Origin of the sequence: Snodgrassella sp. (assembly GCF_024103505.1) — a bacterium.
In the GTDB taxonomy this organism is placed as follows: Bacteria; Pseudomonadota; Gammaproteobacteria; order Burkholderiales; family Neisseriaceae; genus Snodgrassella; species Snodgrassella communis.
Window position 1 is genome coordinate 68,851 of record NZ_JAGGIJ010000005.1, and the last position, 57,671, is coordinate 126,521.

Below are 57,671 nucleotides of genomic sequence, written 5' to 3' on the forward strand. Positions count from 1 at the left end.
AGATAATATGGTAATGTTTGCCAGCTACCTGCTCAAGAGCAGGACCGATATCCTGATCCCCATAACCACCTTGAAATGGTTTGATATCCAGTGAAACGTCGGCCAGACTAACATTTTCTGCACTAAAAGATGCCAATAAGGCAATTTCATTACCAATCGATCCAGAATTTCTGGCTGTGAGTTTGATTGTATAACCATCAGCCTCAGCTACTGCCAGCGTATTTGCGCTATTGATAATATCAACCATTCTATCGATAATATTTAAAGTATCATCATTACTGCTTACTGTAATTTGGCAGTCAATTCCACCAATAGTTATGGTCAGAATACCAGAATTATTAAGCGAATTTGCAAAGACTACAGATACACTTGCGGTGGCAGCAGTACTTTGTCCTACATCATTAACACCAATTATGGTTAAATCCAGATAGGGATTATTCACAAATGCCTGCTTGACACAATGATAAGCCCAAGAACCCTGCCCAAACAAAGTAGCGGCATCAGCATCACTGAATAATTGTACTGGTGTCAGTGCTGGCTGCTTACCCTCAGGCAACATAGGTGCAATCAGCAACATTTTTTGGGGATTAGCTGGCAAGCCTCTTACGGCAGTACGCGTATTGAATTCAATATACCGGCCTGGTACACGAATATCATTGCGCACAGTATCAAACTGAATATTATCAATCATTCCTTTACTCCTGTTTCATTATTTAAATTTTCTGTGACCATGGTTAAGTCACCATCAGTTACCGAACAGTGGTAATAAAGACTGTCTGGAACCTTAACCGTGTTATTAGTTATATAAGAATTAGCGCGATTTTCCTTTGGCACGCGTAAACCATCTGCTACTTGAACTAGCATTTTCTCTTTCATATTCGATGGTTACGAATCAGTCTTGTATATTTTTATTTTTTATATTCAATACTCAAAGAATCAAATTGTGCTGGCACTTCAGATTGCTTGCCTTTAAACAGACTGAATAAATAATCAGGATTATCTACATCAGTGGTGTATTCTGGATAATGATCACTTTCAAGCCCATAAATATCACACACGGCTTCAAATTCAACCACGACTATATCTAAATTATCTGGTGGAGAGATAAACAGAGGACGTACTGTCTTAGGCTGCAAACCAAAACTGTTTAATTCTTCATGTAACCTCTGACCAGCAAGCAGACGTAAAACCGCATAAACCAGATTATTTATATCCGCATTTGGATTAGACGGCACATCTGTAAGACGATTACATATACAAACCACATAGAGTCCGGCACTCAGTTCGAATCGTAGCCGTTCAGAACCTTTGGCTTTTACCTGTGCCTGATTAAAGGTTAATAAAATAGCCGGTTTTTTTCTTATTTTGGTTAAAACCTCTTTATTTTCCAGCCCGCCGAAATACAAACTAACCTCATTAACCATCGAGCCCAGCCCTTGTTTCAGGCGTGTGATGATTTCACTTTGGATTTTGTTTAGCACAGCTAATTTATTTACTCCTTTCTTTAAATTCAATTTATCTAAAAATCATAAAATATATAAGTATGGCTTACCTGTTTCTTACTCTGATTCATACTGTTTAAAACAGATTAATCAGGATAATGGTTTATAATAATTACACATTTATACAAATTTACTTTTATAAAAATTATTTTCCCTGTTACCCCTTATCCTGATGCTCAGATATACCAAGGCAGGCAACAGATACTTGCCCGAAAATGATGATATATGTCTATTTTTTGTCAGATTTTAAATTGTTCTGGCTTCTTCCCACATTTTAAATATATTGTCCTGCTGAACTTGTAAAATGTTGGTCAGAAAATTCCACCATAACTCGTTTGCCAATGTAAAGCTTTGCGTTTCAAGAATATAATTGCGAATCTTGATTAATTTTATACCTGACATTGCATTTTCAGCAGCTTCAACCAGAGCCTGCTTATTTTTACCTAAGCTAATTTCCAACTGAGAAAGCATTTGCATGCGAGACAAAGTACCGGCAGTACTGCGTTTATTCTGTAAGCGTAACTGTGCAGCATCAGCTTTTTCTACCCAGCTATTGGCTTTCTCTGACCATTGATGATAAATATCAGGGCACGGCATGGTGGTAACAGTAGCAGGTAATATGCCCGGTTCATTGATTGCTACTACTTCGCCGGTTTCCTTACTGTATACCGTTTCGCCTCGATGGTCTTCGATATATTGCCAGTTATCGCCTGTCCATTGTGCAATAAAGCCTTTTTTAAAAGTCGGTTCCTCAGCCTGAATACACAATCTGGGAATCAGATAATGGCCGTTACTTTCCAGAGGATCCAAGTCTGCTGTAGTCATACCAACAAAGTAGTTTTTTTCGTCTAGTTGACATACAGGGATAGAGGGAGCGTAGTTTTTCATTTTTAATCCTTAAATTTTGATACAGGCTAAAAGGGCGATATTGTGAGGACGCGTTTCATTGGCAGTTCGTGCAACATTATTAATTCCAGGGCCTAACACACCAAAGCCCACAGCCCATCCAGCTGGATGATCTAAAGGATATCCTAAGCCAATCTCACTTATTTCCTTAAATTTGAATCCCCCTTCTATTGGTTCATATTTATACCTTATTGTTGCACGTTGATATGTAAATCCCGCTGTCCAGTCCTGTACTGCATCTGACTGAAGGCTTGAGAAAATTCGTTTTGAATCTAATCCACGCCCATCATCCCAACCGCGTAAAAATTCTCCACGCAAATCCGGCAAATTAAATGTGGTTTTACCGTCTCCTGCACCAAATCTAGTGCCAATGGCTGCAAACAGATTGGCGTATAGTGTACGGGATACGACTGCACCATTGGCTTTTAACCAGCCTACGGGTGCTGCATCCATGGCAAAATACATAACTGCGCCCGCAGGCGTTGCATTAATATCTTGTGTACCATCAAATGGCACACCATTAATTTTCCGAGGGTTATATAATCTAAAAGCTGATCCTGCATTACCAAAAGTATGCTGATTACCTTTGACATTCACCCCCGGTAAATCAATATCTTTAGTCCCATCGAACACCACGCCACCAATTTTGCATGGTTTGAATAATTTAGACGCAGTGGCCGCATTGCCTGATGTATTCTGATTACCAGGCTTGTTCACTCCGGGTAGATCAATATCTGTCGAACCATCAAATGCTACACCACCTACTTTTCTAGCAGCGCTTAGTCTGTCAGCAGTGTTCGCTCTTTTAGCCAGCTCCGCATTTGCTGCTGTAGCTGATTTATCCAGTTTATTGTCTTTTAACCATTTAGTTCGGTTGGCCAGCTGGCGAGTGGGTACATTATCGATACCATTTTCACCCCCCAATACCGGATCGGATGTTTCCCATTGATAAATGCCCTCTTCCCAGAATGAAGTTTCTTTTAAATTTGCCATTAAATCATTCCTTTGTTAAACAAAGTTTCTTTTAAATCTGCCATTAAGCAGTTCCTTTAGTAAATGAGTCATCACATTCCACCACTTCATTGTGCTGCAATAGCACCTAGCTGGATTTGATGATATGCTTTCACTATCAACAACAAAGAAAGATAGTAAAATATGAAACAAGTTCTATTTATTTTATGTTGCTGTATGTCTTTATCTGCTTGTGGAACCAGTACAAGTGGTCTTCCACAAAACTGTCAGGATGTATTTAAGCGCTGGGATGAATTAATTGTTAAGCTTGAAGCTAACAGTAATATTCCCTCTTCCTATGTGCAGGATGAAAAACATGATCGCTCGCTTATACTGAATGCGGCTCGAAAAGCTGAGTCTCAAAAACAAGCAGGAATATGCGAGTTTGCAAAGTACGCTGTTGATGAAAAATTGCAGGCATTAGCGTCAGGACCTGATGGCCTTAATGAGCACATCAAACAAGTTGAAATACGAAATAACCGTAAATATGAATAAATTTAAAAGCACTCAATCTAATCTTTATTGAGTGCTTAAATTTGTTACATAAATCCTGCTGCTTCATAAAGCGCAATTTGTACAGGAGACTTATAACCTAAGGCTGCACTGTTAACCACAACACGGTACTGTCGATTGCCACGCAGAACAGCAATCCAGTCGGAGGCATGTGCATCAACCGTATCTAATGCAACTTTTATAAGTTTAGCCCATGAACTATAAGTTTGATTATAAAAAATCTTAAAAACAGCAAGAACGCCGATCATAGCTGTAGAACCATCTCGGATTTTGGTGAGCACCTCATCCATCAGGCGAATTACATCATCGCTTATATTCTCGATACTGTTACACTGCATCGAACCACTCCACAGCGTATTAATTATCTTGACATATTCGGATTTCAATTGATTATTAATCATAATTTAACTCCTTTTCATTGGCTTGTAGAATTGAGCGAAAAAACATTGTTTTCAAAAAAGAATTTAACGTACAGAATATGTGTGTACTATTGGTTTTTAAGCTGCCTACCGAAGTAGAAGTCATTGCAAAACACTGTACTGCTTTCCCATTGATAAACGCCTTTGCCACAGAACGAAGTTTCTTTTAAACTTGCCATTAAGCAGTTCCTTTGTTAAACGAGCCATCGCGCTGTGCCAGTCCATTGTGTTGCAGCGGTACGGCGGTATAGTCCAGACTAGCCAGCACGCAACGCGCCGGCGCAAAAGCAGCCAGTGTCTGCCGCAATAAAGCAGCCTGTTGATTAGTAATCGGCTTATTCAACAAAATACGGTAGTGCGCCCAGTAATTATTATGTCCATGCACATATAAACCGGAGCGAAGAATATTGCCATTGTGCTGTTGATGATTGAGTCCTTCAATAATGGTGATTTCACCAAAGCCGAGACGGCGAACAATTTCTCTGAGTGACCAAGGCGTACCCTTGCTGCGATGCAGTTCGTATGCCCCTTTTATCAGTTTGCGTTTGGCCTGATCGCTTTCTGCCAGCCAATAACCATTTACACCAAGAATACAGTGGCTTTCAGCCAGCAGCTCAAGGTGATCAGCTAGCACTAAATTTACCAGCCGTGGCATCAGCTGTGGCGTACTGATCAGTTCCAGACGCAAGCCCAGAGCAGCCAATGCCTGCATGCGCTGGTCTCGCTCAATTACTGCGGCATAAGTCAGCTTAGCCATCCACAGCCTCCTCTGCTATGGTGAGGTCTAAGTTAGTGCAGTGCGCCCATGTACCGGCTGCAACCGTAGTCAGTTCAAGTCCTGGCGTCGACACGTTATAGACACCATCAACCTTCAATAAAGACTGAATTACCAGTGGTACTACATCTACTCCTAACCGCTGCTCCCGACTGCTTTGATATTGCTGCCATGCAGCTTTAGCCGCAGCCAGTACCGCCTGAGCATCAGCACCAACAAACAAAGTTAATGTTGCCGCAACCTGATAATTGAAAATTTTTGGTGCACGTACAACTACCTGATCACATAACGGGCGTACACGCTCATTCGATAGGGCTGTCTGTACCTGATGAATCAGCTCCATTGAAGGCAGCCCGGTTTTAGTAAGTATGGTTACTGCCACTACACCACCTAAGGGCTTGCCCTCTTTATCCGTATCGTTAGTCACATAAACATCAATAATGTCCTGACTGACCTGACGGGTAAAATACTCATAAGCACCAACCGGACCGGCCACTGAAAACGATTCTGGTGCCAGTAGAATGCGTATCCGATAGGCATCATCACTTTCAACATCCACACCACCACTTGAAGTGGTGATATTGCTAACTTTGACCTCAGCAATATCAGACAGATGGTCTGCTAAAGTATTAATCTGCCCAGCTGACCAGCCATTTCCCACCACCCCAGTTGACTGACAGACAGCAACCAGCTCAATGCTGCTATTGGTAGCAGTAAGCAAACCTGCTTCAACAGTGGCAAATATCAGTGAATCTACAGTGACTCTGGTTCCTTTTGGAATCACCACCTGTTCTTTGCCGGCCAGTTTGGCCTGAAAACGCAACGTTGTTTGTGCCGGCTGTGCCTGCAAACGCGGAGTATGAACATCATCTCCGCATAAATCCAGCATCAGCCCAGTAGCGAAGCGCACATGCTGCTGCCGGTAAGCTTCATTGACCTGCTGCCGAGTGAGTGCCTCACGATAGGCATAGGTATTAATCAGCAAACGCTCAATATGCGCCGGCTGTAATACCTTGCCAGTACGATTTTGATAATCTGTTATCGTATCGGCCAGAATGGTTGCCAGATCATCTTCAACTATTTTTACATCCGCCCGCGCGAGCTTAGTTAAATCTGTCATTTACGTACCAATCCAATATCTGTTTGATAAATTTCACCAGCTACCTCCTCAGCTATACGCCAGTAGACTGTTATCGTTAAATTAGGTGCATGACCCGCAAAGCCAACTCTTTCCACTACCACACGCTTTTCCCATGTTTGAATGGCCAGAATCACCTCTCGCGTCACCCCGGGAATAAATACATCTTCGGGCATATCCAGATAATCCAGATGGCTGGAACCAAAAGTCGGGCGGGTTACATCGCTTCCCTTACGTGTCATCAGAATATTCAAAATACATTGATTTATATCATCAATGCCAGTCACAATATCGCAGCCACATTCCAGTGGTGCTAACTGCCAGTGGCGAGTGCGCGGTTTAATTGTCATAACGCTTTTCCAGTAATAAAAAATCCCTGCCATCAATGTCAGGGATAAAAATAGGTTTGAATAAGCTGTTAGCAGAACATCAGTCTGGTGTACCAGTATGACCACCCGAAGTCAGATCAGGATGAGTATGACTCTTAAGACTTTTACCATCTGCCACCACATCGCCATCTTTAACCTTAATCGTGCCAGCAATCGATGCGGCAGCACTGCCTCCGCCCGAACCAGCCATACCACCTTGATAGGTTAACTTTCCCTGTACCAGTAAACTGCCTGTAGCTGTAGTAGATGGAGAATCGAGCGTAATATCACTGGCTTTAACCAATACCGTATCTGCTTCAACCACCACGGTACCGCTGGTCTGAACACAAACCTCGCCACTTTTACGATCATGACTGATTACCGTACCATTACTAAACTGTTTCACCCACATATCATTGCTCTGTGCCGGTGCGGTATCACTCTGATTATACAAAGCACCCAATACCACTCCACTCTCACCGCGTGCATCCAGAATACACGCTACCAGTTCACCCACATCTGGCAAAGAATAAAAACAGTTCCCGCCAGCGGCAGCAGTGAGCATCGGCAGCCAGTCTGTATGCATATTCTCCAGTGCCGGAATATTCACTTTAAGCATATGTCTGCCGGCATCAATGGCTTCCACAAGGCCAAACTGTAAGGTTGCCCCAAATTCATACAGTTTCTGCATGTTTTTCCCCCGCATCTGCATCATCAGCAATATATTCAATCATGTTAATTTCCAGAGACGTGGTATAACCAGAACTACGGCTTAAATTGTGGCTTGCCTGCTTAATCTGATAATTTCCCGACATTTTGCCATAACCGCTCAAGCGGATAATCTGGCCAGCCACCAGCTTCACATTGCCAAACAACTCCAGACTACCCGTTACCTGACACTGGCGCGCATCAGTAAGTGCAGCATCTGCACGTGCAGTGAGCTGCTGTTGTGATTCCCCTTTATTGGCCACAATTTTCAACATATCACCACTTGCGCTCAGCTTACTTTGTGCCCGCAATGGCTGCCCCTTTCGCTTGACCGTACGTACCTGTTTGGCTTTAGTATCATAACCACAAGCCATTACCTCGTCTGGAACACCTTTAAGCTGATCACGAAAACTTGCAGACTCCACATCTTCCGGCAGCAATACCAGTACAGGTTCCTGTGCTGTTAATTCCGTATTGGCAATAAAGGCTAAAGTCTGGTCAACAATTTTAAAAGTATAGCCAAACTGCTTTGCCAACCGTGCCAGAAATTCCACATCACTTTCCTGATACTGAGTAATACGTTCAATCTCCAGATTGGCAATCGAATTTTTCAGCACCAGCTGCAATCTTGCCGCCACCTGCTGCACAACTTTTTCCAGAGTTGTTTTCTCATATGCTCTTGGCTGTAAAGTGCGGCTGGCACGGGTAATTCCCGTGGAAAGGGCTTTCAAAGTGATCACATTAGGTTTGAACGCATAATCAATATCAGCAATCTCAAAATTGCCCAGATTTACCATACCGGTAAACTGATCTCCCAGCGTAAACGACAGCATATCGCCCTGATCCGGATACCAGCTACGTAGCCATCTGCCATCGGTATCCTCAATTGATATCGACAGTTCATCCGACTGCTCGCCCAGATAATCCGTATAATTAATACTGAGCAAATAAGGCTTGATGGCCAGAGTAATATCTTTCTTTTCATAACCTATAGTGAAATCCGGCATCGTAACTGGATGAGTTCGCCCCAAACTGGACACCCCTGTCAGTAGGCTCAACGCATCCATGGTGGCATATCCTCCTGCGCTGTATGAGTATCCGATTGTATGACGGGGATCAGTACCGTCAGATTGGCAGCAAACTGTTCAGCCAGTGGTAAATGCGGATTAGCAGCAATCAGCCGGTCAAACATCGTGGCGTCACCATAATATTTCTGTGCAATCAAATCCCAGCGATCCCCTTCACAGGTCTGGTATTGCAAAACTGAATCAACCATAATCAGGCCTCATCCTTTCTGGCAGCCAGCCATGCCGTTAACGACTGAGCACCGGTAGTTGCATTGCTAATACTGTCCTCTACCATGGATAACAGTTTTTCACTATTATCCAGCCAGTCTCCCCACTCACCACTGTCATAGCCACTTTGTATCAAATTCACACATTCTGTCAGCTGATGCGCAGCCTGACCGTTATATGACAGAAAATCTGCCGCACCGGACAGATCACCAAACCATGCACCAACCTCAGGCAAAGTATTCAGCTTACTTAGCGTTTGTCCGCCAACAGACAGCGCATCGGCAATCATACCCAACCAGCCAGAAGTATCATGTTGCACAGTACGCGCACGCGTGATCAGGTTCTGAATCTCAGTAACATTTTCTTCTACGGCATGATAAATACGTACCCCTGTCTGTACCGCCGCCGCAACCTTGTTAACAGCCCCTTTAATCGAATCCGGCATAAAAGAAAGCAGCGGATTCTGACCCTTCATGATGCCCGGCGTTGGTAACGGATTATTCGGATCACCTACAAACTCAAGCAGCTCAACACTGATTTCACGCGCGGCAGTACGTCCCTGTGCATCCTGAATCAAAGTAGTACTACTCAACTGCTGAATCACAAACCAGCCAACAAAACGACCCGAGCCAAACACCAGCGCCAGAGCCTGCTGTGCTTCCTTGGCCTGAATCAATGCAGTATAGGCACTATCCGGATTACTCAGCTTCCAGTGCAGCAACATACCAAAACGGATGGTGGTCAAATCATTGCCGGTAGCCTGTAGGCGCGGACGGCCGGCCAATACATCATGTTTAGCAAAAACAGCACCATGCGTTTCTTCATAACTGTTGAAACTATCCAACACTTCAAAGCGAATATCTCCTAGCATTGCATACATCAGTAACTCCTTAACTCTTTTGCCTGCATCATGCGCCGGTACATCTGTTCAAATTCGCGCTGACTCAATGCCAAAGCCTGCTGAATCACCGAACGGTCTGCGTTGCCGTTAACCTGAATAGTCGGATTAAAATTAATGGTTACTGCACTGGAATCATGTCCTGCCGGATAGCGATGCTGGGCAAATTCTGCTGCATTTAGCTGCATTTTTTCATTAAGCTGAGCAGTCAACGTACCAGAACGACTTTTGAATTTCTGCTGTAAGCGCTCAGCAACCAGACCGATTGCTGTAACCGGTTTATCTGCCCCGAGATCAAGCCCCAGATGCATACCTTCCATCAGCGAACCACCTATGCTTTTAAATACACGGCTAGGTGAATTAATCCCTAATACAGATTTAGCCTTATTAATAATCTTACTGGCGAACTCACCGACAGCATTAACAGCCCTACTGATACCTTCAGTAAAACTTTTAACCAGACCATCAATAATATTGCGTCCAAACTCACTGAATTTTGCCGGTAAATCCTTAAAGAATTTCATTCCTGCTTCAAATTTGGCTTTAACGCTATCCCATAAACCAATAAAAAAGCTTTTAATTGGTTTCCAGTACTTATAAATCAGAAAAGCAGCTGCACCAATTGCCAGTGCAACCAGCCCTATAGGCGTCATCAGAAAAGCCCGTCCTACAGCTATAATTCCCTGACGTAGCAGATTCAGCACAATACGGCCTTTACCCAATGCACTGAAACCCCTGCCCAGACTGGAAAAAACCCTAAACAAAGGTTTTACTACCTTGGTAATCAGGCCAAATGACTGCACAATTTTCTTAATTGGCGCAATGGCAGTACGCCCTATAGTGGAAAATGCCTTTTGCAATAAACCCAGTGCAGAGCGCCCCTTATTGAACACCTTAAAATTCTTGCCCACACCAGCCAGCCTGCTGCCAAAAGACAACAGCTTCTGGCGCAATGAACCGGCAGATTTTCCCACAGAGGTAATGGCAGAACGTAAACGCTGAAATACCGAACCACCCTGCTTCAGGTCATGCGCAAGCTGAAAACGGGCAAAAATAGTACGCAATAGCGCCAGCGGACCAGTAACCATGGTAATAGCATAACGAACCAACAGCAGCGTCATCCGTAGCCCAGTCAAACCTACACCGAAAGCCACCACAGATTTAATCAGCGTGGGATGCTTCTGAATAAAAGGCAATACCGTATTGAGCAGCACATCTTTGGCTACCTGAGCAAAAGTATTAATATCAGGTGCCAGCGTGGCACCAAAAGCATTGCCTACCTCAATCACTGCATCGTGTAAATTATCCATACTGACAGCAAGTGTATTAACCTGAAGCTGAGCTCGCTGATCCAGCGAAGGCTGATTACCCATTCGGGTTTGCATAGTGACAAAACCGGCACCTCCTCCCTGAGCTGCGGCAGTGGCAATCTGTCCACCTTGCTTACCGAATACCGCATCCATCATATTCAATGCAGCACGGTCACCATATTTAGCCTTAACTTTATTAAAATTCGCTTCCAGCTCACCTACAACCACATGCATATCTTTAAGTGAGCCGTCTTTATCAAATAAATTAAACACCACACCAGATTTTTGCATCATCTGGCGCATTTCAATACTCATTGCAGCAGTAGCCTGCTGCATGGCTTTTGGCCCCTGTGCCAGCCTGTCCAGAAATTCCCCCATACCGTCAGCCGCCGCAGACTTACCGACACCGCCGTGTATTGCCATCCCCTCCAGAGCATATATTTTCTGCTGATTCTGTAAACCGGTCAGATGCAACCTTTGTAAAGGTGAAGCCATAGCAGCCTGAGATTTTTCAATATCTTCCAGACTCAAACCCACAGAATGCGCAACCTTCTGCACAGCATCCAGACCAGCGGACAATTCCGTATCTTTCAGCTTATAAGTCTGCATCAACCCCTTGGCTACCGAAATATCCTCAATTTTCTTGCCAAATAACACATTAAAACTGGCAATTGTCCTCATCCCCCCTTGCAATACCGCATCATCAGACATATTGGCCAGCTTCATATTAGTAGCAAGGCGAGTATAATCATTTGTATTACCCTGCTGCTCAAGACCCAGTTGCATAGCGTGGGCATTAATCTGATTAAACCTGCCCATGCTGCCATCTTTCTGCATCATAGCCTGTTTCAGCCCAGTTTCCGCCGTTTCCCGTTCCATATGAATTTTCACCGATTTCTCAACCGGCTTCATCCAAGTTTTAAGGGTACTTTTGGTTTTCGCTAATTCCTCACCAATTTTCTTGCGCTGCCCCAGAATTTTGTTATGCCTGTCTACTGCCTCAGATAACCTATTCTGAGCACTAATCGCTTTCGCAGTTGCTGCAGACAAATTATCCAGAGATTGAATTTTCACCCGTAAACCCTGTACAGACCGCCCCATCTCCTCAATTTTTCTGGTTGCCACATCAATAGCAGAACCAAAGGCCTTAACAGAACGTTGTACCTCACCAAAATCAGAAACAAATCCACTATCCATAACGGCACCAATGTATTTCATCCAATAACTCAAGAGATACTGGAATTCATCCACTTATTATTTATTATTCATATAAACCATAACCGTTAACCCATCACCAGTTCACAGCGTCTGCTGCAAACCAATACTGAATTAACGGTACTGTCACAACGGGCAGCAACCGCTTACAACTTACTGTATTTAGCCTTAATCTGTCGGTTAGCCTGTTGCTGCCATTGTAAAATTTCATCCAGAGACATCTCATCAATATCTGCCGGAGAAAAACCAAACCACCACGCTAAATCCGCAGCAGCTTGATAAAAACCATCCCAATCAGTGAGCACCCAGACAAAACTGACGCACCAGCGTGTAGTCCTCCCACGACAGCTCATCAAAATCTTCACTTTGCAGGCCTGAAGCCATAGCCAAACAATGAGCTTCCTGCAATACCGCATTATCCGGATACTGCTCAGCAGCACGTTTAAAATCCTTAACCCGTACCCGGCGCAGCGTTAGTTCCGTTACCACACCATTCGGCGTTTGCAGCGGTTCAGCCAGCTTAATAACCTTACCCGTACCTAATTGTTCTTGCAGCTGTTGCGCTTCAGTTTGTGCCATATCTATTCCTTGAATCATCAATAAATGCCGAAATCATTCAGCGTAAAAAAGCATTTCAACCATAAAAAACGCCCACCCTGATCAACAGAGTGAGCATTTAACAACATCATTACCAATTGAAAATAACTACATACCGATATTTGCGCGCATCTGCGCCAGCATGTCCACACCATTTACCCGATACTGATTAGTAAACGCGTTGTAATACAAAACTTCACGGCCGGAAACCGTCTGATGAATTTCCGTAGCCTGAAAAGTACTGGCAAACTCAGCTTTTTCTTTTGGTTTATAAGTCCCTAAGGGATTCTTGCTGAACGTAGCCATCACCATCACCACCATCGGTACTTCCGCGGCCAGACCAGAGGCATTAAATGCCTGTACATTGGCACGTACCATCAACTGGCACGCCTTAAACGGGTTATAAACCTTAGTGAACACATCCGGATAAAAACTGTTCCAAGTAATTTCCCCTTCCAGCGCCTCAATACCACTGGGCAGCTTTACCGAACCTACTAGCCCCAAACCCTTAGTTTCTGTCTGTCCAACAGAAATATCCGGTAATTTAAACTGACTGGCACGGCCTAACTGACTATTACCATTAACATAAACATTGGCATTATAAATTGCATTAAATTCTGTCATAACTGATTCCTAAGCGGCAGACTGATTACTAATCAAATTAGCCAGATAAGTACGGGTCATCACACTAGTATTAGTGATACGTTCTGCTGGCAGTTTAGGTGTATAGTCATACTTGATTGGTACCTGCCCTTTACTGAAAGCATCAGCCAGATCATAGTCATAATCCAGACTCACACTAAAACCAACAATACTCTTGAGTGTACCCAGATAAGTACGTACCGTACCCAGCAGGCTGTCAATCAGCGCATCATCAATAGGCAAATCAATGTACTGTAACTGCGCACGACGAATCGACTCATCAATCAAATCACCAGTACGCTGAGCCGTTTCAAAATTCTTGATATGCGTTACTGTCGGGAAACAGGCAAGACGGTTACCCCATAAGCGGAAACCAGTACCATAGCTGTTAAATACCGTAGTAATCCCCTTTTCATTCAGGCGATTGGTTTCCGCCTGCGGGTCATCAATCCGTGCTGTCAGCGACACTTCCATACCGGTTACGCCCAAAAGCTCACGGTTGGAAATACTGAACCAGTAGCCCTGATTCACATCAGTTTTCATACGCAAACCGGCAGCATGCGTGGCCAGACTTTCCAGCTCGCCGCTGGAACCAGTAACATATGGATAAAATAACTGCGCGCGATCTGAAGAAGTCTGGAAATTAATATTTCCAAGCGAACCGCGTCCCTGAATTGCCTGCGTCAGTGTAGTGCCTTTCGGAGCCGCAATGTAGGCAATTGCTTCCAGCTTATCAGCCAGCGTTACCATCGCTGCGGCAACAGCCGCATCTGCATCATATTGCGGCACAATCACAATCTTCGCATCCGCACCCAGACGGGTAAAACCTTCAGTAAGCAGTTCCATGCCTTTGCGCTTACCGGTTGCCGCTTCATAGCCACCGATAATATCCGCTACCGTTACCTTGCTTGGATCAAGATAAGTATAGGAAATCGACACTTCCGCACGCGGCTGCGCAAAAGACAACTCACCTGTTTCCTGATTCAGCGTGTAATCAGTGCCTTCAGACAAAGTCTGATTACCTGCCTGTACCGTAAAACCAGCCTGTATCGCCGGATGCGCTGTTTTTGCCATCAACGTATCACTGTCGATAACCAGAGCTTCAGAATCAACAACCGTTTTATGTTTGGCCGGATCCAGCACATTGACCACATAGGCCACACCAGACTGATAACGCGTCCAGATATTAGCCGCATCAGGCAAAGTAAAACCAGCTCCCGTTACCGAACCAAACTGACTAAAATCCTTAACTGTCTGACACACCGTCAATTCATTTACTGCACCAGACATACCCGTACCGACAATCGCCGTAATCGCCCCGTCCACGGTATAGACCGGACTACTGCCGCCATCAATACGGATTGTTTCAACACCATGCAAATAAGCTGCTGCCATGATGATTTTTACTCCTTCGAAGTTACAGATTGTGAAATAGCTTTGGCCTTAATCTCACCACGAGTTGGTATCGATTTGACCAGATTTTGCTGATTAACCACCGGACGCCGTTCCACCTGAAGCGTCTCAGTGCGAGCGCATAACCGATAGCGCCAAACTCCATCGGCCTCCCCCAGAAAGCGCTCACTCAACAACCGGATTTGCTTACAATGGTGAGGCTGAAAGCCCACCAGAGCCAAGCGTAAAGAATCAAGTAAATCCAGCGCACCCTGTTCGCCACCCAGAGCACGTGTAAAAACAGTAAACCGTAACTGCAAACGCCGCTCCTGCGTAATTAGGTCAGTAGTGCATGGCTTGCTGAATTTACTGCGCTGATAACCAATCAGCACTTCACCCAACGGATGAACAAACTGATAATTCTTAAAATTATTTGGCATCAGCTGCACCGAATAATCCGGCAGAGCCTGCTGAATATGTATCAGAATATGGTTCAGAAGAGTCCTTGTTACAGCCATGGACATACCTTTCTTTAATAATCATGCTTCAAAATTTAAGCAATCTTCCCTATTCATCCGTTCATTTCATTTAAATTGATATAAAATATTGAATAATTATGTCAAATGAATAATTATTAAAAGTTAGTTTTATATATATTAAATAAAATTAATCAAAAATATTAAAATTAAAAAAGCCACCATAAATTCAAGGCAGCTTGTATATCAACAATAAACTATTGTATTTAAAACATCTAACCAAATTTCATTCAGCTTTAGATAATAAACAAATATTACGTTCAAACTTATCTTTATTGTTAATATAAAATTCTTGTGTTAAAGGATATCCTCCACCTAAACCACTAATTTTTTCGTTTGCTTTTGCACAAATTGAATAAATAATATTATTATTTTTATCAATAATATCTGTTCGCTTAAGTAACGATCCAATTTTAGGAAATGCAAAATTTCCACCTATTGGTGCCCACCAAAAGCCATTCTGTATCCATGTGGCTCCATCATTGTAAGATATACTGTAATATCCATATTTATAACCTATGGAATTATTTTCGAAATCCGGTTTTGGAAAATCATTTTGTTCTTCACTATTTATAATGGTAGTCATGTCCAGATTATTCTCCATAATTCAATCCTTTTATAAAAATTAAAACGGATGTTTTAGTTAAAATTACGTAGCAAGATTTTTTCTTAGTTATCTGCTATGTAATTTAAATTTCAACCTCCACAAATATGAGTATAAAATCACGCGAAAACCGCAATTTAGCAAATAAGTATTATTAATATTGATCCTAATTTATCAATATTAAATAAATATATAATTGCAATTTTTATACCCATAAAAAAATCCGCTTAATTCAAAGCGGATTTAATCTGAAAATCTGGCGGAGAGGAAGGGATTCGAACCCTCGATACGCTATTCACGTATACACGCTTTCCAGGCGTGCGACTTCAACCACTCATCCACCTCTCCGTGAGAATGGAATTGCGCGCATTATAACGAGAGCGTAACTTTCTGGCAAGAGCTTCAGCAACAGAGCACTTATAAAATCAGCGATAGCAATCCTGCCGCAATCAGTGGCCCCACCGGCACACCGCGTAAAAAAGCCACCCCGATAATGGTACCAATCATCAAACCAGTTACAATTGTCGGATTGACCTGCATCAATTGCACCCCACGTCCACCAAGCCAGGCAACAACTGTACCCACTACCACAGCAGCAATAGTTTTCCAGCTAGTTACCAGCGCAGCAATCTGTGCCGGCTGCACCTTGCCCGTAATCAACGGTGCCAGCACACCTATCATCAGCAGCATAATACCCAGTTGCAGCCCATACTTTTCCAGTACCGGCGCATATTTAAGTAACGGCGTTTGCTGTACCAGCAAAATAATCAACGCCGAAATGGTTACTGAAGGATTATTTCCCACAATACCCAAAGCCACAAACAGCAACAGCAACAAAGCATTCGCATTACTTGCCCAGAAAGACATATCTATCCCCTGCTTAAAGATTATTGAAAATAGTTCCCACATGCGTATCCAGTCAACATCACAGCTGACCAACACAAAGGTGTCAAACAATAAACCATAATCAAAGCATGAGCAAACTCAAACCTCTTTGCTTGAAGCCTGTCCCACTTCATGAGGATTTAAACGCGCCTCATCTTCCTGCCCCAACCCCACCAGACTGCGCAAACGCGTCATATAAGTATTCACATCCAGTCCCTGTCCATAGCGTTGCGCCTGCCAGATCGTTTCTGCCAGAGCCTCAATCATATCGTGTTCTGCTTTCACCCAGTCACCCGCATATCGCTCACACAAGCGCTGATGAATAGCTGCAATCCCAAACGGCTGATCAATCGCAACCTGTTCCTGTACCGATAAATGCAGCGACAAATGCAAAAAAGGATTTGTTTCTCCCTCTTCCGGCCGCCATGTTCGAGTGAGAAACTGTTCAACATTTTCCAGATAGGGCGCATATTCAGTATGCGCAGCAATAATCCGCAAAGCCTTCTGCTGCAACGCATCCAGCAACTGTGGCTGTTGACGCTTGCGCCACACATCTGCAAAAAAAAGGCGCACATCATCCGTATTGACATCATACATAACAGCATTCATTCCAAACAAAATAATGCAAATTATAAATCAATGCTGCCAACACCGATAACATCCCATCAGCTAATCAGATAGTATAAAAACAGCATGAATCTGCTTTATCCGTAATGACAAATCCATATATCAACAAATTGCCAGAGTAAGATTTAATCATTTTTATATAACTATGCATATACACCAAAAATAAAGTATAATTGACAAATCATCTGGGGGCGACCTTGGTTTCGACGGGGGTTGCAAAGCAGATGCGTGCATACCGGGGTCTCAGATTCCCGTAAAACACTGAATTTATATAGTCGCAAACGACGAATCTTACGCTTTAGCCGCTTAAGGCTAAACGTTGCAACGGTTGGCCAATGGGCCGTGTGAGGTAACTCACCGCAACGACATTTACATTGGCTGGTTCAATGCCGTGTTGTCTGGCATTGAACAAGATTTATGGCAACTGGTTTACAAACAGCCTGTCTGTCGGCGGTTTGTGAATAAGATTCGAAGTTGGCAAGACTAAGTATGTAGATCGCTCTGTAGAGGACTTTCGGACGGGGGTTCGATTCCCCCCGCCTCCACCATATATCCAGTCTATTGTTTTAGACACGATATCTAAATTCATTAACCGCTTTACTGCTCTAGCGATTTGGTCTGCGTATACGGCAAAGTAAAAGACACGATAGACAACTTATCTTTTCCAGAACGCAAAAAAGCTCCCAATTAGGGAACTTTTTAATCAGCTGTTTAAGGTGAAGCATACCTATTAATTAAGTTAATCATAATTTATTTCTTAGCTTAAGTCAATAAATAAATTATAATATTTTGAAATTAAAATAAATTCTTTACATTAGTATCAATTAATACTATATTAAATATATTATCATACTCAAAATCTTATTATCAGCTCACTTAACAGATACACATCATAGCAAATCAGTCTTTACAAACCAAAATACAACATATTCGCATGAAAAATAAATAGGGAAAGCTAATTACAGAATCATCTGGTAAATCAACTATCATATTGGCAAATTATCTGCTTAAATGAATCACGTATCAGACAGAATATTTTCCATACTGGGCCTCTCACTCTATCAAAATCAACCTGTGTAAAAATTTAGTTTTACTGATGGATCAAGCAAATCATTCTGATATATCTAAATTCAGATCCATAACAAATTTATGCAACGGAAAATTTAACAGACTTACATATCAACCGATACAAACAGTATCCAGCTATCCCCCAAACCGGCCTGTTATATCTCAAAATGCGGGTAATCCTTACTTTTTTTCCAGTCACCACCCCACTTAATTTTCACACCCAATTCAGTAGCAGCTTGTTTCATGGCTGCGGCAATCATGTGGAATTTTTTTAAATCATTCCAATCAACCGGATAAGGAATCAAATCTATCGCCTTACCAGTAACATGTTTACTTGCAAATGGATTATTTAACCATGTTACCTTACTCAAGCTTGGCTGTGCATATTTGACAGGCACCCCTTTCACACTACATTGCTGTGCTGTGCGCCCTTTGCCATAATTAATACAACACTGCTCACGCGTGCGCACACCCTCAGTGACCATAAAATCCTGATCAGTCAGCTCAATTGCCCGTTTCACTACTCTAACCAGACCAGCATCTACCCCATATAAACGTTGCAATGATCGATTACTCAATTTATACATTTTTATTATCCAAAAAAAAGCAGCCCTCAGGCTGCCAGACACTTACTCATAATTATTCCTTTGTTGAATCATTACTATCAACAAACCGCTCTGCTTTTTTACTTACAATATTAATTATGCGCTGTGCCAGTGTTGGTGCAGCAGCCTTGAACGCGTCCAGAAATGACGTTGTTGACATACCTGCAAATACGCCGACACCAGCAAAAAGCCATGGACGGTTTTGCGGGAAAAAATAATCAGTTACTGCAGCAGCCAATATCATTCCCAATAAGACAAACAAAATCGTCATAAACCAGCCATAGCGTTTGTAATCGGTAACCAGTAAAGAACCAGCCAGCCCACCCATTAGCGCAAATAAAATACAGACCGAAAAAGCATCTTTTACTAACTCCATACTTTATCGTCCTTTATGTTTCAAATCTTCAACCCGTTTTGTATAGTTGATCAGATTACGTCCCGCCAGTGCACACACCACGGTTAACACAGGATAAGTAGTCATGCCTGTTGTCAAAGGTGGATATGATGCCCAGAACGTAGCGGATATTACAGCCCATATCAGCGCAGATAAAATCAGTAAATAGCCAGAAAGTACGCTACAACGATTTGATTTAAATATCGCTATAATTAACTGTAACAATGCTACCCCAATCAATAATACCGCCAAAGTATACGGATGTAATAACAGAAAACCTTTATATAGTTTCAGATTAAAAACCTCACCGCCACCCAATAAAAATACGCCGGCAAAACCTATCATAATCAGTGCACTTGTAACGGTAATCACACGTGTACCTGTATAAAATAACCATTTTTGCAATTTATCCGGCAAAAATCTTAAATCCAGAAGTGAATGAAGTAACTTTAATACCAATTCCACATTTTTCATAAATCAACCATTTAACCCTCAAAAACAAAAAAAACTGGCTAAAAACCAGTTTTAATACTTATCAATATTAGAATATTCATTTTTAGTACACTTTTTCAAACTTGTTATCTGAATTTTCCTTCCATTTCTTGTCTGGATAATAATTATTTTTTTTTACTAAATAATCATTATCAATTAACATAATCTTTTATATTTAATATATAAATAATTCTAGTATATTCATAGTTAAATTGCAGAAACATAATAGCCATACCCTCAAGCATCCTGATTTTAGATGCGTTCACAGTATGGCTAGAACTCAAAAAACCATTTTCCGAGTTAATCAGATCTTTACATCAACTTAGCCAGATAAGTACGTGCCGAATCCTTGGCTTCAGATTCAGGCATTTTTTCAAACAATGGTAAAAAGGCCTTATGACATTTATTAAATATCTGATCCATTTCATATGCAAATTCATGAATTTGTGCTTCATATTTGCTACCGAGAATACGAAAAGCTGGAAATAAATGCTCATACATCAGGCGCATCTTCTGGGAACAAGCGAATGATTCATACAGATTAACCAGCGCGGTAGACGGAACATTAAGCTCATCATTGCACGTTTTATCTGATTCCGAGCTGCTTATGCTGGCTTTTTTAACTGCAACGCGGCTTAACAAACAAATAACATCTACAAATTTAGATGAAGGTACTTTCTCATAACTTACACCAAAGCGTGTTTGCACAGCCTGCCATAAGGTCATCGCCAGCTCAGCCTGTTTTTCTTTAGCAACAGCTAAAACAAGCTGTCTATGTAAAGCCTTGATAATAGAAATCTGGTTAGGTAGTAAACTCGGACAATCTTTTTTATCAGCAATTTCTGCACCACAATGTGGTTTTTTGATAGTTCGTGGCTTGTGCCAGTGAGCCTGAATAGTCTCAGCACATTCATTCTGATAAGCTAGTACCAGCTCTTTCAGGCTATCTTTGACTTTTTTTGGATTGATACTCTGTAGCCAATTAGTCAGTTTCTTTAAAGGAATCACCAAAATTTTTTTAGTGCCGTTTTTAACTGGAATAGACAAAAATCCACATCCATATTTTTGATAGCACCCCCTTAATTTGCGGTGCTGAGTTGACCAGTCCAGACCAATACCGTTAACAACTGATTTCATGCATACGTAAATTGTATTTTTAACTTTAACTGTAGCGAGGCTACTCCCTAAAAAAGAAACAAATGTGATACTATTATTCATTCAAAACTCCTAATTTTAACCTTGGGATTTTTGTTTACCTAATACCTCAAAGGTGGCAGCCTTTGAGGTATTACCATTTCAGATACTAAAATTGTTAAATATATTTACAAATTTTATTTTGACCTTATATCAATTAATCGTTAATTTAAGTTGAGTTTATTTACAAATACTTTCAGTTAAATAAGTGATAGTTTTGACCCTATATCATTTCAAGTAATATACTCCTAAGTGGTTATCCACTATAGCCATATTTGGCTATATTAAAATTTATAAAAGATAATTACAAGTATTTTATGGCTATTTATGACCTTTTTCTTTACATTTAGGTATTAAATTTTATTTCTTAACATCATATTTTTTTATCATGAAATTCGCATATCAACTCAAAGCAGCCAGACTGGCAGCCGGACTTTCTCAAAAAGAACTAGCCCAGAAAACCAGTATCACCCCATCCCTAATATCCAGATATGAGCTGGGCAAAGTAACCCCCAGATTAGAGACAGTTAATAAGATTATGAAAATACTTAATTTTAAACAAACTGATTCCATATCCAATATCTATGGCAATGGTGATGCTTTTATTAATATTCCTCCTCTGTTTAATCAGAATACCTCGCTAGTAACTACACAATTATCAATTTCTAAAACAGATTTAAAGCTACATAATTTACAGATAGATAATCTAATTTGTGCCACCATGAGTGGCAATTCCATGCAAAATCTATTAAACGATGGTGATAAATTCATCATTGATATTTCCCAGAAAAGTCTGATTGATGGCAAAATCTACGCATTCAACCAAGGAGAACTGTTTAGAATCAAAATTCTGCAAAATTTACCAAATCAGCAAATACGATTAAAAAGCTATAACAATTACGAATATCCAGATGAAATAGTAGCCATAAGTGATATTGAGCTTATAGGTCGAATCGTTTACAAAACGGGATTTTTATAAGTACATTAATGCCAATCAATAATTTTAGCAGTCTTTACTTTATTGCCCATGATTAGCTGGATACAGAATCAGGTATCCAGTTTATTCCTACTTTGAATTCAATCATAAACAATCATTAATCACGCTACATTTCATAATACCTTTATGATAATTTATGCCTAAATCAGGTAAGCAACTAAATTTAAACCAACCTCCGACGATATTTACTACTGAAGTTTGTTTGTGAATTTCACTATTCAATGTATGAATAAACATATATGCTTTAAAAAACCTTAATCTCAAATTTTCAATTAAAAATAGATTACATGTCTCATGCTATTGCCAGTAGAAAGTTCTCCTACCTCATTATTAACCCGTAATCAGGTCAGAACCAAATCACCTGCTTACAAAACACATCATATCATTAAATTTGTGTAAAATAAAGTTAATTTAACAACCCACTGATTGGGTGTTTTTTTAATGTTGAGTGGAAATCTAATAAAAAACCGGTTTCTTTAATAGAAACCGGTTAAAAAAATAGTTAATTACTTCGGACGTATAAATGATTGGTAGTATTAACATGCTCAAAATACCCAAGACGCAAAAAAGCTCCCTTTCGGGAACTTTATCTATCAGCTGTTTAAGGTTAAGCATACCTATAATGTTTTACACATTATAAAGTGTGTAGATAATGTGTCAAGAGGTATAACGAAAATATTTTTCAAACTGAGGCTGAAGTTTCATTTCTTGCCAGAAAAGCCACAGACTTTGTTCAATAGCCTGATTCCAGTCTTTACTGGAATAGCGCCTGCGCTGGTTGCGTTTAACGGTATTCTGATTCTGACGTTTATATAATGGACTGATTTTGCAATATTTGCTTGATAATGTAGAAAATGCTTCACGATTTTTGTGAAACAGGTTTCCCAGTGTGATTTTTACCATATCATATACCTCTGGCTGATAGCTCGGATAAAGTGGCTGTTGAGTATTACTGGCTGGCTTTGTAGCCTGATATTTCCATTCAATACTGCGACAATGCCCTTTTTTAATGGTATCTCTCATACAGTATTCATATGCACGCAATACAGTTTCTGCCAGATCAACTTCTATTTTATAATTTGTCATAAATACACCTTAACTAAGTGATGTACTAAAAATAATTAAGTTATACTTAACACATAATGCAGTATTTGACCTAATGTGGATTTATCTCCGGTTCATTACTGCCTTAGACACATAATGAAATCAGATTTCCATTTAACAAAAATTTAATAAGTTCATAAATTTCTCTATTCTTTGATTTCTATGATTTATTCTGAATAAATCTTTTAACAGTTATCATATTACAGCTTTATATCTATTACAATTTGCCTTATAAAATAGGTATTAATTAACTAAAAATTATGTTCATTAATCGAAATAAGCGTAATAATAAGCTAATAACTAATATAATGCAATTCATTGCCTAATTAGATATACACTAAATATGATTAGGCAAAAACTAAGGAAGATTATGTATACGGGCAAAAAATTAGGTGAAGCAATCAAATCTGCAATTGAGCTCAAAGGCGTACGCAAAGCTGATGTTGCTCGTGCTTTCTCAATTAAACCACCGTCTGTAACCAGTTGGATTCAGACTGGTCGTGTAGATAAAGCACATATTGACAAGCTGGTCTCATATTTCGCTGACGTGGTAACGCCAGAACATTTTGGTATTGGTTCATTTGAAACTAGTGAAATTTTGTTCAATGGCTACAAGGTGCCTTTGTTATCGTGGATAGATGCAGTAAAACCGTCAGACAATGATACTTTAGCTGCAATCAGTAATATCTGGGTACCGACTCTACGGAAGCCAGGAGTACAGACATTTGCACTGGAAGTTAAAGGCGATAGTATGGAACCTGAATTTACGGCAGGTGACAGAATTATTGTTGAACCGCAACAACCTGTAGTGCATGGCTGTTTTGTTGTAGTACGTGAAAATAACGCCGAGGCCATGTTCAAGCAGTACATTAATGATGGCAGCTACCACTATTTAAAACCGTTGAATAACCGCTATCCGATTATAAAAATGTCCGAACACTTTCAGATATGCGGTGTGGTGGTAGAAAAATTTAAAATATATATTTAATCTGCAATATCCGGTTTTGTTTGAGTGATAAACCGATATAAAAAAATTACAACGCCGATTAGATTTAGTAACCATCTGGCAGGTATTAGCATCATTATGCTATGAAATTAGCCTAATTATGCTTGATAAGGTTGTATAAAATCAATAGTGATTAAATAATATTTGTTTAGTTACTTGATTGCTTTATAAAGATTATGAATATTTTAAAAGGCAGTACTGAATACCAGTACTGCCTTTGCGGTCATTTGCAGTGTATATTAATAACGTCTGCTTCTAACCAATTGTGCTTTGCGTTTCAGATATACTAAGGCGCCGAAACCACTCCAAATATGCACCAGACGGGTAAATGGAAAGATTACAAATACACTCATCCCCATAAACAGGTGTAATTTGAATATCGGGTCAACATGAGCAATGATATTTGCTGCACCACCTCTAAAAGTAACAATGTGCTGCGCCCACTGCATCAGGCTAATCATCTCTTCACCATCCAGATGATGAGCGGATACATGAATTGTGCCTAAACCCAGACAAAGTGTTATCAGCAGCCAGATTAAAACCAGCTTATCACGCCAGGTGCTATTAGCCAGCAAGCGCGTACAGCTGAAACGGCGATAGATAAGCATTAACAGGCCAATCAAAGCCAAAGTACCCATAATACCGCCGGCAATCATGGCTGTAAGCTGTTTGGTTTCATGGCTGATTCCAAGAGTATCCCAGACGATAACCGGGGTCAGCAATCCGACCAGATGACCGAAAAACAGGCCTAGTACCCCTAGGTGAAACAAAATGTTACCAATGCGCAATAAGCGCGGATACAGCAGCTGGCTGGATTCGGATTTCCATGAATACTGGTTGGTATCAAAACGAATCAGGCTGCCCAGAAAAAAAATACTGGCGGCAATATACGGATAAATGCCGAAAATAAATTGATTGAGATAATACATGCTGTCTCCCGGCTTAACTGAGTTTTTTATTGCGGAAAAATTGCACTTCCTGCACGGATGGCTGGTTTAATAGAGGTTCCAGTCCTTCTGTGGTAGGGCCAAATTTTTCCAGTGCTTCATCCATATTACGCACCGGCGCTGCCTGTAACGGCTTTGGAGCCACAGGTGACAAAGCCACCACGGCATCCATTACCGGTGCATAAACAGACTGGCTTTTATGCAGATTTTCTGCAATATAGCCGATTACATGCACAGCATCAGCTAGCAGATTCTCAGCCTCCTGCGTATCAATACTGGACAAAAACTCCAGAAACAAGGGCAGATAATCCGGCAGTTCGTTATTTTCCGGCTCTAATCCGCGTGACTGATATTCAGTTAGCAGATCCACCATTGCCTGTCCGCGAGCTCGATCTTCGCCATGCAGATGTTCAAACAGGTGAAGAGCATGGCTGCGACTGCGATCGAAGGTATCGACATACACTTCTTGCAGACTGATTTCATCGTGGGCACGCAAATGAGCAAAGAATGGTTTTAAAGCAGCAGTCTGCTCAGCTGTCGCGAGCCTATTAACAGCATCAGACAACTCTTCAGTATGCTTCAGCCATTCCTGCCGCGGATAGCTAAGTAAAATGGATAAAATCTTATACATTTCTATCCTCTTAAATTGACTGGCGGTCATTTTTCTTGCGCAGACCATGAAAAACAATCGGCGCAGCTTTGCGGGTACCAAACAGACTTTCTTTACTATGGCCATTGTGGCAGCCATCGCCAAAGGAGAAGCCGCAGCTGGCTTTTTCTTCGAAGGTATTGCTCACCAGTTCTTTATGCGCACTTGGAATGACAAAACGATCTTCATAATTGGCAATGGCCATAATTTGATACATTTCTTCAATCTGTGTGGCACTGAGTCGATGGCCAGATAATTCCTGTAAAGCCTGCTCATCTGAGTAAATAGATTTACTGCGCATGTATTTACGCATATCAATCATGGTTTGTAGCGCATTCACAATCGGTTCAGTCTTACCGGCAGTCAACAGATTAGCCAGATATTCAAGCGGAATACGCATATCCTTGATTTCCGGAATCAAACCATTTTGTCCGATTACACCGGATTCAACTGCTGATTGAATGGGTGATAAGGGCGGGATATACCATACCATCGGCAAGGTACGGTATTCAGGATGTAGCGGAAACGCTACTTTCCATTCAACCGCCATCTTGTAAACCGGTGAATTTTGCGCAGCCTGTATCCAGTCGGCCGGAATACCCTGTGCCAGTGCTTCTTTAGCAATTTCTGGGTCATTCGGGTCAAGGAAAATATCCAGTTGCTGCTCATATAAATCCTGCGGATTTTCTACTGCTGCGCTCTCACTGATACGATCAGCATCATAGAGCAGTACACCAAGATAGCGGATTCGACCAACACAGGTTTCTGAGCAGATGGTTGGCTGCCCGCCTTCAATGCGCGGATAACAGAAAATACATTTTTCTGCTTTGCCAGATACCCAGTTGTAATATATCTTCTTATACGGACAACCGGATACACACATACGCCAGCCACGACATTTGTCCTGATCTATCAGCACAATGCCATCTTCTTCACGCTTATAAATCGAACCGGAAGGACAGCTTGCCACGCAGGCCGGATTCAAACAATGCTCACACAAACGTGGCAGATACATCATAAAGGTGTTTTCAAAAGCGGCATAAATGTCCTTTTGAATCCCATCGAAAAGCTTATCTTTCGAACGTTTCGCAAACTCACCACCCAGATCATCTTCCCAGTTTGGTCCCCATTCGATTTTGTCCATTTTCTGCCCAGTTAATACCGAAACCGGTCGCGCCGTGGGCGGCGTCTGCATCAATGGCGCTTTTTGCAGATGTTCATAATCATAGGTGAATGGTTCGTAATATTGATCAATAGCTGGCATATTCGGATTAGCAAAGATATTAGCCAGTATTTTTAATCTATTACCCTGTTTCAGTTTTAGCTTGCCAGAACGTTCGCGTACCCAGCCACCCTTATACTGTTCTTGATCTTCCCAGTTTTTCGGATAGCCTATACCCGGCTTGGTTTCCACATTATTAAACCAGGCATATTCCACCCCATCGCGGCTGGTCCAGACATTTTTACAGGTAACAGAACAGGTATGGCAGCCAATACACTTGTCCAGATTCAACACCATTCCAATTTGTGCACGTATTCTCATGTTTGTGTTCCTTACTTATTCTGCCACCGGCGTTTTAGCTGGTTGATCCAGCCAGTCCACCTTGTTCATTTTGCGTACCACTACCAGCTCGTCTCGGTTAGTACCTACCGTACCGTAATAGTTAAAACCCCATGAAAGTTGCGCATAGCCACCAATCATATGAGTTGGCTTCATCACTACTTTAGTAACGGAATTATGAATACCACCACGTTTACCGGACAGTTCCGAACCGGGCACATTAACGATTTTTTCCTGAGCGTGATACATCAGAATCATGGTTTCCGGTACGCGCTGGCTCACTACCACACGAGCGGTTAAAGTACCATTCACATTGAATACTTCTACCCAGTCGTTGTCCTGCAAACCTGCACGCTTGGCATCAATTTCAGATACCCAAACATGCGGACCACCGCGAGACAAAGTTAGCATCCGCAGATTGTCAGAATAGGTACTGTGAATACCCCATTTCTGGTGCGGAGTAATGAAATTGAGCACAATTTCTGGATTGCCATTACTGTGATGTCCTTTCACATTCAGCGTTGTTTTCAGATCAACTGCAGGACGATAGGAAACCAATCCTTCACCAAACAGGCGCATCCATTGATGATCCTGATAAAACTGCTGACGGCCGGTAAGCGTACGCCACGGAATCAATTCATGCACGTTAGTATACCCAGCGTTGTAGCTTACTTTTTCACTTTCCAGACCAGACCATGTTGGCGAAGAAATAATCTTACGTGGCTGCGCCTGCACATCGCGGAAGCGGATAGCATCATCCTCGCGCGCAATCGCCAGATGAGTATGGTCGATACCCGTATTTTTGGATAAAGCCTCCCATGCTTTAACTGCTACATGGCCATTAGTTTCCGGTGCCAGCGTCAGAATCATTTCTGCTGCATCAATGGCACTGTGCAATTTTGGCTGCCCTTTAGCTACGCCCTCATGCTGAGTGTTGTTAAGCTTGCGCAACAAATCCACTTCCGCAGCTGTCTGCCAACTAATGCCTTTACCCCCATTGCCGATTTTTTCCAATAATGGACCAACAGAAGTAAATTTATCGTAAATTGCGCCATAGTCACGTTCCACTACCGTCATTTTGGGCATAGTTTTACCCGGTACAGGTTCACACTCACCCAGTTTCCAGTCTTTCGGGTCAAACGGTTGTGCCAGTTCTTCCGGACTATCGTGCATTAATGGCGTTAAAACCAAATCCTTGCGTACACCCAGATACTCTTTAGCGGTTTCCGAAAAAGCTTTGGCCAGACCACGGTAGATATCCCAGTCAGTTCTGCTTTCCCATAATGGCTTCACAGCTTCGCTCAAAGGATGAATAAACGGATGCATATCCGAAGTATTCAAATCATCTTTTTCATACCACGTAGCTGTTGGCAACACAATATCAGCATACAAACAGGTCGTGGACATACGGAAATCCAACACAGTAAGCAAATCCAGCTTACCTTCTGCAGCCGGACGTACTTTTACGTCAATTGGCTTAATGGCGTTGGTTTCATCACTCATCAACGCATTTTGGGTACCCAGCAGATATTTAAGGAAATACTCATGCCCCTTGCCGGAAGAACCAAGAATATTTGAACGCCATACAAACAGATTGCGCGGGAAATTCTGCGGATTGTCCGGATCATTACACGCCATATCCAGTACGCCAGACTTCATCTGCTCTACAGCAAAAGCAATCGGATCTTTACCTTGCGCCTCTGCTTCACGTGTTACATCCAACGGATTGCGTGCCAGCTGTGGTGCTGACGGTAACCAGCCCATACGTTCAGCTTTAACATTAAAGTCCAACTGGCTCATATTAGCCATCTGGCCAGCATGAGTCGGCGCAATCACTTCTGCCATACTCAGTTTTTCATGTCGCCACTGACTGGTGTGCGCATAGAAAAATGATGTACCATTCATCTGCCGTGATGGCCGGTTCCAGTCGGCTGCAAATGCCAGTGGTGCCCAGCCGGTTTGCGGACGCAGTTTTTCCTGTCCCACATAGTGACACCAGCCACCACCACTCTGACCGATACAGCCACACATCATCAGCATATTGATAATGCCGCGGTAAGCCATATCCATGTGATACCAGTGATTTAGACCGGCACCCACAATTACCATACTGCGACCGTGAGTTTCATGCGCATTCTGTGCAAACTCGCGTGCAACCTGAATCACCAGTTCCGGTTTCACACCCGTATGTTTCTGCTGCCACAACGGGGTATACGGCACATCGGCCATATAATCATCAGTAACGCCATCACCACCAAAACCGCGGTCGATACCATAATTGGCGCACATCAAATCAAATACTGTTGTCACCAGCATCTGTTCACCAGCAGCATTGGTTATCTGCTTAACTGGAATGTTTTTCACCACCACTTCAGCCGCATCTTCACCACCAAAGTAGTCAAAAGACACACCCATAATCGCATCGTGATTCTTTTCGAGTGAGATCAGTGCTTTGATTTCTGTACTATCAGATTTTTCCGCACGCAGATTCCATTTGCCCTGTTCTCCCCAGCGGAAACCAATCGAGCCTTTCGGTGCCACGATATCGCCAGTATTTTCATCAATAACCAGCGTTTTCCATTCCGGATGATTGCTCTCATCCAGCTCACCGGCAATCTGACTGGCTCGCAGGAAATAACCGGGCAACAAACGGCCATTATCCTGATTCAGTACCACCAGATTAGGCATATCCGTTAAACGGCGACAATAATCAACAAAATAAGCCGATGGATTTTGCAGATGGAATTCTTTCAGAATCACATGCCCCATCGCCATTGCCAGCGCCGCATCCGTACCTTGCTTCGGAGCCATCCAGATATCACTGAATTTCACCATTTCGCCATAATCGGAAGACACCGCTACGGTTTTTGTCCCCTTATAGCGTACTTCAGTATAAAAGTGCGCATCGGGCGTACGCGTCATCGGTACGTTCGAACCCCATACCATCAGATAATTGGCGTTATACCAATCAGCAGATTCTGCCACATCGGTCTGTTCACCCCAAGTTTGTGGACTAGACGGCGGCAAATCACAATACCAATCATAAAACGACAGCGGTACACCACCAATCAAACTCAGATAGCGCGAACCAGCAGCATAACTCACCATCGACATTGCCGGAATCGGTGAGAAGCCCATCACCCGATCAGGGCCAAACTCTTTAATCGTAAAGGCATTGGCAGCAGCAATGATTTCATAAGCCTCGTTCCAGTCCAGACGGACAAAACCACCCAGACCACGCTGAGACTTATATTTCTTGGCGGATTCCGGATTCTGAGTGATACTTTGCCATGCCTCAATTGCCCCCATACTCTGGCGCTTTTCACGCCACATACGCAGCAAAGAAGCTCGAATCATCGGATATTTCACCCGCTGAGCCGAATAAACATACCAGCTATAAGAGGCTCCGCGTGGACAACCGCGTGGCTCATGATTGGGTAAATCAGCCCGAGTACGCGGATAATCAGTTTGCTGCATTTCCCACGTAATCAGCCCGTTTTTCACAAAAACACGCCAGCTGCACGAACCGGTACAATTTACACCGTGAGTAGAACGTACTATCTTGTCATGCTGCCATCGCTGCCGGTAAGCATCTTCCCATTCACGCCCTTCTGCCACCACCGCACCATGACCGGCAGAAAAGGTTTCTTTGGTTTTACGTAAAAAATTCAGTCTGTCTAAAAAATGGCTCATGAATTTGTGCTCCATAGAGGCCGCAGCCTCAAACAGTTTCTTATTAATTTATATTTCTTTAGCGCCATCATCAGTGACAATGGCGTAGTCACAGCAAGCTAGCAACAAGTTACTGATTGTTTACGTACATAGAACCAGTAATTAATCAGCAAACAGCTCACATAGAAAATAATAAAACCATACAACGCTATTGATGCACTGCCGGTAGCCTCAATTGAAGAACCAAAACTTTTTGGAATCAGAAAACCACCATAAGCACCAATTGCACCCATAAACCCAAGCACCGTAGCGGATTCTTTGGTTGCATGCATTTCAGCAGACTTAGCATCACCCTGATGCAGTTCACGGTGATAGAGCGAGAAAATTCTCGGAGCCTGCGCATAAGTCGAACCATTACCAATACCACTGAACGCAAACAGCAATATAAAACTACAGAAGAAACCTACAAAATTGCCAGCATTACCGCCCAGTGGTTGGAATACCAATACACCGATCACCCCAACAATCATCATTAGATAGCTAATTTCCGTTAACTTCGCAGCCGACATACGATCAGACAGCCAGCCACCTACCACACGCAGCACCGCACCTACAAATGGCCCCAGAAATGCCAGCTTGATTGCATCAATATGCGGGAAAGAACGCGTAATCAGCAAAGGAAAAGCAGCAGAAAAACCAATAAATGAACCAAACGTACCCACATACAACCAGCACAAAATCCAGTTATGCATACGTTTAAAAATAACTGACTGCTCTTTCAGTGAAGAATGCAGGCTGCCAATATCATCCATACCAAACCACGCAGCCAGCGTGCTCAGCACAATAAACGGCACCCAGATAAAGCCAGCATTTTGCAGCCATACCTGCGTACTGCCTTGTGGTGTAATAATTGTCTGTGCTTCACCGCCAAGCGCACCAAATAAACAGGTAGTAATTGCCAGTGGCACCGCAATCTGCACTGCTGAAACGCCCAGATTACCCAAACCAGCATTAACTCCCATCGCCTGCCCTTTTTCGGCTTTCGGGAAAAACAGACTGATATTCGACATAGACGAACTGAAATTCGCGCCACCAAAGCCGCACAACAGTGCCAGCACAAACATCGTACTATAAGCAGTATTTGGATTCTGTACCGCAAAACCCAACCCTAGCGCAGGAATCAGCAAACTGGCCGTAGAAATTGTCGTCCACTTGCGGCCACCAAAAATTGGAATCACAAATGAATAGAAAATTCGCAAAGTTGCTCCAGACAGTGCTGGTAATGCCGCTAGCCAAAACAGCTCATTACTACTGTATTTAAAGCCAACTAACGGCAACTTCACTACCGTCACACTCCACACCTGCCAGATAGCAAATGCCAGCAGCAGAGCAGGAACCGAAATCCACAAATTCCTGCGTGCCACCGCATGACCGCCAGCCTGCCAGAACTGCTTATCCTCCGGCCGCCAGTCTTTCAAAACTTTACCCATACAAACCTCACATTATTGATGCTTCTGACTTTTTAATGAAAAATGCATCCATATTAAACTGATACATACCGTACCAAACATCAGCATAAACGAGCTGGAACGTATTCCTGTCCAGTCCACCAATACCCCAAACATAATCGGCAACAGAAAACCACCCAGACCGCCGGCTAGACCAACCACACCTGATACCGTGCCCATGTCCTCCGGAAACTCATCGGAAATAAACTTAAATACTGAAGCCTTACCAATTGCCAGTGCCACCCCTACTACAAACAGCAGCACTGTAAATACAATCGCATTTAAACCAATATGCATATCCAGATGGCCACTTACCGTGCGAATAGACATCTGCGTCTGCGGATAGGACAATAGAAAAAATGCTACCCAACATACCCACATCACCGCCCAAGTCACTTTATAAGCACCGTATTTATCAGACAGCCAGCCACCAAAAGCACGCAGTACACCTCCAGGCAACGAAAAACATGCCGCCAGTAAGGCTGCCTGCTTCAATGCAAACTGATATTCATTAACGTAATAGCTCACCATCCATAGCGAAATACCTACATAGCCACCAAACACCACCGAATACAATTGGCTGTATTTCAACACCTGCGGATTTTTCATCAGCAGCAGCTGCGCTTTCAAGCTTGGCTGTTTAACATTAGCTGCCTTAGGCTCCGGATAGCTGAAAAACCAGAACAGCACCGCAATCACCAGCAGAACTACTGCATACACCCGCGGTACAGCCTGCCAGCTATAAGCTGCCATCAGCGCCGGTGCCAAAAACTTGTTCAGTGCCGCACCTGCATTACCGGCACCAAAAATCCCCATCGCCATCCCCTGCCGCTCCTTGCGGAACCATTTGGCGACATACGGCGTACCCACTGAAAACGAACCGCCTACCAAGCCCAGCCACAATGCAATCCACAAAAACTGGCTGTAAGTATGCGCATATTCCAGCAGCCATACAGCTGGCACACACACCAACATCAGCAGGAAAAACACTATACGACCGCCAAACCGGTCAGCCCAGATCCCAAGCGGTACCCGAATTAGAGAACCCGATAATACTGGCATTGCCGTCAGCAAACCAAACTCCGTTTCATTCAGATGCAGCTGCTCCTTAATAGGTATTCCCAGCACCGCAAACACCATCCAGATCATGAAACAAGTCACAAATGCAATCGTACTTGACGTAAGCACCGTTACAGACTTCCTGACACCAGAATCCATCCTGCCCCTCCCAAAATAATTTAGTGTAGTGTACGGAATCGCCCGCCTATATCCCATTAGTCATCAGATGCAGAAACAGTAGTTCTAAAGAACTAGACAACATAATCAAAATGGTCTATTGACAAAATCAATAGACCATTTTCAATTTCAAAAATTCAATTACTCTCAAACAGTACTTATTCCAAAGCTACTTATCCATACCATGTTCAACAGCATAAACAGCAGCCTGCACCCGACTAATCACATTCAACTTGCGCAAAATATTCTGCACATGAACTTTCACCGTACTCTCTGTCACTTCCAAATTACGAGCTATCAGCTTATTACTATTGCCACGCGCTAGCCACCGCAGAATTTCCCGTTCCCGTGGTGTTAAAGGTTCTTTTATTTCATCAGCCACATGTTCCTGCTGACGCAACTGCGTAACCAGCTTACTAGTCATCTCCGGCGACAACACACTATCCCCATTAATCGCTTTCTCAATACTGTCCAGCAAAAACTCAGTATCAATATTTTTCAGCAGATAGCCACGCGCACCCAGTCGCATACATTCCACCAGATCACCACCATCCTCCGATACAGTCAGCATCAGCACCACCTGCTGCGGATTATGATTCATCATCTGCGGTAAAGCTTCCAGCCCGCGCATCACCGGCATATCCAGATCCAGTAATACCGCGTCTGGCTGCAACTGCTGCTGCATCTTTACCCCCTCCAGTCCGTCTGTGGCTTCACCCACCACCTCAAACCGCTCGCAGCTGTCAATCAGCGCACGCAAGCCACGACGAAACAGCGTATGATCATCTACTATTAGAATCCGGTACTTCTTCTCATCTATCATCATAAACTCCCAATATAATTATTCCTGCGTATGAATATACTGGCGTGGCACCATCAGCTCCACACATGCCCCACCTTCTGTTCGTACGAAAATCCTCAATTGCCCGTTGATCTTGCCGGCACGCTCTTTCATAATATGAATACCCACATGACCCTGTTGCTCCTTCTGCGCCAACGTATCTTCAGCGAAACCCACACCATTATCCTCAATCCACAGATTCAAACGATCAGCCATGTATGCCAGCCGCACCCGTACCGTATCAGCCTGCGCATGTTTACGCACATTCGACAAAGCCTCCTGCACAATAAACACCACTTGCAACTGCACATCTGATTCCACCTCATACACATCTCCTTCTACCGACCAGTCTGTCACAATATCAGTCTGCTGCTCAAAGCGCTTCATCACCCCTTGCAGCGAACTGATTAATCCTTCCGACACCAGCCGTACCCTGAAATTAGACAGCAACTCACGCACATCATCATAGCATTGCTGAATACCCTCATGGATAAAATCCAGCGTCTTAGCTGCCTGCTGGTTTTTCTCCTCCGAGAGTGCCTTTTCCAGAACCTGCACCTGCATATTCAAAAATGACAACGACTGAGCAATACTGTCATGCAAACCCTGCGCCATCAAATTGCGCTCCTCCAGAATAGCCATTTGCTTATCCAGCTCATTCAGACGCATACTCTCAATCGCAATCCCAAACTGGCTGCATACCGTCGAAATCAGGCGCTGATTTTCCTCACTCAGCGTAAAAGGCATTTGTGCAAACAAATGTAGCATACCGATTTCATCTTCTACCGACTTCACCGCAAACGTTAAGCAAAACGGCAAAGTCTGCCGCATCTGGCAACATCCATTATTCGCAGCATGAATCAGCAGTTGCTGATTCGTAACCACCTGACCGGATTGCAGCAACTGCGCGCAGTGCCCACCATCACAGCGGTAATCACGAAACCTATCTACCTGCTCTTCCGTCAGCCCATCCGAACCAGCTACCTCCAGCATCTGCGAATGACGATTTTTCAACTGCACCACACACGCATCTGCACCACTAAAGGCTTTCATCTTATGCATGAACACCTGCACCAGTACCGCCAGATCATGCTGCTCCTGAAACAGAGACGTCATCGCATACAGCACCGCCAGCTCACGATTGCGTTTCACTACAGCCTGAGTCTGCTCAGCCACCCGATTTTCCAGCGTGTCATATACCTCATATAACTTTGCCGCCATCAGATTAAATCCCCGTGCCACCTGCCCGAACTCATTGGCCGTACCAAGTTGCAAACGCGTGTCAAAATAGCCTTTTCCAATCTGACTGATCCCTTGATTCAGACGCAGCAACGGCACAATCACCAAATGATGTAACAGTATCAGTGACACTATTGCCGAAACCACCGCCATCACAAGTAACAACGCCTGCAACCAGCGCAATAACTGAATATTATGCGTATTATCCTGCTCAATCAGCAGCACCAGCTGGTCAATCACCGCTGTAAACTTCTGCGCCTGTGCCAGAAACGCCGCATCGTCCAACCTGCCCTGCAAATATGCCTCACGATCACTGAAAAAATCTTGCAACTGAGCCTCAACCTTTCCCACCTGCGTCAGTAACTGCCGATGACGCCAGCCATTAATAAAACCTGTTTCATGCAACTGCCGCAAATGATCAAGAATTGCTTTAAATTGATGCTGTTCATGCACAAACTGTTGCTCCACACCCGGAGTTTTCGTCACCAGCACCATATAAAACACCCGTTTGCGCAGACTGCCGGCTTCATTAATCGCCATCCCCTGCTCCTCCAGACGCCACGATGTATTCAGCGACAACCCTACCAGACTGGTAGCCAGAAACAGCCAGATCGTAATCATGACCACCAACACTTTAGAAAGCTTTTGCCCACGTAAAAATGACCGGTCAAATTTTTGCCACAAATTCTTCATAACAGCTACTCTCATTTATTGACAGCAATATAACTGAAAAGTTAGAATGCAGTATTGATAAATTTTTTAAATTTTTAGCTAAATTTTGTTTTAAATGCATTAAGAAAACTGATATATTAATGTTGGATTCAAAGTAACAAAAATATATTTAATTCAGTGTCAAGAATCATTAAGTAGCCCAGCTTCAAAAGCTCAAAAGTAAGATTTCAAACTTTAAGTAAGGGAGTAATTTTATAACTTTGGCATATAGCCAAAGAACGGGTATATTAAAACATAATGGAAAGTTTATAGCTGAAGGATATGCAGGTAAAGGTATTGGAAAAAATACTCCTAAGATGGAAAATATACCAAATATCGGTTTAATCCCCAAAGGTAAATTATAGAATGATTGAATTAATTCAATCACATCCTACTACAGGTAAATATTCAATAAGATTGCAACCTACTCCTAATAATAAATGTTTAGTAGAGCTGTTTTTTTAATTCATGGTGATAGTAGAAAAACCCCTGGTACAGCTTCTAGTGGATGTATTATTCTAAAACTTATATATAGACAACAAATGTGGGAAAGCAATGATAGAGAAATTGAGGTAATAGAATGAAAAAAATATTAACACTAATATTTTTAGGGCTGCTCCCTACTCTTTCTCATGCAAAAGCAACTGGTTGTCATTCTTAGCCTATGAATATGACCGAAGCTTGGATGCAAAATGCTGAAATTGTTGATATCCCGAGTTTAGATGAATCAAAAACTAAAATAACATTATTAGCCTTAGGAAAAAAGAAAAAGGGATTATATACACAAATTTATCATTTTGTTTTTTATGATAGAAAAGGAAACTCATACGAAGTAATTACAAAGAATGAAGCTTCAGATGACGAGTGCTCAATGAGTGATGTAGATAGCTATTTAATATCTAAAAGCCATATCCATTAATAAATTTGACATGATTTTTTCAGGAAAGATGTCTATTGGACGGCAACATAAACTTGTTGCTTTCGATTTCTTTGATTAAAGAGGTGAGCATAGTGAAATGAAAAATCTTCCTTTAATAATAATATTAGCCATATTCCCTACTCTATCTTTTGCAAAAGCACCAGACTGCCACAATTGGCCTATGAATATAACCAAAGGTTGGTTAAAAAATGCCAAGATTACTGATATCTATAATTTAGATGAATCTAGAACAAAAATAACTTTATTAGCTTCAGAAAAAAAGAAAAAAGATTTATATACCCAAATTTATCATTTTGTGTTTTTTAATAAACAAGGAAATACTTATGAGGTAATTACTCAAAATGAAGCTTCACATGAAGAATGTTCGATGAGTAGTGTCAATAGCTATTTAATATCCAATAGTCGTATCCTGTACTAAAAATATAGATACCGATATTGATAGAGTTGAATAAGTTTTTAAAAGTATTTTAGGAAGCTTCATAGCAAGAATATTCCAATAAATAATCTTAATAGCTATTTAAATGAAATTTTTACGATTTCCTTATTAAAAGCATGGCGATATAAAATGAAAAAATTTCTCCTAACAATATTACTGGAATTCTTTTCTATTCTATCATACGCAAAGGCACCAGACTGCCACTCTTGGCCAATGACAATGGCCGCAATGTGGATGAAAAATGCCAATATAGTTGATATGGCAGATATAGATGAACCTAAAAGTAAAATAACATTATTAGCCTCAGAGAAAAAGAAAAAAGGTTTATATACACAAATTTATCATTTTATCTTTTATGACAAAAAAGGAAATACTTACGAAGTAATTACAAAAAATGACTCATCATATGAGGAATGTTCCATGAGTAGCGTAAGTAGCTATTTAATCTCCAAAACTGATATCAGCAATTAAAAGAAAAATTCGTCTTTTTGTAATTGCTGAACTTTAATCGCCTATGTAGAAAATCAGCTTATTATATCTGATTGCAAGTTATAGGAAGCTTCCGACAATTGGATTATCTAAGGTATCATTCAACTATATTGATGCTATAATTGATTAGCTATTGCAGCACTATTGCTTGCCATCTGATGTACCCAATAACATTTAACCGTATACTTTGAAATTCTTCATTATCCGGGCAATATAACAAGAAAAAACTCTAATATCTGCTTAGTTGCTTTGCAATGCTAAATCATATTCTTGCACCAATTAACCACACAACTTATCTTGCTGATAAAGCTTAAGCTTAAACATTTATCATTTGAAATCAGCACTTAATATTCGTCTTACTTGTCTTTCTTGACTCTTATTGCTCTTTTTAGAGTTAAGTTTACCTTACGCCCTAAAGATTGGTATAAATTAGGATAATCATCCCCAGCGTGCTAACTTTTTAAACGGAGGTAAATAGCGTTATAGCATCAGACTACTTAAACAAAGATACCGGAAAGGTTGAGAATTACACTATATTGGTACTATTTCGGTTTGCCGTACAGAGATGTATTATTAGAGTACATCCAGTACCACAGAAGAAAATGATGATTATTTTTTCTGAAGATAACGCTTTCTGATCGCTGCGATTTCATTACTCTGTGAAGCATCAATACATTTCATTACAGTGAGCTGTACATCTTCAAGATAACTTTTATAAGAACGCTTCAGATAATCGTGTACAACCTGCACAGCTTCTTCATAGGCTTCAGCGGGATAGCGACCACGTTCAACATAAGCTCCTATAGCAGCTTTAGCTTCCCGCTGTAGAATTTCACCAAAATCATTTTGTGCCAGACAATAACTAAGAGTGAAATTTTCAAGATTATTTTTCAGCAGCGGACGATCCTGAGCAGATGCCACAGAAATACTGAACATCAGTAAGCTACTTAATACTATTAGCTTAAAATCCAAAATTAAACCTCCTTTGCTACTTCAGCATAACATTTATCGAAATAACCCGAATCATCCCATAATGTGTCGTGACTTATCGCACCGTCCCAAGAAATACTGAAAATAAACAATCCATTTTCTCTTTATAACACACTCATATCAGCTTTTGATTTGTTGTGATTTTTAGGTGTTTACATCAAAAAATTCGACTCAACCTACAATAAACTCTGTCATAAAAATTTTGCTAAATCCCCTCCAATAATATAACATAAATTAAACCATTAAAAGCAAAATGACTGGTTTGATTGGCAATTAATAGTTAATAAATTGAATAAGCTTTATGGAATGTAGTGATAAAAAAATATATGGATATTTAATCTCATCCCATATTTTTTGTATTTGCTCGTTAAAAGTGACTGTTAATTCTATCACCCACTTCTATAATCCACTCATTGCACTCTTCCCATCCTGAATAGGCACCGTCCATTTTTTAGCAGCTTGCTCTATCTCAATTTTTAATTGAACCACCAATTGGTAATACCTTACGTTTCTTAAGTGTATAGCGTATCACACTTTTTAATAACTCTACTGCATTGGTTGTATAAATAGCTTTGCAAATATCCTATGGATAAAAAAACAATATGCTCAGATTGTCCCAATTGATGCGCCAGAATTGGCTAATATGACGTACTTTCAATCCAGACACGGTTCAAAGTGAGTTAAGGCCAATAAGGCTTTTCCTTATAACGCTGCTAGATTAATTGCCTGCAAATCAAAGTTTTGCTTTGTAATTTTTCTGACTAATATATATCTTAAATTGTTGCATACTATATGGATTATACAAAGTTGAATTTTGGTTTCTGGATAAACGGCAGTATTTTGGTATAACCCTACCCACAATTATTCTGTAATAGAAAATTCCGATCGTAAGTCTATCTATCAGCAATGATTAGCGAATAAATATATCTCAAATAGAAACACCATAATCACGAATAATTTATTTTAAATTTGGCATGATTTTATGGCAATTCTTACCTTCCTCTCCTTACACATTTACCCCATTAGCGTGAATACTTTAATATATTTAAACCTTTATATTCACACTACGTAATTCGTAGATAAAATAAATATCATTAAGAAAAGGTACATAAGCGAATCTCATCCATTCATGACAAGCTATTTTACCAGTCAATTATTTGAGCTAGCTCAATATTGCAATTATGGTAATGTACCAATGTCGAGGCTATAAACAACGTTTTTACACTTTTCTGCTCATCAGTACGTTTCCACTAAGCAAAATATGGCCGCAGAAGCAGACTGGTTATAAACAGAAAATACAACACAGCAATTAGAAGTTTAACTACTCATTGCCGTGTGCAAACCAGTTAAAAAAATCCCTGATGAAAACGATTCGGTTTACTCGGTAGTAGCGTCAGGATAACAAGCCATATTTGTCCGATTAATGGTATTAAAGAAATCAGAATCCACCATGCCGAGCGATTCGTATCATGCAGGCGTCTGAACAGTAATGACAAGCTAGCAATCCAAACCACAAAACCAATTGCCAGTACAGCAAAATTAACTGTCCCGTCACCCCATGTATAGATCTCATTAATCGGATGTCCCAGCATTTTTTGAACGGCATATGTCAGAACAATACCAAGAACATAATTTATTATCATAGGCCACCAGTAATCAGCTCGATTTGACGTGCCAGAAAAATTTAGAATGTTATGCCAGAATCGTCTGTAAGATTCAATCATAAACTCATCTCCTGATAATTAACATATTTATATTTACAGATTGAAAGATTCAAATTTATATTTCAGATATAGCCAATCAATCTTAAAGCCTCTTATGAACAGACACAAACGATTTAATTTTTAAAACAATTGATTACAAATTTTATTTTTTTTATAAAACCTAAGAATAAATTTTGATTTTTTTATCCTTAATTTTAAAACAAACACATGTATTAATAGATTATCCGCAATACTTTGCATATATTATTTTGTATATTTTAAAAGAGTAATAAAAAAAATGATATATACAAATAAACGACAATTATTTATCTAAGACAATCTGTCTGAATGTAGCTAATTTTCAAAAAAACCGATTATTAAAACAACACAATCACGACAAATTTATTTTATTCATACAAATAAAAACAATTTCCTAACCATAACCATCACATTAATATCAATAGAGACTATATACTGTTATTAGTGATAATTACGATAATAACTATCCTTTAAAGTCATTACTTCACAACAAAGCATTGTAATAAAAATAAAAACGCATACAGAAGAGTATGCGTTGTGTAAAGTACGAATTTATATCCTATTTAAATATATGGATACTGATTGCGTCGGGTAGGCACAGCTAATCATCCAAATGGTTAGTCTTGGGTGCGAGCACAGTGCGATTACCATTACCCTCAGCAGCAGAAACAATGCCTTCCACTTCCATCTGTTCAACCAATCTTGCAGCCCGGTTATAACCAATGCGTAACTGACGCTGTACTGAAGAAATACTTGCTTTACGGGTCTTTACCACCAGTGCCACCGCCTCATCGTATAAAGGATCCACTTCATCCTCAGTGCTGCGTGTAGAAGCATTACCTGCCAAATCATCGTCACTGACACCAGCTGTTAAAATATCATCTATGTACTTTGGTTCACCAAACTGTTTCAGATAATGCACCACACGATGCACCTCTTCATCGGCCACAAATGCACCATGTACACGCTCAGGATAGGCGGTACCTGGCGGTAAAAACAGCATATCGCCTTGCCCAAGCAGATTTTCTGCACCCATCTGGTCAAGAATAGTACGGCTGTCAATTTTGCTGGATACCTGAAAAGCAATGCGTGTCGGAATATTAGCTTTAATCAAACCCGTTATAACATCTACACTGGGTCGCTGAGTAGCAAGTATCAGATGAATACCGGCAGCGCGAGCTTTCTGTGCCAACCGTGCAATTAACTCTTCAATCTTTTTTCCGGCCGTCATCATCAGATCAGCAAACTCATCCACCACCACTACGATATAGGGCAATTTTTCCAAAGGCTCCGGATCACTTGGATTTAGTGAGAACGGATTAAACAGCTTTTTATTTTGTACAGCTAATTCTTCAATCTTCTGATTGAAACCAGCCAGATTACGCACACCAGCATGGCTCATCAATCTATAGCGTTTCTCCATTTCATTTACACACCAAGTTAGCGCATTGGCAGCCAGCTTCATATCAGTGACCACTGGAGCAAGTAAATGTGGGATGCCCTCATAAATGCTTAGCTCAAGCATTTTCGGGTCAATCATAATCAGACGTACCTCATCAGGCCTTGCTTTAAATAGCATCGACAGTATCATGGCATTGACGCCTACTGATTTACCTGAACCAGTTGTACCTGCAACCAGTAAATGCGGGGCTTTGGCCAGATCTGTTACAACTGGCTGTCCAGTAATTCCCTGTCCCAGTGCCAATGTTAATTTGGAGCGAGACTGCTGAAATACCGGTGCTGAGAAAATTTCACTCAAACGGATAATCTGCCGTTTGGGGTTAGGCAGTTCCAATCCCATACAGGTTTTGCCCGGAATGGTTTCTACAACCCGAATAGATGCAAAGCCCAGACTACGAGCCAGATCCTTTTCGAGATTAACAACCTGATTACCACGCACCCCTTGTGCCGGTTCAATTTCATAACGGGTGATTACTGGCCCGGCAAAGGCATCAATTACACGTACTTTAACCTTAAATTCTGCCAGTTTTTCTTCAATAGTGATGCCATTTTCGAGTAAGGCTTCTTCACTTTGTTGTGCCGCGGGGTCATAATGAGGTGGCAATAATAAGTCCATGCTGGGTAACTGGGGTTTTATCTGCGGTCTGGGCACAGATTTCGCTCCCTCAGTCTTATGCAGTGCTTTTTGTAATGCCATACCTATTGCTGTTTGCTGTACCCGTACACTGGAATTTTTTTTCTGCTCAGCAGGTGGCTGTGGTGGGTTTAAATGAATAACTTCACTCACGCTTTTAACCGACGGTACAGATTCAGTTTGGGTAGCCGAAAATTCTTTAGTCACCAATTCATCAGCTTCAGGTAACGTATCAGAATGGTTAGCTGATTGTATTTCTCCTTGTGGCCAATATTTGGATACGTCAATATCTGTTTCTTTTTCCTCAGACTTGTCCGTTTCTGGAAAATAAGCGGATAAGTTTGCCTCTTCATCAGTATCTGCAAAATAAGGATCTTCAGTAGCCAATACTGGCGCTGTCGCTATAGCAACATCGCCAGCGTTTCCGTCCTGTATAGTTGAAACTGCTCCACCATTACCAAGCATGGAATGAGCAGTATCATCATAATATGAATTTGTTGTACTGGAATTTACTGATACCGTCTGCGCTACTGGCTGTATCTCTGGCGTGTAAGGAATCTGGCTTCTCTCAGAACGCATAGTTTCAGTAATGGAACCATCCATTGGTACTGCATCGAACCCGATAGGATCATCATAAGCCGCATCTGCATTGCTAAAATCATCTGCTGGCGGTACAGTCACAAATGGGGTGGCCGTAATCGCTGCCGGCATCGGCTGAAATGGCGTAAAACGCGTTGACAGTGGTGCGCGTTCTCTACCAGCGGCACCTGCGTAACCTGTCTCAACTGACATATCTGCCACTGGTGCCATCATTTTGACAGCATGACGTTTACTGATGCGCGCTGCCGCCGGAATAACACTTTCACGCACTACTGGGCGCTGGAATCTCTGTTTATTAACAGGGGAATCGGTTTTAGCCAGATTGGCATAGATTTCATCCTCTGCTATTACCGGTACACTGTAGCCTGAATTAATGTGAGCTGGAGCGTCCTGATGACGTTGGCGAGCCAGTCGTTGGCGCAGCAGATTTAAACGGATATCTTCTTCGTCAATAATTTGCACACTATCATGTTGATGTCTGTGGCTATGCTGCTCATGGTAATCACTATTTGATAAGGGAGAAGCCGGATAAGCCAGATGCGACGGAGCGCCTACCGAATTACCTAGCTTACGTTGCGTAGCCTGCTGCAAATCATTCAGATCAAAGTTTTTCAATGCCCGAGCTCTGAGTAAAGCAGCCTGTTCGGCTTTAGTGCGTGAACGAACCTTATTTATTATCGGGTCATCAGCTGTTATCTCTTTTGCGTAACGATGGCTTTGCTGATTCTGACGATTCACTGGTTTGTGCTGCCAGTTAACTTGTATAACCTCAAGTACAGGAGCAGATTCAGCTACTGCATCAGCCAGTGGGTGTGTGGCCACTTTGCGGGTAGCTTCGGCCAGCGTAATGACTTCCAGATCCTTATTCGGAGTAAGCGCTACTACCTGATTAACCGTTTCTTCACTGGTAATTAGTATGTTTTCCTCTGGTAAAGCTTCGTCGTCAGCATCAACTGAGCCATCTAGACTTGAATAGTGTTCTGTTTTTTGCTCAGTCTCCAGCTGAGTATCATTACTGTCTACAGCCTGTATTGGCATCACTGTTAATGATTTTTCCGCAAGCTGCTGTCTGCTTTCCAATACCTGCAATTGATGACTGGTACTTGCGTTGTTTGCAAAAGCTTCGGTTAGTTCACTTGCTGTTTTATTTTTGGCTGGTTTAGGACTGGCTTCGGTTACAGTAATCTGCTTCGGAACTGGCTGTTGTGGCGGTGACTGTGGCTGGTTGATTTCTGCTGGCTGCGATTTGTGCTGTGGCTGCTCATTAGCATACGTGAATACAGGTACAGGAGGAGGTTCTGATATAGGCTCAGTCTGTGCCGGTTCTGTAGCTGGTGATTGCTGTTTCTGTAGTGATGCTGGTGCTGACTGATGATACAACTGCCCACGCCGTGACATCAGATTGGACACAATGCGCTTTACCAGTGACACTTTCTTCGCCTGCGGTGCAGTGATCTGACCAGGCTGAAGCCGATTTTCATATCGGGACAGATAAGTTATTTCCAGCTGCCACTTGCGTTCCTGAATGTTACGCCACCAAAATAATGCGCCTATAGCAATAATTAACAGTATTAATACAATCCACCACATACGTATTCACTCTCCCTTTTGGTAAATATCTGATTAACAGACAATTTTTATTATCAATGGGACAAACACACTTCTATATTATCAATTAAACGAGTGCTACCCAGTACAGCGGCTGCAACAATCACCAGATGATTATCAGAAATCTGTGCTTTTGTCAGCGTCTGTGCTTGCCGGGCTTCAATATAATCTACTTGCCAGCCATGCTGCTGCAAATACGTAACTGCATCGTTTTCCAGAGCGGCAAAATCTCTATTTCCTTCTTCAATTGCTTTTGCCATATTTCGCAAACAGGCAGATAACTGTGCCGCCTGTGCGCGCTCATCTTCTGTAAGATAACTATTACGGCTAGACAATGCCAAGCCGGTTTCAGCTCGCTCAATTTCTACCGGAATAATTTCTATATTCATGTTCAAATCCTGTACCATGCCTTTGATTACGGCAAGCTGTTGGTAGTCTTTTTTACCGAAGCAAGCCACATCAGGCTGGACAATATTGAACAATTTGGTTACCACTGTAGCCACACCACGAAAATGGCCGGGACGACTGCGACCACACAATTCATTCTGGATTGCTGGTGGTTCTACAAAATAACACTGCATTCCATTTGGATACAATTCACTCTCAGCTGGCGCAAATACCACATCGACACCCTCGGCTGTCAGCTTTTTCACATCCTGCTCCAGTGTACGTGGGTACTGGTCAAAATCTTCACCAGCACCAAATTGTATCCGATTTACAAATATACTTACCACTACTGCATCGGCATGAGCTTTGGCCGTACGCACCAGTGATAAATGGCCTTCATGCAGGTTACCCATTGTAGGCACTAAAGCCACACGTTTAACTTGCTGTCGCCACGAACGTAGTTCTGTAATGGTATGTATTAAATGCATTATCTATCCTGTAAGACTGGCTGATACATGACTTGCTTACTATCCATGTAGTAGCAAAAGCAGGATTATAGCACTGCAAACCAGCCTTACAGTGCAATGTATAAAGCTTGTTTCATCAGCTAAATATGTTACTATCAAATCGAACATGGCAGTAAAAATGCATATTGTACGGTACAAACTGTTGTATGGTTAGTAACTTTCAGCTTATAAATCAAGTGGAATTTAAGGACTCATCATGAAAATCAAACACTGGCTGGCCGCTGCGGCTATTGGTTCGACGCTGTTTTTAACCGCCTGCGGTGGCAATGATAACAATTCAACTTCAACACCAGCACAATCCGGTGCCGACAAAATTTATATTGTCGGCACAAATGCCGAATTTGCACCTTTTGAATCACGTACGGCGAATGGTGCATTAACAGGTTTTGATGTTGACCTGATAAATGCAATGGCTAAAGCCGGAAATTTTAAGGTACAGTTTAAAGACCAACCCTGGGATGGCCTGTTCGCCAGTCTGAATAATGGCGATTTGGATATTGTGGCCTCCGGTGTGACCATTACTGATGAACGCAAACAAAGTATGACTTTCAGCGATCCATATTTTGATATTTCTATGATGGTACTGACACCGAAAGCCAAAACATTCCATTCGTTGACTGAATTAAACAGTATGCATCGTGTGGCAGTGGCAACAGGCCAGACTGGTGATCTGGCAGTTCAGAAAGTACTTGGTGCCCAAAGCACCAAAATTGCCCGTTTTGACAGCGTACCTTTAGCCATTAAAGAATTGGAAAATGGTGGAGTTGAAGCAATGGTATCTGATGGCGCGGTAATCAGTAATTATGTTAAAGCAAATGGTGCGGATAAATTTACCATCAATAAAGTGCCTGAATTTGGGATAGACCATTATGGCTTTGTTGTACGTAAAGGTGATACAGCCACGGTGGAAAAACTGAATGAAGCCCTTAAAAAAATTCGCGCCAGTGGCGAATACGATAAAATCTACGCCAAATATTTCTCGAATTAAAACTTATCTGTATATTTAGCTAGCATCAATTTAAGCCCGTTATTCAATGTAACGGGCTTTTATGCTGCCCTACCTAGTGAATATCGTTTTTCAATTCGCACGCAGACCTGTAGGGCGGTTGGCATTTGATTTGGCTTTTATATTACTGCACTCTAAAATAGCGACTTTGTTAAAATACTCTAAAAAGATTATGAGTTATCAGATCACTGTTTTACCAGCTGGTGAAACCTATTGTGCAGAAAAGGGGCAGTCGCTACTTAATGCAGCGATTGATCACGGCATGATGCTTCCACATGCCTGTAAAAGCGGCTGCTGCGGAGCCTGCAAGGCACGGCTAATCAATGGCCTGACCAGCGAAATTAATAATCAGGCAGCTTTAAATAGTAAATACAACCATCAGCAAGATATTTTACTCTGCTGCCAGAGTGCGGAAAGTGACATTACCCTTTATCTGCCCGATTATCATGGTAGTAATAACCTGCCGGCGCAAACGCTGACTGTACGGATAGATGATATTCGTTATTGCGCCAATATTGCTATTGTCACCCTGAAACTGCCACCAAATAAGCATTTCAATTTTACTGCCGGACAATATATTGATATTGTTCTGCCTGATAATCTTCGCCGCAGCTATTCCATTGCTCGTTTTAACGATGATACTCGGCAATTGATTATTCATGTCCGCCGTCGTGCTGCTGGTGTCTTTTCTGAACAGTTGTTTGACGGCCGGCTTAAGCCCAAAGACATCATCCGTATCCATGGTCCATTAGGCTGCTTCCACTTACAAGAACAGCATAAACCGCTGATTATGCTCGCCTCTGGTACCGGCATAGCGCCAATTGAAGCAATGCTAGTCGCACTGGCGCAACAACAATATCAGCAACCGGTGTTTGTTTACTGGGGTGTGGCTGCTGAAGAAAATTTATATGATAGCGCTTTACTAAACGAACTCTGTGCCGGCTTGGCACAGGCACAATGGACAGCGGTATTATCGCGAGCATCTGATACATGGCAGGGTGCTCAGGGATATGTCCAGGATATCGCATTAGTCAGACATCCTGACATGAGCCACTATACAGTCTATGCATGCGGGCATCCGCAAATGATTGTTCAGTCCAAAAATTTATTTACCAGCCATGCCTGTCTGGCAGAAGAAGCTTTTTTTGCCGATAAATTCACTCCCGCACCCTGAGTCATCTATGAAAATGACATTACGGAAACATTATCTGCTGCTTGTAGTGCTCTTGCTCATTTACAGCATCGTATTGATTTATGCACTGGCCTATCCGCCCAATCCAAACCGGATTATTGAAACCTGGCTGCTTACTCTGCTGTTACAGCGTTTCTACCCACGCCTGTGGCGTGGCCTGATGTGGTTCAGTGCCATCACTATTTTGCTGTATCATCCCACTGCTGCCCTGTATGGACGGCCAAGTTTTGGTATTGTTGCCTCACTATTAAGTACTACCGCCAGTGAAGCCAGTGAATATATCGGCGCTATTTCATGGCGTACCTATATCGCTACCTTGGTACTGGCATCCGTACCGCTGCTTATTGTACGCTTAAGCCGTAATATAGCTGCACCATGCTGGGGTAGATACTGGGGTCTTTTAATAGTTCTTATTCTTGTGGTCATGACAGCACAGACTGCACGCAAGGGCTATACTACCGGCGGTTTTCCCTTGCGCGTACAGCCAATAGAATTTCTGGCCGATGCTTATCTGCAACCACAAGCTTACTTCGCCGAATTAGCCAAAATAAAAGCAGATCTGGCTAAACCGGATAACTGGCATATCAGCAGTAGCCATCAGAATTACCGTAACTATGTATTGATTATTGGCGAAAGTGTACGCGCAGACTACATGCACTTGTACGGATTTAAATATGCAAATACACCATTTCTGGACAAACATGCCAATATTATTATGGACAAAATGTTGTCTGCGGGTCCGAATACCCCTATTTCGCTATTACATGGTCTGACATTAAGCCACGGCAAACCATTCAGTATTCAAAACAATGTCATTACGCTGGCCAAAAAAGCCGGCATGGATACCGCATGGCTGTCAAATCAGGGGGCGCTGGGGCAATACGATACCTCAATTTCCACCATAGCATATCAAGCAAATCATGTTACTTTTCTGAAAACAACTGGTTACGATTTTGGCGAGCGCAGCTTCGATTATCAGCTTATAGCGCCCTTACAAAAAGTCCTTGCTCAGCCGCTGGACAGCTCAAAATCGCGTCTTATTGTGCTGCATATTATGGGTTCACATCCCAATCCTTGTGACCGCCTGCCACAACCACCACATCCTTACGTGGAAAATAATAATAGTAACTGTTATATCGATAGTATCCGACAGACAGATAGCTTGTTACACCAGATATACACAGCATTAAAATCCAGCGACCAGTCGTTTAGCATGATGTATTTTAGCGACCATGGCTTGAGCCATGATAAAAACAGTTATGAAAAAAACAGTATTGTGCGTTCTTCCAGCATTTTGCGTCACAATGACCATTATTATCAAAACTATCATGTGCCTTTAGTGGTTATAAACAGCGACCAGACTGGACAATCACGCAATACAGCACAACGCAGTGGACTGGAACTTTTGGATGGAATAGCAAAATGGTTGGGTATCCAGACACCTCAACTACCTTACGGAGAACAGTTTTTCAGCCCTACTCCCAGCCAAGATGCTCAAATTCTGGATTTCAATCAACATCTACAACCAGCAAACCAGCTCCAGAGCGATCCTTTACCCGCTAACTTACGTTAAATTAATTTATTATCCAGCCTGATTTCATTAATAAAGTACATGTTTCTGACTTATAAATAAAACAGAAATATGTACTTTATACTGGATTTTATCTGCTTAAACCTTTTCATTTGACTTGCATCAAAACACTTAAAAGCAAAGAGATTATAATGAATTCACTTTGATTGGTTTCCTCTTGATGTGTGTGTTTAAGTGTGGTGTTCAGCCACACTTTTTTTTTATTTTTAATTTGTATTTTTTAACATAATTATTCAATAGCTAATGATTCAAGATTTTTGCAGTCGGACAATTGTGAAGCTGAAAAATTCAATACCACTTTGTCTGATTGTGGCTGATAATCAATAACCACACTACCGCCTTCGCTTAAACGCCCGAACAGTAGCTCATCTGCCAGTAACTTACGAATCCGCTCCTGAATCAAACGATGCATCGGTCGAGCACCCAGTGCTACATCAAAACCATGTTTGGCCAGATAAATACGTAAGGCCGGCGTAAACTCGGCCACCACCTGTTTAGCCAGTAGCTGATGCTCCAGCGCCAGCAAAAATTTATCCACCACTTTAGCAATTATTTCTTCATTTAGTGCTTTAAACGGCACAATGGCATCAAGGCGATTACGAAATTCGGGAGTAAAGGTTTTTTCAATCATAGCCAGACTATCTGATTGCTCACGCACGCCGGTAAAACCCAGATTGTGTTTAGCCAGTTCAGCAGCTCCTGCATTGGTAGTCATGATCACAATTACATTGCGAAAATCTGCACTCCGACCATTATTATCAGTAAGTCTGGCATAATCCATCACCTGCAATAGCACATTGAACACATCTGGGTGTGCTTTTTCAATTTCATCCAGCAGCAACACACAATATGGCTGTTTATTGACCGCGTCTGTCAAAAGACCGCCCTGTTCATAACCAACATAGCCCGGTGGCGAACCAATCAGGCGTGAAACGGCATGTCGCTCCATATATTCCGACATATCAAAACGCAGTAGTGGCAAATCCAGCAACTGTGCCAACTGCCTAGCCACTTCAGTTTTACCGACACCCGTAGGGCCTGCAAACAAAAAACTGCCAATTGGTTTATCTGCCTGTTTCAGGCCGGAACGCGCCATTTTTATCGAAGCAGCCAACACCTCAATAGCCTGATCTTGTCCGAACACTTTGGCTTTCAGATTATCTGCCAGAAAACGCAGCACTTGCTTATCGTCATGCGACACCGTTTTTTCCGGTATACGTGCCACTTTAGCAATTATCGCCTCAATTTCTGCCCGTCCGATAACTTTACGCTGTTTGGATTTAGGCTGTATTTTCTGTGCCGCAGCAGCTTCATCGATAATATCAATAGCCTTGTCAGGTAAGAATCGCTCATTGATATAACGTGCAGACAATTCAGCAGCAGCCTGCAATGCCGCACGGGTATATCGCACCTGATGGAATTGCTCAAATGCCGGACGTAATCCCTGCAATATCTGTACAGTTTCCGGCACAGATGGTTCTACCACATCTATCTTCTGAAAGCGCCGGCTCAAGGCATGGTCTTTATCAAAAATAGTACGATACTCGTGATAGGTCGTTGCACCTATGCAGCGCATGCTACCCTTAGCCAGAGCGGGTTTAAGCAGATTTGAGGCATCCATCGTACCGCCAGACACACTGCCAGCACCAATAATGGTATGAATTTCATCAACAAACAATACAGCTTTGTCCAGTTCACTTAATTCCTTGATAACGGCTTTCAGCCGTGCCTCAAAATCTCCCCGATATTTGGTACCGGCCAGCAAAGCGCCCATATCCAGCGAAAAAACCACGGAACCTTTAATCGATTCAGGCACCTTATCATGTACCAGCAAATATGCCAGCCCTTCTGCCAGAGCGGTTTTACCAACCCCTGCCTCACCCACAAGCAAAGGATTATTCTTGCGTCGCCGGCACAAAGTTTGAATCAGGCGTTGCATTTCCTCACTTCGGCCAATCAATGGATCAATCCGGCCAGCCAGTGCTTCCAGATTCAGATTTACCGTATAGAGATCTAAAGCTTTTACTTCTGGCTTGGTTGCTTCATTATCATTACTCGGTTCAGTATCTTTATCTTGAGTAAGATTAGGATTGCCCAGAGTTAGGTAACGCAATACATCCAAACGATTTACCGACTGTGATTCCAGAAAATACACCGCAAAACTATCTTTTTCCGACATAATAGCCACAAGTACATCTACTGGCGTTACCTCTCCTTTTGCCTGTGCTGCCCGTACATGTACAATAGCTTGTTGCAAAACGCGCTGAAAACCAAGTGTTGGCTGCAATTCTGATTTTTCCCGCTCACTTTCCGACAACACTGGAGTATTTTCGCGAATATTTTGCTGTAATTGTTTGATCAATAAGCTATTATCTACACCTACAGCCTGCAACACTTCACTTACATCGTTACTTTGCTGCAACAGGCCGAGCAGTAAATGTTCGATACCAATAAATTCAAAAGCCTGACTACGCGCCTCGGCATAAACATACTGCAAAATTTTTTCAAGCTGTGCCGAAATCATATTCGACCTCCTAGCAAAGTATCGTCATCAATTATGACTATAACAAAATTCAGTCATTTGCATAAACATGAAGCATAGATGATAAAGTTCAAGTTGCATCTGACCCATATGGCATTTCAATTTCAGAACACTGTACTTAAATCAGCAATTTCAGGCCTCTTCAACTAGGCATTGCAGTGGAAAGCCGGCCGCCTCTGCTCGCAACATTACCTGATTGCATTTGGTCTCGGCGATATCCTTCTGAAACACACCGCACACCCCGCGGCCAGACTCATGCACCATCAGCATAATGGCAATGGCTTGCGTGTGTGGTAAATGGAATACATCTGTCAACACCTCCACCACAAATTCCATTGGCGTATAATCATCATTTAACAATACCACTTTATAGCGTTTTGGCGGCTTTAACATGGTTTTCTGGTTCTGGCTAACAGTTTGTGTATTCGTATTTGACATTGTGTACAAATCTACATTTATCTGTGGGTTTTTAGTAACGGTTGTAATAATTTTATCATTTTTCAGTAAGCTTGCTTGACGTTAGTTCTTAACCTATGTAAAAAGACTACTTAACAAGTCAGACACAGGCTGCCAGACAAACTGTCGTACAGTCGTTCACTATTTTTTTGGTCCTGCTGTGTCGCAAACTTGTTCTTTATTTTGTTTTTTATGTATAGGAAGTTTCATGGCAACTGGTATTGTTAAATGGTTTAACGACGCTAAAGGTTTTGGTTTTATCACTCCAGATGAAGGTGGCGAAGATTTGTTTGCTCACTTCTCTGCAATTAACATGAATGGTTTCAAAACCTTGAAAGAAGGTCAACGTGTATCTTTTGACGTGACCACAGGTCCAAAAGGTAAACAAGCGGCTAACATTCAGGCAGCTTAATCTTAGCCGGTTGTCCGGTTAGTATCAGAATAGCGGCAGATGCCGCTATTTTCTGTTTGGTACAGGAAATACATTCACACCATTACCTGCAACTTGCTACTCAGCCAAACCATATGCATCAAATAGAAATATTTAGCCAGTCGTATGAATTTTCGGGTAGTGCAGGTTCAATCATGCTTAAAAAGACTATCTGATTGCATCAGATGCATTTAGCTGGCTTTTGCCAACATTCTTTGTTTACACAGTTCGAATTTATAGCTTTTTTTGTTTTAGCCACCAGATAAGTGCCGGCCTGTTTTTCAGGTTATCAATAATTGAGTTAAAAAGATTTGGATAACCTGATATAGATTACTATAAGTTAGCTGATTTATTCACGTGCAACCAAGAGCATATGTTAATCCGCTTACTTATACCAAAGGAATCAATAATTTACTCTATCTGTGCAGTATAGAAAATTGGACAAAGAGTAAAGCTCCGAGAAGAGTTTTTAAAAACTTAATTTTTTTCTTCATCTCTGGCTATGGATGCGTCAAATTCTTTTTTTCCTTTTTGATTCGCTCAACAATGGCATTGTAATCAGTCCCTTCCAAATATGCCGGTGCCAGCTGAGGATTCATTGAGTAAATTAACATAGTAATGTCTGATATATGCCCTAATGCGCAAGCACATACATATACAGTTAGATCTGGATAAAAGTTGTATTTTCGCTGAAGATCTTGAGCGAATTGATCAATATTAGCAAATAGTTGATTTGCTCGCATACTGATTTCAGTTAACTGTTCCAGCTGAATTTCTGTTTTATCCGTGTTGTTTACCAATGATGATTAATTACACCGCCAAGTAAGTCAACAATACTTTATCCTCGGCAATGATTATATGTAGCCCAATATTGATGATATGTTATATCAGGCATTATACCTGTGATATACAATACATATTAAGATATACATCGTCAAATTAGGAGTCTGATATTAAGGGTATTCAGCATTGAAAAACCTTAAATAATCAGCGCAATTAAGCTTTTAACATGATAATTTATAAAATAATAATATTTTATAATACAAATTGTGTGGTAATAACGTAAGCTAAGTTCCAAGGTTCTTGCCCATTTTTTATTTATTATTAATAAGGTAAAACAGTTTGGGTATTTTTAAGATAAGTTGTGAATTAAATTTTTGTACTTACCTAGTCCAGCCAGCAAACGAAGCAACTAAATCTACTACACCATAATAAAAAAGATACATTTTAATTGAGCACAGCTCATTAGCCAAAAAAATATAGCGCAACCACTGGTTACGCTATATTTAGAATTGGTGCCGGCACCAAGAGTCGAACTCGGGACCTTCTGATTACAAGTCAGCTGCTCTACCAACTGAGCTATGCCGGCTAAGGAGATGCGCATTATGCGCAATTAAATTCGATTGCGCAAGCTTTTTTTTTAATTTTTTTTGGATTGAGCAATAAACTGCTGTTTCATTGGTTAATTAAATTATTCAAGCTTTGGCTTACGAGTGACAAACTATAACTATTTTTTATACCGCCATATACTATAATGCAGAGTTTTGTTTATTTAATGGGGAGTATCGGATTGGGACACCAATTTAAACTTGCGCTTGCTGGCGCACAAATCCTGTTTGTTGCATTTGGTGCCATGGTTCTGGTACCGCTGCTAACGGGGCTGAATCCTGCACTGGCATTGATGGGTGCTGGTATTGGTACTTTATTATTTCAAATCTGTACTAAACGCAAGGTACCGATTTATCTGGGTTCTTCGTTTGCATTTATTGCCCCGATTATTTATGCCATGCAGGAATGGGGACTGGCTTCTACCATGTTTGGTCTGTTTGCTGCCGGCTTTATGTATTTTGTGTTTGCTGCATTGATTAAATGGCGCGGGCTGGCTTCGGTACACCGTTTGCTGCCACCAGTGGTTATTGGGCCGGTAATTATGGTGATTGGACTATCAGTAGCAGTGGTGGCCAGTAATATGGCCATGGGCAGATCAGGTGATATACAGGTGGTGGATTACACTCATTCGCTGTTTTTGTCCGGTTTTACATTTGCTGTAACAGTGATTGTAACGGTATTTGGCAGCAAAATGATGCGTTTGATTCCCATTCTAATTGGTGTGGCCGCAGGTTATATCATGGCTTTGTTAACTGGAATGGTGGATACCAGTGCGATGGCGGCAGCGCCATGGTTTGCCCTACCTCATTTTGCTACACCACAAGTTAACTGGCAGGCTGCGCTATTTATGCTGCCGGTAGCCATTGCTCCGACTATTGAGCATATCGGCGGGATTATGGCCATTGGCAAGGTAACTGGGCATGATTATGTAAAAGAGCCCGGTTTGCATCGCACTTTGGCCGGTGATGGTTTGGGCGTGTGTATTGCCGGTTTGATTGGTGGCCCTCCAGTGACAACCTATGGCGAAGTAACTGGTGCTGTAATGATTACTAAAAACAGTAATCCAGTAATCATGACATGGGCAGCTGTATTTGCGATTTTTATGGCTTTCTTTGGTAAGTTTAATGCATTTCTTAGTTCCATCCCGCTGCCAGTGATGGGTGGCATTATGTTGCTTCTGTTTGGTACGATTGCTTCATTAGGTTTGAAAACACTGATTGATGCCAGAGTGGACTTGATGGAACCGCGTAATCTGGTTATTGTAAGTTCCGTATTGGTTGTGGGTGTTGGGGGCATGGTAGTCAAAATTGGTACTATGGCTTTTGCTGGTGTGGGCTTATGTGCCTTACTGGCGATAGTACTGAATTTATTGTTGCCATCCAAATCGTCTTCTCAGACTTGAATAGTCTCCTTTTAGAATTTATTACAAAATCGCAGTTGCTTAGGCTCTGCGATTTTTTTCGGTATACTGTGATTAAAGAATATATTATGATTTTTTGAATGAGTAAATAATTGACTTATTCTGATATTTCAAAGTGCCAATATGAGTAAGTTTATTGCCCTCAATAGGTTGAGACCAATTATTCAATTATAAAACAATAATCTAATCCAAACATTGCTACTATCAGATTAATCTTACATTGATTAAATCATTATTCGCAGAAACCAACAATTTGTTTTAAAATAGCTTCATGCTGAGCTTTTGTTACCCATCCACCTGAATTACTCAGGAATATTGGATGGCATTTTTAATTATAGCTGCTTCAGCAAATTATATATGGCAGCAAGAATTCCATGTCACATACCACCTATCAGTTAAAACCGCATGAACGCCCCATGATGGCAGGTTCGCCCTCGTTCCCAGACCATCCGTGGCAACGGCGTGTCTGCTATGGCATCATCGGTGTACTTGTGGGTTTAACTGCCGGATTTACCAATGGCATGATGCTGGCCAATATTCCGCAGATGCAAGGTTATCTGGGGCTAACACCCGAACAGGGTGGCTGGATACAAGTATCCTATTACATGTTCAGTGCCATTATCAGCGTATTATTATTCAAAATCCGCCAGAATTTCGGCCTACCGCGGTATGTCAGTTACATTATTCTGGGGCTGATACTGACCAATAGCCTACAGTTTTTTTTCCATAGCTACCATATGGAATTAATCGCCCGGGGCATGAGCGGACTGGTAGGTGGCAGCTTAAACAGCATGGCCATGTATTACATGATGCAGGCCATGCCAACCATTCATCGCGGTAAAGGCATGATACTCGGACTGGGGCTAACTCAGCTTAGTCAGCCGCTAGCAAGATTCATCTCTCCCCTATTGTTACAATACGAACAATTTCAGCTTATATTCAGTTTTCAGTTAGGAATGGCTCTTCTGGTATGCGCAGCAGTATGGCTATTACCTATTCCTTCCGGCTATCTAGAAAAATCATTTGAAAAAATTGACCTCATCAGCTTTCCCTTATTGGCTGCCGGCATTGCATTTATTTCTGCCGGTGCGGTACAGGGAAGAATTGTCTGGTGGGACAAAGACTGGATTGGCTGGCTTTTTGTAGCTGGCGTTGTGTGCTGTATGCTCGCTGTTATCATCGAATACAATCGCAAACGGCCAATGCTTGATATCAAATGGATGATGCACACCAACGGAATGCTTCAAATCCTGATTTTCGGTTCCC

The 57,671-nt window shown here is 41.9% G+C and carries 54 protein-coding genes, 2 tRNA genes and 1 other RNA gene (2 of these 57 only partly in view); 13 read left to right on the forward strand and 44 right to left on the reverse strand.

Annotated features, from left to right (window positions below; genetic code table 11):
- The 5 genes from J6578_RS06480 to J6578_RS06500 all read right to left on the reverse strand — a co-directional run.
- Positions 1 to 688: the 5' end (the start) of a phage tail sheath subtilisin-like domain-containing protein gene (locus tag J6578_RS06480; RefSeq protein WP_353846664.1), read on the reverse strand. The gene continues 743 nt to the left of window position 1, outside the view; 688 of the gene's 1,431 nt are visible here — the first part of the coding sequence; its start codon is at positions 686 to 688; the stop codon falls past the left edge of the window.
- The gene (locus tag J6578_RS06485) at positions 688 to 876 is read right to left on the reverse strand and encodes a DUF2635 domain-containing protein (RefSeq protein WP_143557910.1); all 189 of its coding nucleotides are present in this window, start codon (positions 874 to 876) and stop codon (positions 688 to 690) included. The genes J6578_RS06480 and J6578_RS06485 overlap by 1 nt, the downstream gene beginning before the upstream one ends.
- 32 nt (positions 877 to 908) lie before the next feature.
- Positions 909 to 1,481, reverse strand: coding sequence for a phage protein Gp37 (locus tag J6578_RS06490; protein ID WP_287954149.1), 573 nt, complete (start codon positions 1,479 to 1,481; stop codon positions 909 to 911).
- 267 nt (positions 1,482 to 1,748) lie between these two features.
- A complete protein-coding gene (locus J6578_RS06495) occupies positions 1,749 to 2,390 on the reverse strand; it encodes a tail fiber assembly protein (protein WP_287954150.1) in 642 nt (213 codons plus the stop codon).
- A gap of 9 nt (positions 2,391 to 2,399) precedes the next feature.
- Positions 2,400 to 3,401, reverse strand: coding sequence for a phage tail protein (locus tag J6578_RS06500; protein ID WP_287952716.1), 1,002 nt, complete (start codon positions 3,399 to 3,401; stop codon positions 2,400 to 2,402).
- 162 nt (positions 3,402 to 3,563) lie between these two features.
- Between J6578_RS06500 and J6578_RS06505 the strand changes: the two genes are divergently transcribed.
- Positions 3,564 to 3,914, forward strand: coding sequence for a hypothetical protein (locus tag J6578_RS06505; protein WP_287952714.1), 351 nt, complete (start codon positions 3,564 to 3,566; stop codon positions 3,912 to 3,914).
- Between the two features lie 44 nt (positions 3,915 to 3,958).
- Here the strand turns inward: J6578_RS06505 and J6578_RS06510 are convergent, their stop codons facing one another.
- From J6578_RS06510 to J6578_RS06595, 18 genes are all read right to left on the reverse strand, one after another.
- On the reverse strand, positions 3,959 to 4,333 hold the full coding sequence (locus J6578_RS06510; RefSeq protein WP_287952713.1) for a hypothetical protein: 375 nt from the start codon (positions 4,331 to 4,333) through the stop codon (positions 3,959 to 3,961).
- Positions 4,334 to 4,529: 196 nt separating this feature from the next.
- Positions 4,530 to 5,108: a phage tail protein gene (locus J6578_RS06515; RefSeq protein ID WP_287952711.1), complete on the reverse strand. Its 579-nt coding sequence runs from the start codon at positions 5,106 to 5,108 to the stop codon at positions 4,530 to 4,532.
- Positions 5,101 to 6,246, reverse strand: coding sequence for a baseplate assembly protein (locus tag J6578_RS06520; RefSeq protein WP_093090201.1), 1,146 nt, complete (start codon positions 6,244 to 6,246; stop codon positions 5,101 to 5,103). Before J6578_RS06520 ends, J6578_RS06515 begins: the two co-directional genes overlap by 8 nt.
- A complete protein-coding gene (locus J6578_RS06525; protein ID WP_100150467.1) occupies positions 6,243 to 6,614 on the reverse strand; it encodes a GPW/gp25 family protein in 372 nt (123 codons plus the stop codon). The genes J6578_RS06520 and J6578_RS06525 overlap by 4 nt, the downstream gene beginning before the upstream one ends.
- 79 nt (positions 6,615 to 6,693) lie before the next feature.
- Entirely contained in the window at positions 6,694 to 7,323 is a 630-nt protein-coding gene (locus J6578_RS06530; RefSeq protein WP_287954151.1) for a phage baseplate assembly protein V, read from the reverse strand.
- Positions 7,307 to 8,407, reverse strand: a complete 1,101-nt coding sequence (locus J6578_RS06535; RefSeq protein ID WP_287954152.1) for a phage late control D family protein — start codon at positions 8,405 to 8,407, stop codon at positions 7,307 to 7,309. The genes J6578_RS06530 and J6578_RS06535 overlap by 17 nt, the downstream gene beginning before the upstream one ends.
- Positions 8,395 to 8,616, reverse strand: a complete 222-nt coding sequence (locus J6578_RS06540; RefSeq protein ID WP_239349852.1) for a tail protein X — start codon at positions 8,614 to 8,616, stop codon at positions 8,395 to 8,397. Before J6578_RS06540 ends, J6578_RS06535 begins: the two co-directional genes overlap by 13 nt.
- Before the next feature lie 2 nt (positions 8,617 to 8,618).
- Positions 8,619 to 9,515 carry a phage tail protein gene (locus tag J6578_RS06545; RefSeq protein WP_287954153.1) on the reverse strand — a complete coding sequence of 299 codons (897 nt, stop codon included), beginning with the start codon at positions 9,513 to 9,515 and terminating at the stop codon, positions 8,619 to 8,621.
- Complete coding sequence (locus J6578_RS06550; protein ID WP_287954154.1) at positions 9,515 to 12,061, reverse strand: phage tail tape measure protein; 2,547 nt, start codon at positions 12,059 to 12,061, stop codon at positions 9,515 to 9,517. The genes J6578_RS06545 and J6578_RS06550 overlap by 1 nt, the downstream gene beginning before the upstream one ends.
- 143 nt (positions 12,062 to 12,204) lie before the next feature.
- Positions 12,205 to 12,363 (reverse strand): GpE family phage tail protein, encoded by a 159-nt coding sequence (locus J6578_RS06555; RefSeq protein WP_239349862.1) that lies wholly within the window; start codon positions 12,361 to 12,363, stop codon positions 12,205 to 12,207.
- Positions 12,353 to 12,637, reverse strand: a complete 285-nt coding sequence (locus tag J6578_RS06560; protein ID WP_176715010.1) for a phage tail assembly protein — start codon at positions 12,635 to 12,637, stop codon at positions 12,353 to 12,355. The genes J6578_RS06555 and J6578_RS06560 overlap by 11 nt, the downstream gene beginning before the upstream one ends.
- Positions 12,638 to 12,763: 126 nt before the next feature.
- Positions 12,764 to 13,279, reverse strand: coding sequence for a phage major tail tube protein (locus tag J6578_RS06565; protein ID WP_093090178.1), 516 nt, complete (start codon positions 13,277 to 13,279; stop codon positions 12,764 to 12,766).
- Between the two features lie 9 nt (positions 13,280 to 13,288).
- Positions 13,289 to 14,692, reverse strand: coding sequence for a phage tail sheath family protein (locus J6578_RS06570; protein ID WP_239423633.1), 1,404 nt, complete (start codon positions 14,690 to 14,692; stop codon positions 13,289 to 13,291).
- 8 nt (positions 14,693 to 14,700) lie between these two features.
- Complete coding sequence (locus J6578_RS06575; protein ID WP_287954155.1) at positions 14,701 to 15,207, reverse strand: Gp37 family protein; 507 nt, start codon at positions 15,205 to 15,207, stop codon at positions 14,701 to 14,703.
- A gap of 244 nt (positions 15,208 to 15,451) precedes the next feature.
- Complete coding sequence (locus J6578_RS06580; RefSeq protein ID WP_287954156.1) at positions 15,452 to 15,829, reverse strand: hypothetical protein; 378 nt, start codon at positions 15,827 to 15,829, stop codon at positions 15,452 to 15,454.
- Positions 15,830 to 16,086: 257 nt separating this feature from the next.
- Positions 16,087 to 16,177 (reverse strand) — tRNA-Ser (locus J6578_RS06585).
- 69 nt (positions 16,178 to 16,246) lie between these two features.
- The gene (locus tag J6578_RS06590; protein WP_037491105.1) at positions 16,247 to 16,696 is read right to left on the reverse strand and encodes a DUF441 domain-containing protein; all 450 of its coding nucleotides are present in this window, start codon (positions 16,694 to 16,696) and stop codon (positions 16,247 to 16,249) included.
- A gap of 117 nt (positions 16,697 to 16,813) precedes the next feature.
- A complete protein-coding gene (locus J6578_RS06595) occupies positions 16,814 to 17,311 on the reverse strand; it encodes a DUF1841 family protein (RefSeq protein ID WP_287954157.1) in 498 nt (165 codons plus the stop codon).
- Between the two features lie 217 nt (positions 17,312 to 17,528).
- Here J6578_RS06595 and ssrA point away from each other — a divergent pair.
- Positions 17,529 to 17,889, forward strand: a transfer-messenger RNA (tmRNA) gene (ssrA, locus tag J6578_RS06600).
- A 675-nt stretch (positions 17,890 to 18,564) separates the two neighbouring features.
- Here ssrA and J6578_RS06605 read toward each other — a convergent pair.
- From J6578_RS06605 to J6578_RS06620, 4 genes are all read right to left on the reverse strand, one after another.
- Complete coding sequence (locus J6578_RS06605) at positions 18,565 to 18,996, reverse strand: M15 family metallopeptidase (RefSeq protein WP_100150480.1); 432 nt, start codon at positions 18,994 to 18,996, stop codon at positions 18,565 to 18,567.
- Positions 18,997 to 19,048: 52 nt separating this feature from the next.
- Complete coding sequence (locus J6578_RS06610) at positions 19,049 to 19,390, reverse strand: hypothetical protein (protein WP_239349875.1); 342 nt, start codon at positions 19,388 to 19,390, stop codon at positions 19,049 to 19,051.
- A 3-nt stretch (positions 19,391 to 19,393) separates the two neighbouring features.
- Positions 19,394 to 19,882, reverse strand: coding sequence for a hypothetical protein (locus J6578_RS06615; protein ID WP_287954158.1), 489 nt, complete (start codon positions 19,880 to 19,882; stop codon positions 19,394 to 19,396).
- A gap of 330 nt (positions 19,883 to 20,212) precedes the next feature.
- Positions 20,213 to 21,118, reverse strand: coding sequence for a phage antirepressor N-terminal domain-containing protein (locus J6578_RS06620; protein WP_093090164.1), 906 nt, complete (start codon positions 21,116 to 21,118; stop codon positions 20,213 to 20,215).
- A 364-nt stretch (positions 21,119 to 21,482) separates the two neighbouring features.
- On the opposite strand from J6578_RS06620, the gene J6578_RS06625 reads away from it, so the two are divergent.
- Positions 21,483 to 22,073, forward strand: a complete 591-nt coding sequence (locus J6578_RS06625; protein ID WP_093090162.1) for a helix-turn-helix domain-containing protein — start codon at positions 21,483 to 21,485, stop codon at positions 22,071 to 22,073.
- Positions 22,074 to 22,748: 675 nt separating this feature from the next.
- Here J6578_RS06625 and J6578_RS06630 read toward each other — a convergent pair.
- On the reverse strand, positions 22,749 to 23,177 hold the full coding sequence (locus J6578_RS06630) for a hypothetical protein (RefSeq protein WP_093090160.1): 429 nt from the start codon (positions 23,175 to 23,177) through the stop codon (positions 22,749 to 22,751).
- A gap of 388 nt (positions 23,178 to 23,565) precedes the next feature.
- Between J6578_RS06630 and J6578_RS06635 the strand changes: the two genes are divergently transcribed.
- Positions 23,566 to 24,183 carry a LexA family protein gene (locus J6578_RS06635; RefSeq protein ID WP_180296257.1) on the forward strand — a complete coding sequence of 206 codons (618 nt, stop codon included), beginning with the start codon at positions 23,566 to 23,568 and terminating at the stop codon, positions 24,181 to 24,183.
- Between the two features lie 257 nt (positions 24,184 to 24,440).
- Here J6578_RS06635 and narI read toward each other — a convergent pair whose 3' ends face one another.
- The 8 genes from narI to J6578_RS06675 form a co-directional block, all read right to left on the reverse strand.
- Positions 24,441 to 25,130, reverse strand: a complete 690-nt coding sequence (gene narI, locus J6578_RS06640; protein ID WP_100150483.1) for a respiratory nitrate reductase subunit gamma — start codon at positions 25,128 to 25,130, stop codon at positions 24,441 to 24,443.
- Between the two features lie 13 nt (positions 25,131 to 25,143).
- On the reverse strand, positions 25,144 to 25,779 hold the full coding sequence (gene narJ, locus J6578_RS06645; RefSeq protein ID WP_093090154.1) for a nitrate reductase molybdenum cofactor assembly chaperone: 636 nt from the start codon (positions 25,777 to 25,779) through the stop codon (positions 25,144 to 25,146).
- 10 nt (positions 25,780 to 25,789) lie between these two features.
- A complete protein-coding gene (gene narH, locus J6578_RS06650; protein ID WP_037407687.1) occupies positions 25,790 to 27,340 on the reverse strand; it encodes a nitrate reductase subunit beta in 1,551 nt (516 codons plus the stop codon).
- A 15-nt stretch (positions 27,341 to 27,355) separates the two neighbouring features.
- Positions 27,356 to 31,051, reverse strand: coding sequence for a nitrate reductase subunit alpha (locus J6578_RS06655; protein ID WP_287954159.1), 3,696 nt, complete (start codon positions 31,049 to 31,051; stop codon positions 27,356 to 27,358).
- A gap of 98 nt (positions 31,052 to 31,149) precedes the next feature.
- Complete coding sequence (locus tag J6578_RS06660) at positions 31,150 to 32,520, reverse strand: MFS transporter (RefSeq protein ID WP_287954160.1); 1,371 nt, start codon at positions 32,518 to 32,520, stop codon at positions 31,150 to 31,152.
- Positions 32,521 to 32,532: 12 nt separating this feature from the next.
- Positions 32,533 to 33,756: an MFS transporter gene (locus tag J6578_RS06665; protein WP_287954161.1), complete on the reverse strand. Its 1,224-nt coding sequence runs from the start codon at positions 33,754 to 33,756 to the stop codon at positions 32,533 to 32,535.
- A 187-nt stretch (positions 33,757 to 33,943) separates the two neighbouring features.
- Entirely contained in the window at positions 33,944 to 34,597 is a 654-nt protein-coding gene (locus J6578_RS06670; protein WP_093090806.1) for a response regulator, read from the reverse strand.
- 18 nt (positions 34,598 to 34,615) lie between these two features.
- Positions 34,616 to 36,547: a histidine kinase gene (locus J6578_RS06675; protein WP_239427685.1), complete on the reverse strand. Its 1,932-nt coding sequence runs from the start codon at positions 36,545 to 36,547 to the stop codon at positions 34,616 to 34,618.
- A 688-nt stretch (positions 36,548 to 37,235) separates the two neighbouring features.
- Between J6578_RS06675 and J6578_RS06680 the strand changes: the two genes are divergently transcribed.
- From J6578_RS06680 to J6578_RS06690, 3 genes are all read left to right on the forward strand, one after another.
- Entirely contained in the window at positions 37,236 to 37,484 is a 249-nt protein-coding gene (locus J6578_RS06680) for a hypothetical protein (protein ID WP_287954162.1), read from the forward strand.
- A gap of 97 nt (positions 37,485 to 37,581) precedes the next feature.
- The gene (locus tag J6578_RS06685; RefSeq protein WP_287954163.1) at positions 37,582 to 37,923 is read left to right on the forward strand and encodes a hypothetical protein; all 342 of its coding nucleotides are present in this window, start codon (positions 37,582 to 37,584) and stop codon (positions 37,921 to 37,923) included.
- Between the two features lie 147 nt (positions 37,924 to 38,070).
- Complete coding sequence (locus J6578_RS06690; protein ID WP_287954164.1) at positions 38,071 to 38,412, forward strand: hypothetical protein; 342 nt, start codon at positions 38,071 to 38,073, stop codon at positions 38,410 to 38,412.
- Between the two features lie 627 nt (positions 38,413 to 39,039).
- Here the strand turns inward: J6578_RS06690 and J6578_RS06695 are convergent.
- From J6578_RS06695 to panC, 4 genes are all read right to left on the reverse strand, one after another.
- Complete coding sequence (locus J6578_RS06695; RefSeq protein ID WP_100150489.1) at positions 39,040 to 39,366, reverse strand: T6SS amidase immunity protein Tai4 family protein; 327 nt, start codon at positions 39,364 to 39,366, stop codon at positions 39,040 to 39,042.
- Between the two features lie 1,400 nt (positions 39,367 to 40,766).
- Positions 40,767 to 41,144 carry a DUF805 domain-containing protein gene (locus J6578_RS06700; RefSeq protein ID WP_093091713.1) on the reverse strand — a complete coding sequence of 126 codons (378 nt, stop codon included), beginning with the start codon at positions 41,142 to 41,144 and terminating at the stop codon, positions 40,767 to 40,769.
- A 619-nt stretch (positions 41,145 to 41,763) separates the two neighbouring features.
- Positions 41,764 to 45,447, reverse strand: coding sequence for a DNA translocase FtsK (locus tag J6578_RS06705; RefSeq protein WP_287954165.1), 3,684 nt, complete (start codon positions 45,445 to 45,447; stop codon positions 41,764 to 41,766).
- A 53-nt stretch (positions 45,448 to 45,500) separates the two neighbouring features.
- Entirely contained in the window at positions 45,501 to 46,340 is an 840-nt protein-coding gene (panC, locus tag J6578_RS06710; protein WP_093091711.1) for a pantoate--beta-alanine ligase, read from the reverse strand.
- Positions 46,341 to 46,575: 235 nt separating this feature from the next.
- On the opposite strand from panC, the gene J6578_RS06715 reads away from it, so the two are divergent.
- From J6578_RS06715 to J6578_RS06725, 3 genes are all read left to right on the forward strand, one after another.
- Complete coding sequence (locus J6578_RS06715) at positions 46,576 to 47,367, forward strand: basic amino acid ABC transporter substrate-binding protein (RefSeq protein ID WP_100102403.1); 792 nt, start codon at positions 46,576 to 46,578, stop codon at positions 47,365 to 47,367.
- A gap of 190 nt (positions 47,368 to 47,557) precedes the next feature.
- Positions 47,558 to 48,559 (forward strand): FAD-binding oxidoreductase, encoded by a 1,002-nt coding sequence (locus J6578_RS06720; protein ID WP_287954166.1) that lies wholly within the window; start codon positions 47,558 to 47,560, stop codon positions 48,557 to 48,559.
- A 7-nt stretch (positions 48,560 to 48,566) separates the two neighbouring features.
- The gene (locus J6578_RS06725; RefSeq protein WP_287954167.1) at positions 48,567 to 50,150 is read left to right on the forward strand and encodes a phosphoethanolamine transferase; all 1,584 of its coding nucleotides are present in this window, start codon (positions 48,567 to 48,569) and stop codon (positions 50,148 to 50,150) included.
- Between the two features lie 247 nt (positions 50,151 to 50,397).
- Here J6578_RS06725 and clpA read toward each other — a convergent pair whose 3' ends face one another.
- Both clpA and clpS read right to left on the reverse strand, forming a co-directional pair.
- The gene (clpA, locus tag J6578_RS06730; RefSeq protein WP_239365111.1) at positions 50,398 to 52,692 is read right to left on the reverse strand and encodes an ATP-dependent Clp protease ATP-binding subunit ClpA; all 2,295 of its coding nucleotides are present in this window, start codon (positions 52,690 to 52,692) and stop codon (positions 50,398 to 50,400) included.
- A 150-nt stretch (positions 52,693 to 52,842) separates the two neighbouring features.
- On the reverse strand, positions 52,843 to 53,148 hold the full coding sequence (gene clpS / locus J6578_RS06735; protein ID WP_093091701.1) for an ATP-dependent Clp protease adapter ClpS: 306 nt from the start codon (positions 53,146 to 53,148) through the stop codon (positions 52,843 to 52,845).
- 226 nt (positions 53,149 to 53,374) lie between these two features.
- Between clpS and J6578_RS06740 the strand changes: the two genes are divergently transcribed.
- Entirely contained in the window at positions 53,375 to 53,578 is a 204-nt protein-coding gene (locus J6578_RS06740; protein ID WP_025330479.1) for a cold-shock protein, read from the forward strand.
- Between the two features lie 518 nt (positions 53,579 to 54,096).
- On the opposite strand, the gene J6578_RS06745 is transcribed toward J6578_RS06740, so the two are convergent.
- Together J6578_RS06745 and J6578_RS06750 are read right to left on the reverse strand one after the other, a co-directional pair.
- Positions 54,097 to 54,339: a hypothetical protein gene (locus J6578_RS06745; RefSeq protein WP_239403125.1), complete on the reverse strand. Its 243-nt coding sequence runs from the start codon at positions 54,337 to 54,339 to the stop codon at positions 54,097 to 54,099.
- 550 nt (positions 54,340 to 54,889) lie between these two features.
- Positions 54,890 to 54,965: transfer RNA gene (locus J6578_RS06750), tRNA-Thr, on the reverse strand.
- 201 nt (positions 54,966 to 55,166) lie between these two features.
- Here J6578_RS06750 and J6578_RS06755 point away from each other — a divergent pair.
- Positions 55,167 to 56,387: a uracil-xanthine permease family protein gene (locus tag J6578_RS06755; RefSeq protein ID WP_371807098.1), complete on the forward strand. Its 1,221-nt coding sequence runs from the start codon at positions 55,167 to 55,169 to the stop codon at positions 56,385 to 56,387.
- 392 nt (positions 56,388 to 56,779) lie between these two features.
- Positions 56,780 to 57,671 carry the 5' portion of an MFS transporter gene (locus J6578_RS06760; RefSeq protein ID WP_093091697.1) on the forward strand. 788 nt of this gene lie beyond the right edge of the window, so the window shows 892 of its 1,680 coding nt (coding positions 1–892); it begins with the start codon at positions 56,780 to 56,782; the stop codon falls past the right edge of the window.

What these genes read in the sequence shown, in the direction of transcription:
- narJ (WP_093090154.1), bottom strand. Translation starts at nt 25,779, where the DNA reads ATGTATAAGATTTTATCCATTTTACTTAGCTATCCGCGGCAGGAATGG.
- J6578_RS06660 (WP_287954160.1), bottom strand. Translation starts at nt 32,520, where the DNA reads ATGGGTAAAGTTTTGAAAGACTGGCGGCCGGAGGATAAGCAGTTCTGG.
- J6578_RS06605 (WP_100150480.1), bottom strand. Translation starts at nt 18,996, where the DNA reads ATGTATAAATTGAGTAATCGATCATTGCAACGTTTATATGGGGTAGAT.
- clpS (WP_093091701.1), bottom strand. Translation starts at nt 53,148, where the DNA reads ATGTCAAATACGAATACACAAACTGTTAGCCAGAACCAGAAAACCATG.
- narI (WP_100150483.1), bottom strand. Translation starts at nt 25,130, where the DNA reads ATGTATTATCTCAATCAATTTATTTTCGGCATTTATCCGTATATTGCC.
- J6578_RS06565 (WP_093090178.1), bottom strand. Translation starts at nt 13,279, where the DNA reads ATGACAGAATTTAATGCAATTTATAATGCCAATGTTTATGTTAATGGT.
- J6578_RS06570 (WP_239423633.1), bottom strand. Translation starts at nt 14,692, where the DNA reads ATGGCAGCAGCTTATTTGCATGGTGTTGAAACAATCCGTATTGATGGC.
- J6578_RS06620 (WP_093090164.1), bottom strand. Translation starts at nt 21,118, where the DNA reads ATGAATAATAGTATCACATTTGTTTCTTTTTTAGGGAGTAGCCTCGCT.
- J6578_RS06500 (WP_287952716.1), bottom strand. Translation starts at nt 3,401, where the DNA reads ATGGCAAATTTAAAAGAAACTTCATTCTGGGAAGAGGGCATTTATCAA.
- J6578_RS06545 (WP_287954153.1), bottom strand. Translation starts at nt 9,515, where the DNA reads ATGTATGCAATGCTAGGAGATATTCGCTTTGAAGTGTTGGATAGTTTC.
- J6578_RS06590 (WP_037491105.1), bottom strand. Translation starts at nt 16,696, where the DNA reads ATGTCTTTCTGGGCAAGTAATGCGAATGCTTTGTTGCTGTTGCTGTTT.
- J6578_RS06535 (WP_287954152.1), bottom strand. Translation starts at nt 8,407, where the DNA reads ATGGATGCGTTGAGCCTACTGACAGGGGTGTCCAGTTTGGGGCGAACT.
- J6578_RS06705 (WP_287954165.1), bottom strand. Translation starts at nt 45,447, where the DNA reads ATGTGGTGGATTGTATTAATACTGTTAATTATTGCTATAGGCGCATTA.
- J6578_RS06745 (WP_239403125.1), bottom strand. Translation starts at nt 54,339, where the DNA reads ATGCGAGCAAATCAACTATTTGCTAATATTGATCAATTCGCTCAAGAT.
- J6578_RS06720 (WP_287954166.1), top strand. Translation starts at nt 47,558, where the DNA reads ATGAGTTATCAGATCACTGTTTTACCAGCTGGTGAAACCTATTGTGCA.
- J6578_RS06625 (WP_093090162.1), top strand. Translation starts at nt 21,483, where the DNA reads ATGAAATTCGCATATCAACTCAAAGCAGCCAGACTGGCAGCCGGACTT.
- J6578_RS06595 (WP_287954157.1), bottom strand. Translation starts at nt 17,311, where the DNA reads ATGTATGATGTCAATACGGATGATGTGCGCCTTTTTTTTGCAGATGTG.
- J6578_RS06740 (WP_025330479.1), top strand. Translation starts at nt 53,375, where the DNA reads ATGGCAACTGGTATTGTTAAATGGTTTAACGACGCTAAAGGTTTTGGT.
- J6578_RS06540 (WP_239349852.1), bottom strand. Translation starts at nt 8,616, where the DNA reads ATGGTTGATTCAGTTTTGCAATACCAGACCTGTGAAGGGGATCGCTGG.
- J6578_RS06495 (WP_287954150.1), bottom strand. Translation starts at nt 2,390, where the DNA reads ATGAAAAACTACGCTCCCTCTATCCCTGTATGTCAACTAGACGAAAAA.
- J6578_RS06580 (WP_287954156.1), bottom strand. Translation starts at nt 15,829, where the DNA reads ATGGAGAATAATCTGGACATGACTACCATTATAAATAGTGAAGAACAA.
- J6578_RS06530 (WP_287954151.1), bottom strand. Translation starts at nt 7,323, where the DNA reads ATGCAGAAACTGTATGAATTTGGGGCAACCTTACAGTTTGGCCTTGTG.
- J6578_RS06685 (WP_287954163.1), top strand. Translation starts at nt 37,582, where the DNA reads ATGAAAAATCTTCCTTTAATAATAATATTAGCCATATTCCCTACTCTA.
- J6578_RS06615 (WP_287954158.1), bottom strand. Translation starts at nt 19,882, where the DNA reads ATGAAAAATGTGGAATTGGTATTAAAGTTACTTCATTCACTTCTGGAT.
- J6578_RS06675 (WP_239427685.1), bottom strand. Translation starts at nt 36,547, where the DNA reads ATGAAGAATTTGTGGCAAAAATTTGACCGGTCATTTTTACGTGGGCAA.
- J6578_RS06700 (WP_093091713.1), bottom strand. Translation starts at nt 41,144, where the DNA reads ATGATTGAATCTTACAGACGATTCTGGCATAACATTCTAAATTTTTCT.
- J6578_RS06680 (WP_287954162.1), top strand. Translation starts at nt 37,236, where the DNA reads ATGACCGAAGCTTGGATGCAAAATGCTGAAATTGTTGATATCCCGAGT.
- J6578_RS06505 (WP_287952714.1), top strand. Translation starts at nt 3,564, where the DNA reads ATGAAACAAGTTCTATTTATTTTATGTTGCTGTATGTCTTTATCTGCT.
- J6578_RS06635 (WP_180296257.1), top strand. Translation starts at nt 23,566, where the DNA reads ATGTATACGGGCAAAAAATTAGGTGAAGCAATCAAATCTGCAATTGAG.
- J6578_RS06690 (WP_287954164.1), top strand. Translation starts at nt 38,071, where the DNA reads ATGAAAAAATTTCTCCTAACAATATTACTGGAATTCTTTTCTATTCTA.
- J6578_RS06575 (WP_287954155.1), bottom strand. Translation starts at nt 15,207, where the DNA reads ATGGCTGTAACAAGGACTCTTCTGAACCATATTCTGATACATATTCAG.
- clpA (WP_239365111.1), bottom strand. Translation starts at nt 52,692, where the DNA reads ATGATTTCGGCACAGCTTGAAAAAATTTTGCAGTATGTTTATGCCGAG.
- panC (WP_093091711.1), bottom strand. Translation starts at nt 46,340, where the DNA reads ATGCATTTAATACATACCATTACAGAACTACGTTCGTGGCGACAGCAA.
- J6578_RS06610 (WP_239349875.1), bottom strand. Translation starts at nt 19,390, where the DNA reads ATGGAGTTAGTAAAAGATGCTTTTTCGGTCTGTATTTTATTTGCGCTA.
- J6578_RS06715 (WP_100102403.1), top strand. Translation starts at nt 46,576, where the DNA reads ATGAAAATCAAACACTGGCTGGCCGCTGCGGCTATTGGTTCGACGCTG.
- J6578_RS06485 (WP_143557910.1), bottom strand. Translation starts at nt 876, where the DNA reads ATGAAAGAGAAAATGCTAGTTCAAGTAGCAGATGGTTTACGCGTGCCA.
- J6578_RS06725 (WP_287954167.1), top strand. Translation starts at nt 48,567, where the DNA reads ATGAAAATGACATTACGGAAACATTATCTGCTGCTTGTAGTGCTCTTG.
- J6578_RS06525 (WP_100150467.1), bottom strand. Translation starts at nt 6,614, where the DNA reads ATGACAATTAAACCGCGCACTCGCCACTGGCAGTTAGCACCACTGGAA.
- J6578_RS06665 (WP_287954161.1), bottom strand. Translation starts at nt 33,756, where the DNA reads ATGGATTCTGGTGTCAGGAAGTCTGTAACGGTGCTTACGTCAAGTACG.
- J6578_RS06695 (WP_100150489.1), bottom strand. Translation starts at nt 39,366, where the DNA reads ATGTTCAGTATTTCTGTGGCATCTGCTCAGGATCGTCCGCTGCTGAAA.
- J6578_RS06655 (WP_287954159.1), bottom strand. Translation starts at nt 31,051, where the DNA reads ATGAGCCATTTTTTAGACAGACTGAATTTTTTACGTAAAACCAAAGAA.
- J6578_RS06560 (WP_176715010.1), bottom strand. Translation starts at nt 12,637, where the DNA reads ATGGCACAAACTGAAGCGCAACAGCTGCAAGAACAATTAGGTACGGGT.
- J6578_RS06670 (WP_093090806.1), bottom strand. Translation starts at nt 34,597, where the DNA reads ATGATAGATGAGAAGAAGTACCGGATTCTAATAGTAGATGATCATACG.
- J6578_RS06630 (WP_093090160.1), bottom strand. Translation starts at nt 23,177, where the DNA reads ATGACAAATTATAAAATAGAAGTTGATCTGGCAGAAACTGTATTGCGT.
- narH (WP_037407687.1), bottom strand. Translation starts at nt 27,340, where the DNA reads ATGAGAATACGTGCACAAATTGGAATGGTGTTGAATCTGGACAAGTGT.
- J6578_RS06510 (WP_287952713.1), bottom strand. Translation starts at nt 4,333, where the DNA reads ATGATTAATAATCAATTGAAATCCGAATATGTCAAGATAATTAATACG.
- J6578_RS06550 (WP_287954154.1), bottom strand. Translation starts at nt 12,061, where the DNA reads ATGAAATACATTGGTGCCGTTATGGATAGTGGATTTGTTTCTGATTTT.
- J6578_RS06515 (WP_287952711.1), bottom strand. Translation starts at nt 5,108, where the DNA reads ATGGCTAAGCTGACTTATGCCGCAGTAATTGAGCGAGACCAGCGCATG.
- J6578_RS06520 (WP_093090201.1), bottom strand. Translation starts at nt 6,246, where the DNA reads ATGACAGATTTAACTAAGCTCGCGCGGGCGGATGTAAAAATAGTTGAA.